Origin of the sequence: Alistipes sp., assembly GCF_048465635.1 — a bacterium.
Taxonomy (GTDB): Bacteria; Bacteroidota; Bacteroidia; order Bacteroidales; family Rikenellaceae; genus Alistipes.
Map to the genome: position 1 here is coordinate 169882 of NZ_DBFWLF010000009.1, position 57671 is coordinate 227552.

General features: G+C 61.8%; 43 protein-coding genes (1 of these 43 running past the window's edge). 18 read left to right on the forward strand and 25 right to left on the reverse strand.

Features of this window, described 5'->3' with window-relative positions:
- The 3 genes in view from ACMO9O_RS04205 to rsmH are tightly spaced (at most 9 nt apart) and all read right to left on the reverse strand, a layout consistent with a single transcriptional unit that may run on beyond the window.
- A protein-coding gene (locus ACMO9O_RS04205; protein WP_418982364.1) for a penicillin-binding protein crosses the window boundary here: on the reverse strand, nucleotides 1-143 show its start. 2119 nt of this gene lie to the left of the window's left edge; only the first 143 of its 2262 coding nucleotides appear in the window; the start codon lies at nucleotides 141-143; the stop codon falls past the left edge of the window.
- A gap of 9 nt (nucleotides 144-152) precedes the next feature.
- The gene (locus tag ACMO9O_RS04210) at nucleotides 153-662 is read right to left on the reverse strand and encodes an FtsL-like putative cell division protein (RefSeq protein ID WP_418982365.1); all 510 of its coding nucleotides are present in this window, start codon (nucleotides 660-662) and stop codon (nucleotides 153-155) included.
- Complete coding sequence (rsmH, locus tag ACMO9O_RS04215) at nucleotides 659-1585, reverse strand: 16S rRNA (cytosine(1402)-N(4))-methyltransferase RsmH (protein ID WP_418982366.1); 927 nt, start codon at nucleotides 1583-1585, stop codon at nucleotides 659-661. Before rsmH ends, ACMO9O_RS04210 begins: the two co-directional genes overlap by 4 nt.
- A 94-nt stretch (nucleotides 1586-1679) precedes the next feature.
- Between rsmH and ACMO9O_RS04220 the strand changes: the two genes are divergently transcribed.
- Together ACMO9O_RS04220 and ACMO9O_RS04225 are read left to right on the forward strand one after the other, a co-directional pair.
- Nucleotides 1680-2513 carry an acyltransferase gene (locus tag ACMO9O_RS04220; protein ID WP_418982367.1) on the forward strand — a complete coding sequence of 278 codons (834 nt, stop codon included), beginning with the start codon at nucleotides 1680-1682 and terminating at the stop codon, nucleotides 2511-2513.
- Nucleotides 2514-2550: 37 nt separating this feature from the next.
- On the forward strand, nucleotides 2551-3546 hold the full coding sequence (locus tag ACMO9O_RS04225) for a GNAT family N-acetyltransferase (protein WP_418982368.1): 996 nt from the start codon (nucleotides 2551-2553) through the stop codon (nucleotides 3544-3546).
- A gap of 172 nt (nucleotides 3547-3718) precedes the next feature.
- Here ACMO9O_RS04225 and ACMO9O_RS04230 read toward each other — a convergent pair whose 3' ends face one another.
- The 3 genes from ACMO9O_RS04230 to ACMO9O_RS04240 all read right to left on the reverse strand — a co-directional run bounded on the left by ACMO9O_RS04230 (nucleotide 3719) and on the right by ACMO9O_RS04240 (nucleotide 8091).
- Nucleotides 3719-3973, reverse strand: coding sequence for a hypothetical protein (locus ACMO9O_RS04230; protein ID WP_418982369.1), 255 nt, complete (start codon nucleotides 3971-3973; stop codon nucleotides 3719-3721).
- Nucleotides 3974-4253: 280 nt separating this feature from the next.
- On the reverse strand, nucleotides 4254-5636 hold the full coding sequence (locus ACMO9O_RS04235; protein WP_418982370.1) for a sigma-54-dependent transcriptional regulator: 1383 nt from the start codon (nucleotides 5634-5636) through the stop codon (nucleotides 4254-4256).
- A gap of 4 nt (nucleotides 5637-5640) precedes the next feature.
- A complete protein-coding gene (locus tag ACMO9O_RS04240; protein WP_418982372.1) occupies nucleotides 5641-8091 on the reverse strand; it encodes a hybrid sensor histidine kinase/response regulator in 2451 nt (816 codons plus the stop codon).
- Nucleotides 8092-8545: 454 nt separating this feature from the next.
- Here ACMO9O_RS04240 and ACMO9O_RS04245 point away from each other — a divergent pair, with 454 nt between their 5' ends.
- From ACMO9O_RS04245 to ACMO9O_RS04265, 5 genes are all read left to right on the forward strand, one after another.
- Nucleotides 8546-9466: an ABC transporter ATP-binding protein gene (locus tag ACMO9O_RS04245; RefSeq protein WP_418982374.1), complete on the forward strand. Its 921-nt coding sequence runs from the start codon at nucleotides 8546-8548 to the stop codon at nucleotides 9464-9466.
- A gap of 539 nt (nucleotides 9467-10005) precedes the next feature.
- Nucleotides 10006-11328: an ABC transporter permease gene (locus ACMO9O_RS04250; protein WP_418982375.1), complete on the forward strand. Its 1323-nt coding sequence runs from the start codon at nucleotides 10006-10008 to the stop codon at nucleotides 11326-11328.
- Between the two features lie 4 nt (nucleotides 11329-11332).
- On the forward strand, nucleotides 11333-11797 hold the full coding sequence (locus tag ACMO9O_RS04255; RefSeq protein WP_418982376.1) for a hypothetical protein: 465 nt from the start codon (nucleotides 11333-11335) through the stop codon (nucleotides 11795-11797).
- Nucleotides 11798-11923: 126 nt separating this feature from the next.
- Nucleotides 11924-13186 carry a phosphoglycerate kinase gene (locus ACMO9O_RS04260; RefSeq protein WP_418982378.1) on the forward strand — a complete coding sequence of 421 codons (1263 nt, stop codon included), beginning with the start codon at nucleotides 11924-11926 and terminating at the stop codon, nucleotides 13184-13186.
- Between the two features lie 103 nt (nucleotides 13187-13289).
- On the forward strand, nucleotides 13290-15281 hold the full coding sequence (locus ACMO9O_RS04265) for a M13 family metallopeptidase (protein WP_418982452.1): 1992 nt from the start codon (nucleotides 13290-13292) through the stop codon (nucleotides 15279-15281).
- A gap of 91 nt (nucleotides 15282-15372) precedes the next feature.
- Here the strand turns inward: ACMO9O_RS04265 and ACMO9O_RS04270 are convergent, their stop codons facing one another.
- Nucleotides 15373-17691: a patatin-like phospholipase family protein gene (locus ACMO9O_RS04270; RefSeq protein ID WP_418982379.1), complete on the reverse strand. Its 2319-nt coding sequence runs from the start codon at nucleotides 17689-17691 to the stop codon at nucleotides 15373-15375.
- Between the two features lie 198 nt (nucleotides 17692-17889).
- On the opposite strand from ACMO9O_RS04270, the gene pheS reads away from it, so the two are divergent.
- From pheS to ACMO9O_RS04285, 3 genes are read left to right on the forward strand one after another with little or no spacing between them, the layout of a single operon-like run.
- Entirely contained in the window at nucleotides 17890-18912 is a 1023-nt protein-coding gene (gene pheS, locus ACMO9O_RS04275) for a phenylalanine--tRNA ligase subunit alpha (protein ID WP_418982380.1), read from the forward strand.
- 8 nt (nucleotides 18913-18920) lie between these two features.
- A complete protein-coding gene (locus ACMO9O_RS04280) occupies nucleotides 18921-20741 on the forward strand; it encodes a tetratricopeptide repeat protein (protein WP_418982381.1) in 1821 nt (606 codons plus the stop codon).
- A gap of 50 nt (nucleotides 20742-20791) precedes the next feature.
- Nucleotides 20792-21913, forward strand: a complete 1122-nt coding sequence (locus ACMO9O_RS04285; RefSeq protein ID WP_418982383.1) for a murein hydrolase activator EnvC family protein — start codon at nucleotides 20792-20794, stop codon at nucleotides 21911-21913.
- Between the two features lie 861 nt (nucleotides 21914-22774).
- Here ACMO9O_RS04285 and ACMO9O_RS04290 read toward each other — a convergent pair.
- Both ACMO9O_RS04290 and ACMO9O_RS04295 read right to left on the reverse strand, forming a co-directional pair.
- The gene (locus ACMO9O_RS04290) at nucleotides 22775-23377 is read right to left on the reverse strand and encodes a hypothetical protein (protein WP_418982384.1); all 603 of its coding nucleotides are present in this window, start codon (nucleotides 23375-23377) and stop codon (nucleotides 22775-22777) included.
- Complete coding sequence (locus ACMO9O_RS04295; protein WP_418982385.1) at nucleotides 23362-23598, reverse strand: hypothetical protein; 237 nt, start codon at nucleotides 23596-23598, stop codon at nucleotides 23362-23364. Before ACMO9O_RS04295 ends, ACMO9O_RS04290 begins: the two co-directional genes overlap by 16 nt.
- 342 nt (nucleotides 23599-23940) lie before the next feature.
- Here ACMO9O_RS04295 and ybeY point away from each other — a divergent pair, with 342 nt between their 5' ends.
- Genes ybeY through mnmG form a run of 3 tightly spaced genes read left to right on the forward strand, consistent with a single transcriptional unit; the run spans nucleotide 23941 to nucleotide 27274 of the window.
- A complete protein-coding gene (gene ybeY / locus ACMO9O_RS04300; RefSeq protein WP_418982386.1) occupies nucleotides 23941-24366 on the forward strand; it encodes an rRNA maturation RNase YbeY in 426 nt (141 codons plus the stop codon).
- The gene (locus tag ACMO9O_RS04305; protein ID WP_418982387.1) at nucleotides 24366-25259 is read left to right on the forward strand and encodes a hypothetical protein; all 894 of its coding nucleotides are present in this window, start codon (nucleotides 24366-24368) and stop codon (nucleotides 25257-25259) included. Before ybeY ends, ACMO9O_RS04305 begins: the two co-directional genes overlap by 1 nt.
- Complete coding sequence (mnmG, locus tag ACMO9O_RS04310; RefSeq protein ID WP_418982388.1) at nucleotides 25256-27274, forward strand: tRNA uridine-5-carboxymethylaminomethyl(34) synthesis enzyme MnmG; 2019 nt, start codon at nucleotides 25256-25258, stop codon at nucleotides 27272-27274. Before ACMO9O_RS04305 ends, mnmG begins: the two co-directional genes overlap by 4 nt.
- A 78-nt stretch (nucleotides 27275-27352) precedes the next feature.
- Here mnmG and ACMO9O_RS04315 read toward each other — a convergent pair whose 3' ends face one another.
- From ACMO9O_RS04315 to ACMO9O_RS04340, 6 genes are all read right to left on the reverse strand, one after another.
- A complete protein-coding gene (locus tag ACMO9O_RS04315) occupies nucleotides 27353-28372 on the reverse strand; it encodes a branched-chain amino acid aminotransferase (protein ID WP_418982389.1) in 1020 nt (339 codons plus the stop codon).
- Nucleotides 28373-28404: 32 nt separating this feature from the next.
- Nucleotides 28405-30447 (reverse strand): methionine--tRNA ligase, encoded by a 2043-nt coding sequence (gene metG, locus ACMO9O_RS04320; protein ID WP_418982391.1) that lies wholly within the window; start codon nucleotides 30445-30447, stop codon nucleotides 28405-28407.
- 151 nt (nucleotides 30448-30598) lie between these two features.
- Nucleotides 30599-32710, reverse strand: a complete 2112-nt coding sequence (locus ACMO9O_RS04325; protein ID WP_418982392.1) for a S46 family peptidase — start codon at nucleotides 32708-32710, stop codon at nucleotides 30599-30601.
- A 25-nt stretch (nucleotides 32711-32735) separates the two neighbouring features.
- Entirely contained in the window at nucleotides 32736-34148 is a 1413-nt protein-coding gene (locus tag ACMO9O_RS04330; RefSeq protein WP_418982393.1) for a TrkH family potassium uptake protein, read from the reverse strand.
- Nucleotides 34149-34158: 10 nt separating this feature from the next.
- Nucleotides 34159-35097, reverse strand: a complete 939-nt coding sequence (nadA, locus tag ACMO9O_RS04335; RefSeq protein WP_418982394.1) for a quinolinate synthase NadA — start codon at nucleotides 35095-35097, stop codon at nucleotides 34159-34161.
- 380 nt (nucleotides 35098-35477) lie between these two features.
- On the reverse strand, nucleotides 35478-36530 hold the full coding sequence (locus tag ACMO9O_RS04340; protein ID WP_418982396.1) for an Mrp/NBP35 family ATP-binding protein: 1053 nt from the start codon (nucleotides 36528-36530) through the stop codon (nucleotides 35478-35480).
- Between the two features lie 231 nt (nucleotides 36531-36761).
- On the opposite strand from ACMO9O_RS04340, the gene sppA reads away from it, so the two are divergent.
- The 3 genes from sppA (at nucleotide 36762) to polA (ending at nucleotide 42272) form a co-directional block, all read left to right on the forward strand.
- Entirely contained in the window at nucleotides 36762-38540 is a 1779-nt protein-coding gene (gene sppA / locus ACMO9O_RS04345; RefSeq protein ID WP_418982398.1) for a signal peptide peptidase SppA, read from the forward strand.
- A 74-nt stretch (nucleotides 38541-38614) separates the two neighbouring features.
- Entirely contained in the window at nucleotides 38615-39067 is a 453-nt protein-coding gene (locus ACMO9O_RS04350) for a 6-pyruvoyl trahydropterin synthase family protein (RefSeq protein WP_418982399.1), read from the forward strand.
- Nucleotides 39068-39383: 316 nt separating this feature from the next.
- On the forward strand, nucleotides 39384-42272 hold the full coding sequence (gene polA / locus ACMO9O_RS04355; RefSeq protein ID WP_418982400.1) for a DNA polymerase I: 2889 nt from the start codon (nucleotides 39384-39386) through the stop codon (nucleotides 42270-42272).
- A gap of 228 nt (nucleotides 42273-42500) precedes the next feature.
- Here polA and ACMO9O_RS04360 read toward each other — a convergent pair whose 3' ends face one another.
- From ACMO9O_RS04360 to ACMO9O_RS04370, 3 genes are all read right to left on the reverse strand, one after another.
- Nucleotides 42501-43127, reverse strand: coding sequence for an outer membrane beta-barrel protein (locus ACMO9O_RS04360; protein ID WP_418982402.1), 627 nt, complete (start codon nucleotides 43125-43127; stop codon nucleotides 42501-42503).
- 24 nt (nucleotides 43128-43151) lie between these two features.
- Nucleotides 43152-43793 (reverse strand): DUF4136 domain-containing protein, encoded by a 642-nt coding sequence (locus ACMO9O_RS04365; RefSeq protein WP_418982403.1) that lies wholly within the window; start codon nucleotides 43791-43793, stop codon nucleotides 43152-43154.
- 167 nt (nucleotides 43794-43960) lie between these two features.
- Nucleotides 43961-44866, reverse strand: coding sequence for a hypothetical protein (locus tag ACMO9O_RS04370; protein WP_418982405.1), 906 nt, complete (start codon nucleotides 44864-44866; stop codon nucleotides 43961-43963).
- Nucleotides 44867-45016: 150 nt separating this feature from the next.
- Between ACMO9O_RS04370 and ACMO9O_RS04375 the strand changes: the two genes are divergently transcribed.
- Nucleotides 45017-47341, forward strand: a complete 2325-nt coding sequence (locus ACMO9O_RS04375; protein WP_418982407.1) for a PAS domain-containing protein — start codon at nucleotides 45017-45019, stop codon at nucleotides 47339-47341.
- Between the two features lie 167 nt (nucleotides 47342-47508).
- Here the strand turns inward: ACMO9O_RS04375 and folE are convergent, their stop codons facing one another.
- The 3 genes from folE to ACMO9O_RS04390 are packed head-to-tail and all read right to left on the reverse strand — an operon-like array spanning nucleotide 47509 to nucleotide 49561.
- Entirely contained in the window at nucleotides 47509-48123 is a 615-nt protein-coding gene (gene folE / locus ACMO9O_RS04380) for a GTP cyclohydrolase I FolE (protein ID WP_418982409.1), read from the reverse strand.
- A 17-nt stretch (nucleotides 48124-48140) separates the two neighbouring features.
- On the reverse strand, nucleotides 48141-48722 hold the full coding sequence (gene rdgB, locus ACMO9O_RS04385) for an RdgB/HAM1 family non-canonical purine NTP pyrophosphatase (protein ID WP_418982410.1): 582 nt from the start codon (nucleotides 48720-48722) through the stop codon (nucleotides 48141-48143).
- Nucleotides 48722-49561, reverse strand: coding sequence for an HAD family hydrolase (locus ACMO9O_RS04390; RefSeq protein WP_418982453.1), 840 nt, complete (start codon nucleotides 49559-49561; stop codon nucleotides 48722-48724). Before ACMO9O_RS04390 ends, rdgB begins: the two co-directional genes overlap by 1 nt.
- Before the next feature lie 77 nt (nucleotides 49562-49638).
- Between ACMO9O_RS04390 and ACMO9O_RS04395 the strand changes: the two genes are divergently transcribed.
- Nucleotides 49639-50172 (forward strand): nitroreductase family protein, encoded by a 534-nt coding sequence (locus tag ACMO9O_RS04395; protein ID WP_418982411.1) that lies wholly within the window; start codon nucleotides 49639-49641, stop codon nucleotides 50170-50172.
- A gap of 49 nt (nucleotides 50173-50221) precedes the next feature.
- Here ACMO9O_RS04395 and ACMO9O_RS04400 read toward each other — a convergent pair whose 3' ends face one another.
- From ACMO9O_RS04400 to lipA, 4 genes are all read right to left on the reverse strand, one after another.
- Nucleotides 50222-53365, reverse strand: a complete 3144-nt coding sequence (locus ACMO9O_RS04400; RefSeq protein WP_418982413.1) for an ATP-binding protein — start codon at nucleotides 53363-53365, stop codon at nucleotides 50222-50224.
- Nucleotides 53366-53449: 84 nt separating this feature from the next.
- The gene (recJ, locus tag ACMO9O_RS04405) at nucleotides 53450-55216 is read right to left on the reverse strand and encodes a single-stranded-DNA-specific exonuclease RecJ (RefSeq protein ID WP_418982414.1); all 1767 of its coding nucleotides are present in this window, start codon (nucleotides 55214-55216) and stop codon (nucleotides 53450-53452) included.
- A gap of 5 nt (nucleotides 55217-55221) precedes the next feature.
- Nucleotides 55222-55893: a lipoyl(octanoyl) transferase LipB gene (gene lipB, locus ACMO9O_RS04410; RefSeq protein ID WP_418982454.1), complete on the reverse strand. Its 672-nt coding sequence runs from the start codon at nucleotides 55891-55893 to the stop codon at nucleotides 55222-55224.
- Nucleotides 55894-56255: 362 nt separating this feature from the next.
- Nucleotides 56256-57143 (reverse strand): lipoyl synthase, encoded by an 888-nt coding sequence (gene lipA, locus ACMO9O_RS04415; protein ID WP_418982416.1) that lies wholly within the window; start codon nucleotides 57141-57143, stop codon nucleotides 56256-56258.
- Nucleotides 57144-57671 lie beyond the last annotated feature (528 nt).

Below are 57671 nucleotides of genomic sequence, written 5' to 3' on the forward strand. Positions count from 1 at the left end.
GCGTTGTAGGAGACCTCGGCGCTGAAGAGCTGCACCCACACCAGCCGCGCGAGCACGACACCCCCGACGAGTATGAACAGCACGTAAAGCAGCCGTACCCGCAGCAGAATGTCGCTTTTAATCTTCGAGCGCTCCTCTTTCATCTCCCTGCCTCAGTTTTCGATCACCTCGCCCGGAGAGAGCGGGTCGTAGAGTTCGATGCCGCGGCGGTGCAGCTCCTCCACGATGGCCGAGTGGGTCGTGCGGCGGTAGCGCTGCTCCTCGAGGCGGATCGACCGCTCGCGCAGCACCTGCACCTCGCGTTCGAGGCGCGTGTATTTCCTGTCCAGATGCAGCGCCAGGAACATCACCGCGATGCTCAGGAAGAACATTCCGGCGATGGAGAGCATGTAGGGGTAGTATTTCGACACCCCTTCGCGCACGAGGATCGTCCCCGAGAAGAGCTGCCAGAGGGTGCTCGCCCTGCGGCGGCGTTCGCGGCGCGAGCGGAGCATGCGTTCGGCCCGCTCGGCGGCTTCGCGCTCCTCGTCCTCGCGCAGCTCCTCGTCGGCCTCGCCCCGCGCCATGCGGCGCACCTCGCGGCGCACCCGGCGCGCGAACTCGTCGTCCTGCTCCTCCTGGATGCGCCCCTCGGGGTCGAACTCGTGATCGTGCATCTTCATCGGTTCGCCTCCTTTTCCGTCCCGACCTTCACCCCCGCCCGCAGCCGGGCCGAGCGCGACCGGGGATTCCGCTCCAGCTCCTCCGCCGAAGGGGTCACCGCCTTGCGCGTAAGCACCTCGAACGGCGCTTCGGCGCGTCCGAAAAAGTCCTTTTCCACCTGCCCCGAGAAGTTGCCGCTGCGCAGAAAGTTCTTGACCAGCCGGTCTTCGAGCGAGTGGTAGGAGATTACCACCAGCCGTCCGCCGGGCCGCAATACCTTATAGCTCTGTTCGAGCGCCATCCTCAACGCCTCCATCTCGCCGTTGACCTCGATGCGCAGGGCCTGGAAGAGCTTGGTGAGGAACTTCGGCGCGTCGCGCTTCGGGGTGCAGGGCACGACGGCATCGACCAGCTGCGCGGTGGTTTCGATCCGCGCCGCGGCGCGCGCCCGCACCAGACAGTTGGCCACCTTCCAGGGAGTTTCCACCTCGCCCCAGTCGCCCAGCAGGCGCGTAAGCTCCTCCGCGGAGTAGTCGTTGACCACCCCGGCGGCCGTCAGCTTGCCGCGCTGGTTCATGCGCATGTCCAACGGTGCGTCGCCGCGGAACGAGAAGCCCCGCTCCACGGCGTCGAAGTGGTGCGACGAGACGCCCAGATCGGCCAGAATACCGTCCACCTCGCGCACGCCCCGCAGGCGGAGCGCCCCGCGCAGGAAGCGGAAGTTGCTCTCGACGAAGTGAAACCGCCCGTCGTCGGGGCGGTTGGCCTGCGCGTCGCGGTCCTGATCGAAGCCGTAAAGGCGTCCCTGCGGCCCGAGCTGCTGCAGAATGCGGCGCGAATGACCGCCTCCGCCGAAGGTCAGATCGACGTACGTACCCGCCGGATCGATGCCCAGCAGGCCGACCGACTCCTCCAGCAGCACGGGTGTATGATATTGCGACATGATCGTTGTTGACAAGGGTCTGTTTGGGGTCAAAGTTAGCGTTTTTTCAAAAAAGAATCCCTATCTTTGCCGATATAATTTTTCGTTCGGTCTCATGCCCAAAATAGATATCGGAGCCGTACTGGCTGCCAAATCTCCCCGGCTGGCGCGCTGGATTCCCCGGCCGCTGCTCGCGTGGCTGCGGCGCACGATCCATGAACAGGACATCAACCACATTCTGGAAAATTACTGGGAGCTGCCGCCCCAGGAGTTCGTCCGCGCCTGCTTCAGCGACTGGGGCGTGACCTACTCGATCGAGGGGCTGGAAAAGCTCGATCCGCGGGGCCGCTACCTCTTCGTGGCCAACCATCCGTTCGGCGGGATGGACGGCATGATGCTCGCCGACAAGCTGATCGAACGCTTCGGCGACGCCCGCGTGGTGGTCAACGACCTTTTGATGCACGTCGAGCCGCTGCGGCCGCTGTGGATTCCGGTCAACAAGTTCGGCACGCAGAACACGGCCTACGCCCGGCAGATGGACGAGGCGTTCTTCGGCGAGCTGCCCATCCTGACCTTTCCCGCGGGGCTTTGCTCGCGCCGCATCGGCGGTGTGGTGACCGACACCGAGTGGAAGATCAGCTTTCTGAAAAAGGCCTACGCCTCGCAGCGGCAGATCGTCCCGGTCTTCGTTGAGGGGCGGCTCTCCGACTTCTTCTACCGCGTCGACCGGCTGCGCAAGGCGCTGGGGGTCAAGTTCAACATCGAGATGCTGTGGCTGCCCGACGAGATGTTCTCGCAGGGCGGTAAGCACTTCCGTATGGTCGCGGGCAATCCGATCTCCGTCTCCGAGCTGCAGCACTTGGGTTCGCTGCGCGAGCAGGCGGAGTACGTACGCAAAAAGACGTATTTTTTGGAAAAAACGCTCTCCACGGCGGCGGAATCCCGATAATTAGGGTATTTTTGCAGCAGTTATGCAACCAGAGAACATGCAACCCATCCTTGCCCGCGTCGACCGGGCGCTGCTGCGCGGGGAGCTGACCCCCGCGCGCAAGGTCCGCGACACAAACAAGGCGTCGAACGAGATTTATATCTTCTCGGCGGCGGAGTGCCCCCACCTGATGCGCGAAGTGGGGCGGCTGCGCGAGGAGGCGTTCCGCAACGCCGGCGGCGGCACAGGGCGCGAAGTGGACATCGACGAGGAGGACCTGGCCGGGGACGGCTACTTCCAGCTGATCGTCTGGGACCCCACGGCCGAAGAGATCGTCGGAGGCTACCGCTTCATCGTCTGCACCTCGCCCTACCCGCGCCACCTCTCCACCGAGCACTACTTCCGGTTCAGCGACCGATTCCGGCAGAAATACCTGCCCCGCACCATCGAACTGGGCCGTTCGTTCGTCCAGCACGCCTACCAGGCGCGTCAGAACCCCAAGAGCCTCTATGCGCTGGACAACCTGTGGGACGGGCTGGGGGCGCTGGTGGTGCTGAACCCCTCGGCCAAGTACCTCTTCGGCAAGGTCACGATGTACACCTCCTACAAGGCCGTGGCGCGCAACGCGCTAATCTGGTTCCTGCGCCGCTACTTCCCCGACCGCGAGCAGCTCGTGGAGGGCATCCATCCGCTGACGCTCGATCTGGACGACCCCTATTACGAACAGCTCTTCACCGGGGAGACCTATATGGAGAACTACCGCATCCTGATTCAGAAGGTGCGCGAATTTAACGAGAACATCCCGCCGCTGATCAACGCCTACATGAACCTCTCGCCCACGATGCGGGTCTTCGACACGGTGTCGAACCCCGATTTCGGCGGCGTGGAGGAGACAGGCATCCTGGTGACCATCGCCGACATCTATCCCGAGAAGCGCGAACGCTACACGCGCTGGCTGGGGTGGCAGGCCAACCTCAAGCACCGCCGCGAAGAGTTCAGCTGCCGCGTACGCGAACATATCGAGCGGATCAAACTGCGCAAGGAGCGCACCTGAAGGGTACGTGCCGGGTCATGCAGCCCAAAGACTTTCCGGCGATCCATACCACGAAGCCCCGCTATTCGCAAGCGGGGCTTTGTCGTTCCGTCCGCGGCCGAACGGGTACAAAAATACTCCGCCCGAAGGCGGAGTACCAGGCAAACAACTGTTTAACTAAAATCCGGGCGGATTATTCGGTCTTCCCGGCATTGTCGGCCGAAGCCGCATCGGCGCTCTCCGAAGCCGCAGCATCGCTCTTCTCACCCTCCTGCGCCTCGCTCGTGCTGTCGTTCTTCTGCTCCGTTGCGGGAGCCTCCTGGGGCTCTTCAGCCGTTGCGGGTGCTTCCACCTCGGCCTTGTTTTCCTGTTTCTCGGGCTGCTGTGCGCAAGCTGCGCCACCGATCATCAGCAGCATGGCTGCCATCATAACTACTTGCTTTTTCATGGTCTTAGTCTTTAAAAGGTTTGACTTCATTCTTAATCGACGTCTGTAACGCGTCTTCGAAAGAGAATAAGTCAAGCGATGTGCCACAACTCCCAACCAACTATTTATTTACTGAAAACCAACTACTTATAAAGCATGCCAAAATTCGGGAAAGTGTGGAAAAGTGGGGAGCAGCAAGTGGGGAAGTGTGGAAAAATTCCCCAGCGGGGCGGCCGGGAGGCAGGCAAGGGAACGGGAGGCGGGGCCGGGCTGGCCAACGAAAGGCTTCGCCGACCGACGCCTATTCGATTCCGTAGAGGTGCAGTTTGTTGTAGAGGGTCTTGCGGTCGACGCCCAGCAGGCGGGCGGCCCGCGACTTGTTACCCCCGGCGGCGGCCAGGGCGCGGCGGATGCGCTCCTCCTCGTCGGCGGGGTCGCGCAAGGGGGCGGTCGTGCGGGCATCGCCCGGAGCGGCGGCCACCTCGGGCGGCAGATCGCCGACGGTGATGTATTCGCCGGCAGCGAGCAGCGTGGCGGTCATCACAACATTTTTCAGCTGGCGCAGGTTGCCCGGCCACTCGCAGCGCATCAGGGCCTCGGTCGCCCCGGCATCGAAGCCGACGATCCGCTTGTCCAGTTCGCGGTTGGCCTGATCGAGGAAGAAGTCGGCGAAGAGGAGAATATCCTCGGGCATCTGCCGCAGCTCCGGCATGCGGAGCGTAAATTCGTTGATCCGGTGGAAGAGGTCCGCGCGGAATGCGCCGCGTGCGATGGCCGCCTCCAGGTCCTCGTTGGTCGCCGCCACCAGACGGATGTCGACCGCGACCTCACGGTTGCTGCCCACGGGGCGGATGCGACGCTCCTGCAGGGCGCGCAGCAGCTGCACCTGCGTCTCGTAGGTCAGGTTGCCCACCTCGTCCAGAAAGAGCGTGCCGCCGTTCGCCGCTTCGAACGCCCCGGTCTTGTCGGCCAGCGCGCCGGTGAAAGCCCCCTTGACGTGACCGAAGAACTCCGAAGCGGCCAGATCGCGCGGAATCGCACCGCAGTCCACCGCCACGAAGGGCTGCGCGGCGCGCTTGCTGCTGCGGTGGATCAGCTGCGCGACATGCTCCTTACCTGTGCCGCTGGCCCCGTTGACCAGCACCGACATATTGGTAGGAGCCACCAGCCGGACGTATTCGTAGAGCCGCCGCGAAGCGTCGCTGCGCCCCTCGATGTAGTTCAGCCTCCCGGCCGTCCCTTTCGGGGCCGCGCTGCGGGGGCGCATCTCCTGCTGAACCCGATCGGTGGGAAGCATTTGCGCCTCCGGGGCAGCGCTCCCGGCCGGAGCATCGAGCACCTCGCGGATCTTCTTGAGCAGTTCGTCGGGGTTGACCGGTTTGGCCACGTAGTCGCGCGCGCCCAGCTTCATGCTGCGCACGGCGTTCTGAATCTCCGCATAACTCGTCATGACAATCACCGGCAGGGAGATGCCCTCCCCGGCGAGCCATTGCAGCAGGGCGATGCCGTCCTCGTCCGGCAGGCGCATGTCGCTCAATACCAGCGAGAACTTTCCGCCCGTGAGCGCTTCGCGCGCCGCCGCGACCGACCCGGCCGTCTCCACCCCGAAGCCCTTCTTGGAGAGCCACGTACGGAGCATGAGCGCGAAAGTCACATCGTCGTCTACGATCAGAATCCGTTCCATACCGCTACAAAGATACCTTTTTTTGCGCTTCGGCAACGATCCCGCGCATCTTTTCCTGCGCGGCCCGGAGCGCCGAGGTCAGCGCTTCGGTCAGCGCTCCCTCGTGGCTTTCGGCCGCGCGCAGCACCGCCGCGACCGCTTCAGCGTGCAGCATCGTGAAGACGGGCAGCATCTTGTGCGCCAGCGCCCGCACCGACGCCGTGTCGCCCGCCGCCAGCGCCTCGTCCAACGCCTCGCAGTTGGCGGAGGTCTGCCCGGCAAAGGAGCGCAGAATCTCCCGCGCCGCCTCAGCATCCTCGCCCGCATAGGCGGTCAGCGCACCGAAATCGGCCGCATCCTCCGGCACGGAGGGTGCTTCTGCGGCTGCGGCCGGGATGTACTCTCCGCAGACGCTACGCAGCACGGCCACCAGCTCGCCATACGCGAACGGCTTGTGCAGCAGGGCCGCGAAACCCCGCGCGGTCAGCGCCGACGCGTCGATCCCGCTGCGGGCCGTGACCGCGACCACGGGCAGCTCCGGGGCGGCGCCGTGCACGGCTTCGAGCACCCCGTAACCGTCCCCCGAGGGCATCTGCAAGTCGGTCAGCACCACATCGAACCTCCCCTCGGCCACCAGTTTGGCCGCGAACTCGGGGTATTGGCAGCACTCGGCCGCAACCCCCGCCCGGCGGCACATGGCCGCCGCCATCTCCAGCTGCAAGGGGTCGTCGTCGACCAGCAGGGCGCGCAGCCCCGCGGCAACGGCCTGCGGCTCCGCTTCCGCCACGGCCTCCGCCGCCTCCGCGACCGGGAGCCAGACGATGAACTTGCTGCCGCGGCCCGGCGCGCTTTCGAGCGAGATCGTGCCGCCCAGCAGGCGCACCAGACGGTCGACGATCGAAAGCCCCAACCCGAAACCGCCCACCCCCTGCGCCGAGGGGAGCCGCACGAACTCTCCGAAGATGCGTTCCCGCTCCTCGGGACCGATGCCGCGGCCCGTGTCGGCGACCGAGAAGACCAGTTCGCCGTCGGTAAGGTCGGCGCGGACCGTCACGGAGCCTTCGTCCGTAAATTTCAGGGCATTGGAGATCAGATTCTCGGCGATCTGCCGGATGCGCAGCACGTCGCCCGCCGCCCCGGCCCGCGCCGCGGGCGTCACCTCCAACCGGAACGCCAGCCCCTTGGCGGCGGCCGCGGCGGCGAACCCCGCCGCGATGGCGTCGAACAGCTCGCCGGGGTTGAACGCCACCGCGTGCACCTCGATCTTGTTCGCATCGAGCCGGTGGAAATCCAGCAGGCTGTTGACCAGCGCCAGCAGGTGTTCCGACGAGGCACGCATGTTCTGCAAATAAAGCTCCTGCCGCTTGTCCGCGGTCAGGCGCGAGAGCAGGTCGATGTAGCCCATCACCGAACCCAGCGGAGCCTTGATGTCGTGCGTGATGGCCAGCATCAGCTGTTCGCGGGCCGCCAGCAGCGCCTCCTTCTCGCGGTTGGCGCGCTCCAGCTCGCGGCGGTAGCGGTTGCTGCGCCCCACGTCGCGCCAGAGAATCGCCACGAAGAGCAGCATCAGCACCACCGCCCCGATGGCGATCCCCCCGAGCATCCGCGACGAACGGCGGCGCAGCTGCTCCGCGCCGTCGATCCGCTCCATCACATAGGCCGTGTTTTCGGCTTCGAAGTCGCGGATCAGCCGAAAGATGGTCGTATTGATCAATTCGTTGCTGTAACGCAGGCGCTGTCCCTCGCGCCACGCCTCGTCGTAAATCCCCTGCCGGCCGCTCATCACGCTGTCCTGCAGGGCCAGTAGCACCGCGGCGATCGTGTCCTGCACCGCCGACGGAGGCAGCGCGTCGACCACCTCGCGGCGCGAGATGACCACGCTCGAATCGGCCTTGGGCGGACTGAAAAGGTCGGCCACGCGGCGGAAGAAACGGCGTTTGCGACGCGCTACGACGACCGTATCCTGCCGCACGACGCTTCCGGAGAGGGTGTCGACCGCCGTCGTGTCGGCGTGGGGCGCGATCAGATGGCGGATATTCCGGTCCAGCACGCTGGCCGTACTGCCCGAGCGGATCGTGCGGCGCAGGCTCATCGTGCGCCGCTGCTTGTCTCTGAGCAGCCACTCGATGCTGTCCAGCCGCATCGTCTGAAGCGTATCCCCCTCGTCGGAGAGCGCCCGCAGCGAGTCGATGCACGCATGCACGGTCTGCATCTCGCGCCGGTAGCGCGCCTCGTAGGATTGGTAACCGGCGATGGCAAGCTGGCCGTAACTCTCGGCCTGATAGAGGTGGTAGAGGGTCCGGCTGACGGCGCTGCGCCGGGACTGCAGCTGCGCCAGACTGGGGTCCGGCACGGAGAGCCGCACCACCGTCCGGTAGACACGCCCGACCGCCAAGATGCAGACCGCCAGCAGGATCACGTATCCTGCCGCGATCTTCGCCCGCACGAACTTCGACTCTTTTTTCGCTTCTTTCACGTTTCTGATTTTTCCCGGTTCGCGGCGTCCGGCCGCCCGTCAGCGACGCGGCCCGCAGCCGCCGGACATAGAGGGGCGCTTATCGCGGTCCTCCGCAGGCAGGCGGCCCTTTCACAACGCATGGTCAAATCCTCAAATTGCTTCAAAGATACGAAAATCGTCGGAAAAGGCCGCGTTTTTCCTGCGTTTTCGCCGTTCCGGAACACTCATCGCCCCCTCGACGCACGGCGAAACTCTCCCGTGGAACCTCCGCTCCGTCCGGGCAGCGCCACGCCGGAGGCACGCTTCCGGCCGCTTTTCGCGGGGTGCGCACCCAACCGCACATCGCATCCTGCGATCCCTTCAGAAACGCCTGCAAATTTTTTATCGAAAAACGATAAATATTTTTTGATATTCAAAATTAATGCGTACATTTGTCGGGCAATCAAATCCGCAAACCAAATCGAGTGCGAACATGGATTTACTAACTGTCGAACACGTTACCAAGCGCTACGCCGGCCATACGGCCCTCGACGACGTATCGCTCGCCATCCCCAAAGGCTCGGTCTACGGGCTGCTCGGACCCAACGGCGCGGGCAAAACCACGCTCATCCGCATCATCAACCGCATCACCGCGCCCGACACGGGCCGCGTTCTGCTGGGGGAGCGCGCGATCGCGCCCGAGGATATTTACCGCATCGGCTACCTGCCCGAGGAGCGCGGCCTTTACAAGAAGATGAAGGTCGGCGAGCAGGCGGTCTTCTTCGCCCGGCTCAAGGGGCTCTCGCGCCGCGAAGCCATCGCCCGGCTCAAGCAGTGGTTCGTAAAGTTCGGCATTCAGGACTGGTGGGACAAGAAGGTCGAGGAGCTTTCGAAGGGCATGGCCCAGAAGGTGCAGTTCATCGTCACGGTGCTGCACCGGCCCGAACTGCTGATCTTCGACGAGCCGTTCTCGGGCTTCGACCCGATCAATGCCAACCTGCTGAAGGACGAGATTCTCTCCCTGCGCGACCAGGGGGCGACGATCATCTTCTCGACGCACAACATGTCCTCGGTGGAGGAGATCTGCGACCACATCACCCTGATCAACAAGTCGCACAACATCCTCTCGGGCAACGTCGACGAAATCCGCCGGCGCCACGGTTCGAACATCTTCGAAGTGGACTACCGCGGCGAGGAGGAGGCGCTGCGCCGTGCGGTCGCGGGGCGTTGCGAGGTGTTCGAGGTCGCGGAACCCGAGTCGGTCTACCGCTCGCTGCGGCTCCACGTCGAACGCGACGAAGAGGTGCGCGCCGTGATCGCCGCTGTGAACGAGGCCGTCGAACTGCGCTCGTTCCGCGAGGTGATCCCCTCGATGAACGACATCTTCATCCGGGCCGTGAACGGCTCGCTTTGAGGGAGGAGCGGAAACCGCGGCTCCGCCTCATCCGTCCCGCAAGGAGAAGAACCGAACCGGGATCGTCTCGGGTGAAATCGACCGTCGCCCGTGCGGCAGCAGCCTGCACAGGGACGCGAATATAAAGTGGAACGCAGCGCTCATTATTCGGTTTGAGGGCAGCAGCCTGCGGAGTGCACGCGACAAGCGGGCCTCCGCGCCCGGAGGCTGCGGCCCGCGCGGCTTAGAGAAGCCGCAAAATCGTAGAGGATGACATTCATACCTAATGCTCTTCGCCCCTCCCTCGGGAGGGGGCGGGGGTGGGGGCAGACTTGTAAACGACGCCGTAGGCGGCGAGTAACGCAGGCCGACAGCACTCAACAGAAACCTTGGCGGCCCGGAGCTGAAAAGAAATAAGAAACAGGCCTCCTGCCTGAGGCTCTTCGCCCCTCCCGAGGGAGGGGACGGGGGTGGGGTCAGACTTGTAAACGACGCCGTAGGCGGCGAGCAACGCCGATCGGCAGCTCATAAACAGAACCAAGACTAACAACATTCAAACTATGTCAAACGTATCCATCATCATCCAGCGCGAGTTCAACGAGCGCGTGCGCAAGAAGTCTTTCATCATCACCACGCTGCTGATGCCCCTGCTGATGATCGGGCTGATGGTCGCCCCGGCGCTCATCATGGAGTATTCGCGCGGCGAGCAGAAGGCGATCGCCGTCATCGACGAGAGCGGTCTGGTGGCTCCGCACCTCGAAAGCGACGAAGAGCTGGCCTTCGAGCGAACCGAACTTCCGACCGAGGAGGCCCGCAAGGCGCTGACCGACAAGTTCGCCGTCCTCTACATCGGAAGCGACATCCTGACCAATCCGAACAACGTCCGCCTCTACGCCAACTCCTCGTCGTCGCTCTCCGTCGAGAGCAACATCACGGGACAGATCGAACGCATCCTCGAAGCCGAGAAGCTCAAGAGCTACAACATCGAGAACCTCCAGCAGATCATGGACGAGGTGAAGACCTCGGTCAACATGCAGACCTTCCGCAACGACAAGTCGCAGGAGGAAGATACGCAGGCGCAGTCGTCGGTGGTCGCCACGGTGCTGGGTTATATCCTGGGTTTCATTCTCTACATGTTCCTCCTGATCTACGGCTCGATGGTCATGCAGTCGGTGATCGAGGAGAAGAACAACCGCGTGCTGGAGGTGATGGTCTCCTCGGTGCGGCCGTTCGACCTGATGCTCGGCAAGATTCTGGGCGTAGCCTCGGTGGCCGTGGTGCAGGTGCTTCTCTGGGGCGTGCTGATTTGCGGCGTGGGAGCGCTCGTAATGCCGCACCTGATGCCCGCCGACGTGATGGCGAGCGCGCAGGCCATGCAGCAGGGGATGCCCGACGCGGTCTCCGCAGCGGACATGAATCCCGAGATGCTGCAAGCCATAGCCGCCATGACCGACCTGGGTTACGTGCTCAAAATTTTCGGTTCGCTTCTGCTGTTCGTGCTGGGCGGCTACCTGCTCTATTCGGCGATGTTCGCCGCCGTGGGTTCGGCCGTGGACAACATTCAGGACGCCTCGCAGCTGCAGATGCCCATCACGCTGCCGATCATCCTCGCGCTGCTGATGATGCTGGCCGTTATCAAGGACCCCAACTCGTCGATGGCATTCTGGTTCTCGATGATCCCCTTCACCTCGCCCGTGGTGATGATGGCGCGCATCCCCTACGACATTCCCCTCTGGGAGATCGGCCTTTCGCTCGCGCTGCTCTACGCCTCGTTCGTCGGGATGGTGTGGTTCGCGGCCAAGATCTACCGCGTGGGCATCTTCATGTACGGCAAGAAACCGACGCTCAAGGAGATGTTCAAGTGGATCAGATATAAATATTGATCGGATGCTGATTCTTGCGGCCTTAAAGATCATCCTGCTCGCCGTATCGATCACCGCGGCACTGGTATGGGTCGTCCTGGCAATTCGCAAAGCGCGCACAAACACGCGCAAATGGAACAAGGCCGAGCCGGGCATCATCCGCGAGATCGAAACCGTTACCGGACAGCAGGTCGAGTGCAAACTGAAGCTTAATGCCAGCCGCACGGCGGATTTCACGGCAAATAGGGTCTTCTGGATCTGGCTGGCATGCACGCGCGACCACCTCGTCCTCGTCCACCCCGATCAGGTCGGCGATACCGGGTCAGCACACCTGTTCGTCACATCAAGGAAAGACGCTTCCGTGAGACTTCTCGAAAAGCGCTTCGCAGAGCTCGAAATCCAGGCTCCGGATGCCGGTGAGGCGGTAAAGCTGGTAGTACTGGTTCGTCCGTGCGATTACGAAATGCTGACGAATTATCTCAACGGCTGACCGCGGAAAGTCCTGTTTCGTTTGCAAGTCTGTTTTTTCCGTTAGCGGAATAACAGATTTGCTAAATATTTTCATAAATTTGCGCAGGGAAAAACAGACTCAACAAAATAACTAAAAATCAAAGCTATGATTTCGATCGACAACTACGATTTCAAAGGCAAGCGCGCAATCATCCGCGTGGACTTCAACGTACCGCTGAACGAAAAGGGCGAAGTGACGGACGACACCCGCATCCGCGCCGCCGTACCGACCATCAAGAAGGTGCTCAGCGAGGGCGGTTCGGTGATTCTCATGTCGCACATGGGACGTCCCAAGAAGAACCCCGATCCCAAATATTCGCTCGAGCAGATCGTACCGACCGTCGAGAAGGACCTCGGCGTGAAGGTGCTATTCGCCGGCGACTGCATGGGCGACAAGGCCGCCGAAATGGCCAGGAACCTCAAACCCGGCGAGGTGATGCTGCTCGAAAACCTCCGCTTCTACGCCGAGGAGGAGGGCAAGCCCCGCGGTTTGAAGGAGGATGCCACCAAGGAGGAGAAGGAGGCTGCCAAGAAGGCCCTGAAGGAGGGTTCGCAGAAGGAGTTCGTCCAAAAACTCGCCTCGCTGGCCGACTGCTATATCAACGACGCGTTCGGCACGGCACACCGCAAGCACGCCTCGACCTACCTGATCGCCAAGCACTTCCCCAACGACAAGATGTTCGGCTACCTGATGGAGAAGGAGGTAAAGGCCATCTCCACGCTGATGCAGGCCCCGCAGCACCCCTTCTGCGCCATCATCGGCGGCTCGAAGGTGTCGTCGAAGATCGGCGTCATCAAGGCCCTGATCGAGAAGGTCGATTCGATCGTCATCGGCGGCGGCATGACCTACACGTTCGCCGCGGCGCAGGGCGGCAAGGTCGGCAATTCGATCTGCGAGCCGGACATGTTCCCCGTGGCGCTGGAGATTCTCGAGCTGGCCAAGCAGAAGGGCGTCGAACTGGTCATGTCCCCCGACGCACTGATCGCCGACGCTTTCTCGGCCGATGCCCATACCGACGTGGCTCCGGCCAACGACATTCCCGACGGCTGGGAGGGTGTCGACATTGCCGACCAGGGCAAGAAAGCCTTCCGCGACCACATCCTCGGCTGCAAGACCATCCTCTGGAACGGTCCGGTGGGCGTGTTCGAGATCGACAAGTTCGCAACCGGCTCGCGCGCCGTGGCCGAAGCCATCGCCGACGCCACCCAGCAGGGCGCCTACTCGCTCATCGGCGGCGGCGACTCGGTGGCCTGCATCAACAAGTTCGGGCTGGCAGACAAGGTCTCCTACATCTCGACGGGCGGCGGCGCGCTGCTCGAGTACATCGAGTTCGGCGACCTTCCGGGAGTAGCGGCCATCCGCGAGTAGAGAAAAGCCGCCCGAACGGCGGCTTTTCTCAAATTAAAAATTAAGAATTAAAAATTAATAATTCTCCATGAAGAAACTGCTTCTTCTCACAACGATCGCATTTATGGCAGGTTGTCAGAACACCTCCAAAACGCCGGCCATCGACCTGGCGAACCTCGATCCGAGCGTTGCTCCCAACGCCGACTTCTACCAGTACGCCACCGGCGGCTGGCAGCAGCGCAACCCCCTCAAGCCCGAATATTCGCGTTACGGTTCGTTCGACGTGCTGCGCGACAACAACGAAAAGCGCATCAACGAACTGTTCGCCGGCATGACCAAGCAGCAGGCCGAGGCCGGTTCGGTCGAACAGAAGATCTCGGATCTCTACAAGATGGGGCTGGACTCCGTGCGGCTCAACGCCGAGGGTGCGCAGCCCATCGCCGAGACCGTACAGAGTATTCTCGCCATCACCGACCGCGCGCAGCTGACGCCCGCCATCGCCTCGCTCCACACGGCCATCGGCAATCCGTTCTTCGCCGTGGGCGTGGAGGCGGACCTGATGAACAGCGACGTCAATGCGCTCTACATCTCGCAGCCGGGCCTGATGATGGGCAACCGCGACTACTACCTCGATCCGGAGAACGAATCCATCCGCACGGCCTACAAGGAGTATCTGGGTAAGATTTTCCGCCTGACGGGCATTTCGGAGGCCGAAATCGGCCAGGCCGTCGACGCGGTGATGAACATCGAGACCCGGCTGGCCGAGAAGAACTGGTCGAACGTCGAGCTGCGCAACATCGCCGCGCAGTACAACCCGACCGCCCGCGCCGACTTCGAGAAGGCGTACGACGCCATCGACTGGCCGACCTACTACAAGACGATGGGCATCGGCGACTTCGACCGGATCATCATCACGACCCCGTCGGCGATCGCCAACGCCAACGAGCTGCTCAAGAGCGCCCCGCTCGAGGAGCTGCGCTACTACCTGGCCGCCCAGTACATCAGCGAGGCGACCTCGTTCCTGAGCGACGACTTCCTCAACGCGCAGTTCGACTTCTTCGGCCGCACGCTCTCGGGCCAGCAGGAGATGAAACCCCGCTGGAAGCGCGCCATGTCGATCCCCAACAACGTGCTGTCGGAGGCCGTGGGCGAGATGTACGTGGCCAAATACTTCCCCGAGAAGGACAAGGCCCGCATGCTCGGCATCGTGAAGAACCTTCAGACGGCCCTCGGCGAGCACATCGCCGCGCTGGACTGGATGTCCGACGCCACGAAAGCCAAGGCGCAGGAGAAACTGGCCGCCTTTACGGTGAAGATCGGCTATCCCGACAAGTGGAAGGACTACTCCTCGCTGGAGATCGATCCCTCGAAGAGCTACTGGCAGAACGTGGTCAACGCCAATGCGTGGTACACGGCCGACAACATCGCCGAACTGAACAAGCCCGTGGACAGGGCCAAGTGGCACATGTCGCCCCAGACAGTGAACGCCTACTACAACCCCACGACCAACGAAATCTGCTTCCCGGCCGCCATTCTCCAGCCGCCGTTCTATAACCCCGAAGCCGACGACGCGGTGAACTACGGCGCCATCGGCGTGGTGATCGGCCACGAGATGACCCACGGTTTCGACGACCAGGGCCGCAACTTCGACAAGGACGGCAACATGAACAACTGGTGGACCGAGGCCGACGCCGAGGCGTTCAAGGCCAAGACGGACGTGCTGGTCAAGCAGTTCGACGCCATCGAGGTGCTGCCCGCCAAGGACGGCCAGCCGGCCATCCACGCCAACGGCGCACTCTGTCTGGGCGAGAATATCGCCGACCAGGGCGGTCTGCGCGTATCGTACACCGCGCTGCACAACGCGCTGGGCGAGAACCGGCCCGAACCGATCGACGGCTTCGACGCCGACCAGCGCTTCTACCTGGGTTATGCCACGCTCTGGGCACAGAACATCCGTGACGAGGAGGCGGCACGCCTGACCAAACTCGACGTCCACTCGCTGGGCAAGTGGCGCGTGAACGCCACGCTGCGCAACCTCCAGTCGTTCTACGACGCGTTCGACATTACGGACGGGGCCATGTTCCTGCCCGAGCAGGAGCGCGTAATCATCTGGTAACTGCGCTCCGGCGAAACGAGAGGGCTGCCCCGCAACGGGCAGCCCTTTTTGTCGGGTCATCCCCAACCGGAAGCCGGAACCGCCCGGCCGGTCAATAAAACTGTCCCTTCGGTGCGAACATAGGGTAGCCGAAGCTGAAAACGAGGTACATGTTCTTCCAGTCGTGCAGATCGTACTTGGTCAGCCCCAGGCTCACCGGACCGATGGGCGTGTGATAGACCAGCGACGCATCGGCGATGTAGTGCATGCGGCGGTCCTCCGCTTCGAAGTCCGCCAGCAGCGGGTCGTGGTCGCGCTTCTCACGGTACATGGCGTAGAACCCGAGACGGAAGAAGAAGTTGGACATCAGATCGAGCGTCGGCATCACGCCGCCCCCGACGAAGCGCGAGGCGCGGTACTCGGGCATGTAGATCATCTTGGCGTGGGGGATGGGCGCATAGACGGGCAGCGACAGCAGCGTCGCCCCGTCGCGCGAAAAGTGCGGATGGTTCGTCAGGACGGCATCGACGTTGAAGCCGAACGAGAACCAGCGGCTCTGCGGAATGTCGAAATACTTGTCCCACGTGAAACGTCCGCCGAACCAGTGCTGCGGGGTCTTCGAGAGGAAGCGGTCGGCTTCGAAGGGCTCGAACTTCTCCTGCCCGGTGATAAAGATGGCCGAGAGCTTCAGGTCGGAGCCTTTGCGCGGATAGACGAACTTATCGAGCGTATTGCGCTCCAGGGAGGCCATCAGCCCGAAGAACGCGAAGCGGGTGTGGTCCTGGTCGTCGGCCTGCACGACGGTCGAGTCGTAGTGGTAGTTGGAGTGGCCGGCATTGGCCCGCAGCAGGAAGAGGCTGCGGTGGGTGAGGGGCATGCCCAGCCCCAGCGAGAAGAACACCTCGCTGTCCTTGACCTGCAGGGCGTTATTCACCTTAGTCACATTGCCGAAATAGCCGTGGTTGAGGTTGCGGACGTTGAAGTTGAACGAGTAGTCCAGAAACAGGGGCTTCCACGCGTAGAAGTCCGTGCGGCCGCCGATGGCGCCCCAGGTGTAGAGGGGTCCCAGGAAGAGGTCGGCCCCCAGCTGCTGGGCCACGCGGCCGATCGACTGGTAGTTCACCCCGACGTAGGCGGTGTTGAAAGCTGTCGACGAGACGATGCCGCCCACCGAGATCTTGAAGTTGGGCTTGGTACGGAAGCGCGCCTCGAACGAGTAGCGTTCCCGCTCGGGCCGGTAGGTGACGTGGGGGAAATCCATCGAGAAATCGCCGCCCGCAAGCACGCTGAAGAGGTTGTCGCGCAGCTCGGAGAAGCCCATCGGCCGCTGCCGGCCCGGTGTGCGGCGGTCGACCTGTACGAAGTCGCGGATATACTCGCGCTGCGCGGGCGACAGCCCCTCGAGCTTGTAGTCGTCGAAGACGAGCGGGGGCGACTTCTCGCGGAACGCCTCGCGGCGCGCGGCATACTCCTCCGGCGTGCGGCGCTCCGTGATCTTTTCGAGCAGTTCCGGCATGGCGGCGATCGCATCCTGATAGCCCGCGTCCATGATGGCCGCAGCATTTTCGAAGTCGAGCATGTTGACATCCACCGCCCGCGCGATGCGCACGCTGCGATCCTCGGGCAGCGAGTAGTCGGTCTGTTGCATGGCCAGCATGAAGGCCTGTTCGAAGATGCTGCTCTGCTCCGAGGGGGGCTTGTTGCCCGCCGTGCAGATCGAGCCGACGATCAGCGAGGGGCGGAACTGCTCATCGAGCGGCTTCCAGGGGAAGTTGTCGTAGATGCCGCCGTCGTAGAGCAGCATCGAATCGCGCTTGACGGGCTTGAACACCAGCGGAATGGACATCGACGAGCGGACCGCCTCGCTCAGCTCGCCGCTGCGGATGACCACCGGTTCGCGGGCGTTCATGTCGCTCGCCACGCAGAGGAAGGGAACCATCAGGCGGTCGAAGTCGCCGCCCGAAGCCGCCGTGGCCGGGGCGAAAAGCTCCGTGAGGGCCATGTCGATCTGCGTGGAGGAGATCAGGTTCGTGGGGACCTCGAACCGCTTGCCGCTGCCCTTGCCGAAGTTCAGGCGGACGTTGACGAAAGAGGGGTTGTGCCCCACCTGGCGGTAGTAGGACATGTAGACATTGGGGTCGATGCGGCCCGAGACCCAGTCCTTGACCACCCCCGACTCCACGATGCCGCGCATCTCGGCGGGGGAGTAGCCCGCGGCGTACATGGCCGCGATGATCGAACCCATCGACGTTCCGGCCACGTAGTCGATCGGCACGCCGTTCTCTTCGAGCGCCTCCAGTACGCCGATGTGGTAGAGCCCCTTGGCCCCGCCGCCGCTCATCACCACCCCCACGCCGCCCGGCTCGACGGCCGCCGATGCGGCCGCTGCCAGACTGCACGCACAGAGTATCGCAAAACTTTTACGCAACATAATTCCCTTCCGTTAGAACCGACCCGTCGATCCGGGCCGGATCGTTTTCCGCATCCCCGATTCCGTCCGCGGAAAACCGTTCCGCGCGGCGGGCGGCAAATTTGTCGCCTGCAACCGTCGAATTAAACACTTTTTTCGTAACTTTGCACGTTACAACATACCTGTCAAAAGTAGGGAAAAAGGATAAACATTCAAAATATGACCGACAAAATCAATGAACTTCTCCGACGTGTCGAAGAGTTCAAGCCCAAGGCCGCGGCCGAAATCGAGGAGTTCCGCATCCGCATCCTCGGCAAGAAGGGGGAGCTGAACGCCCTGATGGAGGAGTTCAAGACGGTGGCTCCCGAGCTCAAACGCGAACTGGGTCAGCAGCTCAACAGCCTCAAGCAGGCGGCCACCGAGCGTGTGAACGCCCTGCGCGACCAGATGCAGGACGCCACCGCCAACGGACCCGGCATCGAGGACATGACCCGTCCGGGTTCGGCCGAACAGCTGGGTTCGCGCCACCCGATCTCGCTGGTGAAGAACCAGATCGTCGAGGTCTTCGCCCGGCTGGGGTACACCGTGGCCGACGGTCCCGAAATCGAGGACGACTGGCACGTCTTCTCGGCGCTCAACTTCCCGCCCGAGCACCCGGCGCGCGACATGCAGGACACGTTCTTCATCGAGAAGGACCCCGACATCCTGCTGCGCACGCACACCTCCTCGATCCAGGTCCGCACAATGGAGCGTCAGAAGCCGCCCATCCGGGTCATCTGCCCCGGCCGCGTCTTCCGCAACGAGGCGATCTCCTACCGCGCGCACTGCATCTTCCACCAGATCGAGGGCCTCTACATCGACGAGGGGGTTTCGTTCGCCGACATGAAGCAGTCGCTGCTCTACTTCGCCAAGGAGATCTTCGGCGAGCAGGCCTCCATCCGCATGCGCCCCTCCTACTTCCCCTTCACCGAGCCTTCGGCCGAGGTCGACGTCTCGTGCAACCTCTGCGGCGGCAAGGGGTGTCCGGTCTGCAAGGGCACGGGGTGGCTCGAAATCATGGGGTGCGGCATGGTCGACCCCAACGTTTTGCGGGCCAACAACATCGACCCCGAGAAGTACTCGGGCTTCGCCTTCGGCATGGGTATTGAGCGCATCGCCATGCTCAAGTACGGGGTGAAGGACCTGAGGCTCTACTTCGAGAACGACGTCCGGTTCCTCCACCAGTTCGACACCGCGCTCTGACCGCACCGATGAAACGGCTGACAGCGATAACACTCCTCTGCCTGCTCTTTTCGACGGCTTTCGTCGCCGGAAAGGGCACGCAACCCGCGTGGGATGTTCCCGATTCGCTGCGCAGCGTCTGGCTCTACACCGAGGGCATCAAACGCAATGCCATCGACGACGATTCGCTCGAGGCGCGCCGCCTCTTCACCGAAGCGATCCGCCTCGATTCCTCGTTCGCCCCGGCCTACTACGCGCTGGCCTCCAACGGCATGTTCTCCACCCCCGACGAGGCCGTGGAGCTGGCCCGGCGCGCGTGGCGGCTCGATACGGCCAACCTGTGGTATCACCGCTTCTACGGACAGGCGCTGCTGCTGGCCGAGCGCTACGACCAGGCGCTGGGGGTCTACCGGCGGCTGAGCGTGGAAGATGCGCAGAATCCGGACAATTTCCGCATCCTGGCCGCCCTCTACGAGCAGCACAACAACCCCTACATGGCGCTGGCGATGCTCGATTCGGCGGAGCTGCGCTTCGGCCGCATCCCGCCGCTGAGCGTCATGAAACGGCGGCTTCTGGTCGCCACGCACCAGACCGACAAGGCCATCGAGGAGGCCGCCGCGCTGGTCGAGTCCGCCCCCTACGACCGGGAACGGCGCGTCGTGCTGGCCGAACTCTACGGCGTTGCGGGCCGCGACTCTTCGGCGCTGGCCGAATACGATGCGGCCCTGGCGATCGACTCGGCGGACGTCTCGACGCTCCTCTCGCTGGCCGATTTCCACAGCAAACGGCGCGACTACCGTGCGCTGCTCAACGTCACCAAACGGCTCTTCCTCGCCGAAGACCTGCCGCTGGAGGCGAAAGTGCGCCGCTTCGAACAATTTACCGGCGATACGCGCTTCTACCGCGAATTTTACCCCCAGCTCAACGACCTGGCTTCGACGCTGGCCATCCGCTACCCGCACGACAAACGCGTCGTGGAGCTTTATGCCGGCCACCTGATCGCCTCGGGCGAGCTGGAACAGGCCCTTGCACTCTATAAACTGCACACGGCGGACGTTCCTCCCGAGGCGGACTATTTCAGCTGGGTGATCGACATCGAAAGCTACCTTCAGCGTCCCGACTCGGTGGCCCTTTACGTCGACCGGGCGCTGAAGCTCTTCCCCGACAAGGTCTACTTCCACATCGCCAAGGGAAACGTGCTGACCCGCACCGAGCAGCATGCCGACGCCGTACGAGCCTACCGCGAATCGCTCCGCTACGCCGACACCGACTCGCTGCGCGGGGCGATCTGGGGGCTAATCGGCGACGCCTGCCACCAGCAGCTCGAAGCAACTGCTCCGCCGGGCAGCCGCAACTATGCCCGCGGCATGAAGGCGTGCTACAACGCCTACGAGCGCAGCCTGCGCTACAACCCGGACAATACGCTGGTGCTCAACAACTATGCCTATTTCCTGGCCCTCGACGGGGCGCAGCTCGAAAAGGCGCTCGACATGGCGGCGCGCGTGGTGGAGCTTACCGACAACAACCCCACCTACCTCGACACCTACGGCTGGGTGCTCTTCCGCCTGGGACGCTTCGAGGAGGCGCGAAAGGTCCTCCGGCAGGCGATCGCCCTCGACCGGCAGAACAGTCCCGAGCTGATGGTCCACTACGGCGACATCCTCGAGGCGCTGGGCGAACGCTTCCTGGCCGAGACCTACTGGCGCAAAGCCCTCGAACACGGCTACGATGCGGATGAGATCGCCCGCCGGATCACCAGCAAGCCGGACGGGGAGAAAGCATCCGGCGGGAACCGCTCCGACGAACAACCTGGCGGTGCGAAAGCACCCGACCGGCCGCACTCCCGCTGACCGGCCCCCGACCCGTTAAAATCACGCTTCCCGTTAAACCCGCCTTTCCGATGAAACCCCGACGCCTGCTGATTCCGATCCTGCTCTGCCTCGCGCTCTTCACCGCGGCACAGAACGACCGCCGCATCGAGACGCAGAAACAGGTCATCGCGGCCCTCGAAAAGAAGATCGCCGCCGAGGAGGAGCAGCTTTCGAAACTCCGTTCGGGGCGCGCCGCGACCGAGGAGCGCGTGAAGCGGCTGGCCCGGCAGATCGACAGCCGCAACCAGCTGCTGGAGGAGACCGAGAAGCAGGCCCGCCTGCTGCGCGACGAAATCGCCCGTACGGACAGCGTGGCGGGCGATCTCTCGACGACGCTGGCGCGCAACCGCGAGCATTATGCCAACATGGTCCGCGAAGCCTACCGCAATTACAGGCACAACAACTACCTGACCTACCTCTTCTCTTCGCGCGACTTCGAGGACGTGGCGCGCAAGATCGCCAACCTGCGCGAGGTGGCGGCCCTGCGCGAACGCAAGATGCGCGACATCGCCTCGCTCTCCGAGCAGGTGAAGGCCGAACGCGAACTGCTCGAAAACCGCAAGCGGTCGCTCGATTCGGTTTCGCGCAAGCTCGAAGCGCAGCGCGAGAAGCTCCGCCGCGACGCCCGCAGCGCCCGTGCCTCCGTGCGTCAGCTCTCCCAGAAGGAGAAGACGGCCCTCCAGCGCAAACTCGAACAGGAGCAGCAGTTGGACGTGGCGATCAGCGAACTGCGCAAACTCACGCGCGGCAACACCGAGGGCGTCTCGTTCTCGCAGAAGACCACCGGGCTGCGGCTGCCCGTGACCGCCGGGCGGGTCAAACGCTTCAAGGAGAACATGGCCGAGATCACCGGACCGCGCGGCGCGCACGTGCAGTCGGTCTACGACGGCAAGGTCGTGGAGATCAAACGCAACCGCATCACCGGAAAATACGACGTTTTCGTGGCTCACGGCGATTACATAACCTCCTATGCCAACCTGGGGTCGATCTGCGTCGAGAAGGGCCAGAAAGTGGCCAGAAACGCACAGCTGGGAACCATCGGCTCGGCGACCAACATCCTGACGATGGAGACCGAGTACAAACTGGTCTTCGGCATCTATCCGCCCGACGCGAAGATGAAGATGCGCGCCGAGGATTGTTTCCGCAAATAGGGGAGGGCCTGCGGGCCGGACGAGGACAACCCGGGCGGTTGTTTCCGAAAATAGGGGAGGCAGGCGATGTCGGACAACCACAGTTGGGCGATTGTTTCCGTCAATGAAGCATCGAGAAACCCGGAAAGCGAAGGTCGCTTTCCGGGTTTTTTCTATTCTTCTCTCGCCGTCCGGCTAAGCGGGTTTGCGGCTTTAGCCATGCTGGCAATATTCGCTTCGTCCTGTTTCAACCTTTAGGTCGGCGGGCCGCAGCCTCCCCCGGCGAAGGCCCGCTAATCGCGTGCCTCGCAGGCTACGGCCGAAAACGCGCCCCACCAACTCGCGCACTTTGGAAACGGCGGAAATTGCGGCCGGCTGACGACGAGCGCCCGGAAACGGGCGTGCGATATGCTTTGGCTTCGTGTCCGTTCAGCGAGCAGGAGGCGGACCGCCCGCCGGTTTCTGCGTACACGGTTCTTTCACCTTTCTTCTAAAGTAAGGGCAGGTTGTCCGGCTCGAAGAGCCGGCGGGCCGCAGCCTCCCCCAGCGGAGGCCCGCATTCGCGTATCCTCCGCAGGCTGCAGCCCGAAAGGATATGAACCGGACCGCGCCAGTCAGAAGCTAGCTAAAGCGGGCCCTCCACAGGCTGCGCCGGAGATAGAAGTAAACGCGTCGTAAAACAACCCTGCCCGATCGCACCCTTCCGCAGGCTGCGTCCAAGATTTAGATATAGCACGCCGCGTTTTGCGGCCCTTTCTTAATCAAATGTACCGCTCGCTCCCCGAATCTCCCCACCCGGAGGCCCGAAAAAGCACTCCCCCGCCGCCTGCCGCCCGCTACGCAACGCCCAGCCAACCATGCTTCTCCTGAAAGGCAGCCTGCTTATGCTTCCGACCCTTCCCGTTTTTCCGGCTTGTCGAGCACTTTCACCTCGTCGCCCGCCTTGTCGGGAACCTGGAACCAGACCCAGTTGAGTGCTCCCGTCTTAGCGGCAGCATCCTCACCCACCACGTAATAGAAGAGTTTTTGACCCGCATTAAGCCCCGAACCGTTGTTGTTGCACGTAAGCACTTGCTTATCCCGGTAGATGCCCGGCACACCGTCCTCATAATCGAGCAACAGATACTCGATCACCTGTTCCTCCGTATCCAACTTATCGCCGATTACGTTTACATTGGCCGTGGAGAGATAATAGTGCATACAAAGGGCATTGGGAGTGTTGGTCACCTTCACGGCCAGTTTGTCGTTGAGCAAGACGCACTCCAGGCCGATCTCCACCCACGGGGCGGTAGGTACGGGGGCCTGCGTTGAGGCCTTTGCCGAGCCGAACTCCGAATCAACGAAATCGTCTCCGGCAGGGGCCAAGGCCCGTACCCGGACTTCATACTCGGTTGCTGCCGTCAGCCCCTCGAAAAGCACTTCCGTAGCGACGTAAGCGCTTTTTTCCTGCACCCGTGCAGGCGTGCCGTTCACATTGGCAAGCACTCGTACGCATAGGCCGCAGCCTTTGGAACAGCGTTCCACGTAGCGCGGAACGAGGTAGTCCCCACCTCGGAAACCAGCACTTCGGGAGCAGGCAGTTGTACAGGTTCAATCACTTCGGGAGGAGTTGTCGGATCTACGTCGGACGGATCGTCGTCGCTGCAACCCGTAAAGAAGGCTCCGGCACATGCCGCGAGCAGCAGAAATGCGTAGCATCTTTTCATAAGCAACTATTTTAAGGGATTTATCCACGGACAAGATGCACATTTCATCGTCAAAACTACCATTCCGAGATTTTACAACCAAATGACAGTCAATAGGATAGTAATTCACAATGTCTTTTCAGAATACGAAAAGATCTTATTACACTACATCTGAATTTCAATTCGTAACCCAAACCTCCATCCGGAATTAAAATAATTTTTTTACGGTTTTTCCGCCACTGCGCCACGGATGGACGCGCTCTGGGAGAAAACCGACCGCAACCGGGTTCGGATCGCAATATTTTCGTACTTTTGCAGGGAAATTGCGCGCTTCTGCGGAACGCGCCCAAACCGCACCGAACCATGACCGTACGTTATCACAACGACGACAGCACCTACCGCCTCCCCCAAAAACGGCGCACGACGGAGTGGCTGCGCGGCGTAGCGGCCTCGGAGGGCTACACGCTCGGCGAGGTCGACTACATCTTCTGCTCCTCGCAGCGGCTGCTGGAGATGAACCGCCAGTTTCTCGGACACGACTATTACACCGACATCATCACCTTCGATTACAGCGACCGGCGCGGGACGCGCATCGTCTCGGGCGACATCTTCATCGACGTGGAGACAGTCGCCGACAACGCCCGCCGGTACGGTGCGACACGCCTCGGGGAGATGCGCCGCGTGGTGGTCCACGGCGTGCTGCACCTCTGCGGGCAGAACGACAAGACCCCGCGCACCAACGCGCAGATGCACCGCAAGGAGGACAAATACCTCAAATTCTGGGAGTGATGAAAAATTTCCTGTTTTGTCTCCTGCTTCTCGCCGTCTCCTGCACGGGCAGGCGGCCGGCGGGGCAGGCGGACACCCGGACGACACCGAAGTCGCTCGTATCCGTACCCGTTCCAGCCACCGACCCCCTGCCGCGGGATGAAAACGGGGCTTACATCGCCCCCTACACGCTCAACGACACGACGTTCCTCTACTCATGCACCTGGACCGAAAAAGGGGAACCGCACCATATCAAGGCATTCCTGGTCCGCGACCGCGACTCGGAGCCCTACCGACAATTTATCCGGCAGTCGACGCTTTCGAAGCTCAACCCGGGGAACGCCTATGAATTGGAGTGTCATTGGAAGATGCTCAAGGAACTTTATCCCGAACCGCTGCCCGTTCACGACCTCGACGGCTGTCCCCAAACGTGGATTCCCCTGGTAACTTTCAAGGGAAAACACTACGTGGACCTGCTCCGGTGCGATCCGATTTGGATTACTGATTCGCTTTATATCCAGCATTTTCTGGACGGTCCGATGCCGGGTCGCCTCGAAACGTTCGAACACCCCGCACCCGCGCATTACCGGCTGCGGACCGTCGGTCCCGCCTATCCCGAACCGGGCTTGCAGGTGGATATCCATATCATCGACCCGGTGCGGCAGATCGCCGTTATCGTATTCCGCACCGACGTCGAATACGCCCAGCTGTACGGGGCGCTGGAGCGCATCGACCAGTTCGACCTGGTGGATTGGGATGTAACGGACCTTCCCGCCGGAGATGAGATTACGTGGGACGAGATCGACTGTCTGTCGCTTATCCCGCAGGAAGCGCGCAATGCCGGGACCGTGATTCCGGACAGCACTGCCGGCCGCGGGGAGTTGGAAACCGAAGACACAAGCACGGAAAAATGACCCTCGATTACGATATTGTCGTCATCGGCGGCGGCCATGCCGGATGCGAAGCCGCAGCGGCGGCCGCACGCCTCGGCTCGCGCACGCTGCTGCTGACGATGGACATGGCCAAACTGGCCTCCATGTCCTGCAACCCGGCCGTCGGCGGAGTAGCCAAAGGACAGATTGTCAGAGAGATAGATGCTTTAGGCGGTCAGATGGGCCGCATCACCGACCTCACAGCGATCCAGTTTCGGATGCTCAACCGCTCGAAGGGGGCGGCGATGTGGAGTCCGCGCGCGCAATGCGACAAAACCCGTTTTTCGGAGGAGTGGCGGCACACGCTGGAGAACACCCTCAACCTCTATATCTGGCAGGATGCGGCGACCGAACTGCTGTTCGAACCGATTTCCGACGCAGCCGTCAGCGCTTCCGGAACGGCGGATTGTCCGCCGTCGGACAGCGGTGCGGATCGGCCTGAAACGGATGCTCATTCTGTCCCAGACCCGCCACAAATTCCCGCCGACCCGGACTTTGCAAGGGACCCCCGCAAGCTCCGTATTCGAGGGGTGCGGACCCGTATGGGCGTCGAGTTTTCGTGCCGGGCCGTGATCCTCACGGCCGGGACTTTCCTCGAGGGGATGATGCACTGCGGAGCCTCCAGCGCCGAAGGGGGCAGGGCAGGGGATGCCGCTTCGCACGGCATAACCGACAGCCTGCGCGCCGTCGGCTTCGATACGGGCCGCATGAAGACGGGAACCCCTGCCCGGCTCGACGCCCGGACGATCGACTTCGAACAATTGGAACCGCAGTACGGCGACGAAAAGCCCGGAAAGTTCTCCTTTTCTTCCGAAACGGAGCCGGTAAAAGAGCAGCTGCCCTGTTTTCTGGTCTACACCACGCCCGAGGTACACGCCACCCTGCGCGGCGGATTCGCCCTTTCGCCGCTCTTCAACGGGACGATCCGCGGCATCGGTCCGCGATACTGCCCCTCGATCGAAGACAAGCTGCGCACCTTTGCCGACAAGGAGCAGCACCAGCTCTTCCTGGAACCCGAGGGTCGTTCGACCAATGAATATTATCTCAACGGCTTCTCCTCTTCACTGCCGTGGGAGGTGCAGTGGGAAGCCCTGCATAAAATCCGCGGATTCGAGGATTTGCATATTTTCCGTCCCGGGTACGCCATCGAATACGACTATTTTCCGCCTACACAGCTCCATCATTCGCTCGAAACGAAGCGCGTGGCCGGTCTTTACTTCGCCGGACAGGTCAACGGAACCACCGGCTACGAGGAGGCGGCGGCGCAGGGATTGATGGCGGGCATCAACGCGCATCGGGCGCTCAACGGGGCAGAACCCGTAGTGCTGAAGCGCGACGAAGCCTATATCGGCGTACTGATCGACGACCTGGTAACCAAAGGGGTCGACGAGCCTTACCGCATGTTCACCTCGCGGGCCGAGTACCGCATCCTGCTGCGGCAGGATAATGCCGACATCCGGCTCACGCCGCTGGGACATGAAATCGGCTTGATTTCGAAGAAAAGATATGCCGAATTCCGCAAAAAAAATTCGCTTGTAGAATCGCTTATTTCCTATGCGCGTTCAACCAGTGTACGTGCAGACGAAATTAACGACTATCTGAAATCGGTCCATTCCGACCCGTTGACGCAGGGTCGGAAGCTCTACGACATCCTGATGCGGAACGACGTTACGTTCGAAAACCTGCAAAAGGTGCTGCCCCGGCTGGCCGAATTTATCCGCGTGAACGAAATGAATGACGAAGTGATCGAGGAGGCGGAAATACAAATCAAATACAAAGGATATATAGAACGCGAAAATTTCATCGCCGAAAAGCTGCACCGGCTCGAAAACATTCGGATTCCGTCCGATTTCGATTACAATTCGATGAATGCACTCACGATCGAAGCCCGGCAGAAACTTTCGCGCATCCGTCCCGAAACCATCGGTCAGGCGTCGCGCATACCGGGCGTTTCCCCGGCCGATGTCAACGTCTTACTGGTAAAATTCGGCAGATAGGGGAGTGTTCCACGTGGAACAAAAAGAAGAAAAAGACCGTCGGAAATCCGACGGTCTTTTTCTTTAGACTGAATGGAATTACATGACGATCGTGCACCAGCCATGTATATCTTCGGCTCGGCCATACTGAATATCCTGCAAACGGGTGTAGAGTTCCATCGAAACCTTGCCGACCTCCGAACCGTATTCATAAACGGCATTGGTCTGCATGTCGAAAATCTTGCCGATCGGTGTAATGACCGCCGCCGTTCCGCAACCGCCGCACTCTTCAAAGGTCGGCAGTTCCTCGACGGGAATCCGGCGATCCTCGACCTCCAGCCCCATATCGCGGGCCAGTTGGCGAAGGCTCTTGTTCGTAATCGACGGCAGGACGGACGGGGATTTCGGCGTAATATATTTACCCTCCTTGATGCCGAAGAAGTTGCAGGCGCCGCACTCTTCGATGTATTTGTGCTCGGCAGCATCCAGATACATAATATTGGAATAGCCCAGGCTGTGACCCTTTTCTCCCGAAAGCAGGCTGGCCGCATAGTTGCCGCCCACCTTCACGTCGCCCGTTCCACGTGGAGCAGCCCGGTCCTGTTCACGGTCGATAGCGACCGGCATCGGCTTGATCCCCGATTTGAAATAAGCTCCCACGGGCGAGCAATAGACGATCAGCAGCGCATCCTTGGCCGGCTTGACACCCAGACCGACTGTCGTGCCGAACATGACGGGACGCAGGTAGAGCGACGCCCCCGTGCCGTAGGGCGGGATATGGCGTTCGTTACGCTTCACCACTTCGATGCAGGCATCGACGATCATATCGATCGTCGGAACCGGCAGGCAAAGGCGTTCGGCGGAAGACTGGAGCCGCCGGGCATTGTCCTCGACCCGGAAGAGCCGCACCTTTCCGTCTACGCCCCGGAAGGCTTTCAACCCCTCGAAGAGTTCGATGCCGTAGTGCAGGCACGAAGCAGACATGTGCATGCGAATGTACTCGTCCTCGGTGATCTCCATTTCGCTCCACTTCCCATCGGTGAAGGTGTAGCGGGCATTGACGTCCGTTTTGCGGTAATCGAACCCCAAAGCGCTCCAATCTGTCTTTTCCATAACCATTATTTTAAAGGTTTTTTCTGTTTCCGTTCCAATCAGCCAACGACTGCGCCGGCCATGGTCTTTTCGTCGGGCCCCAGCAGCCGCAGCTTTCCGCCGGCATCTTCGGCCATCAGGATCATGCCACGTGAGAGAATCCCCTTCAGTTCGCGGGGTTCGAGGTTGACCAGCACAAGCACCTGCCGGCCGACCAGCTCTTCGGGGGTGAAGTGCTCGGCGATGCCCGAGACGATCTCCCGTTGGTCGATACCCGTATCGACGGTCAGCTTCAACAGTTTTTTCGTCTTGGCGACCTTCTCGGCAGCAAGGATGGTCGAAACGCGAATATCCATGCGCAGAAAGTCGTCGAACGAAATACTATCTTTTTGATTTTCAATCTGTTGTACTGAATTTTCTGCCTGATTGGCCGCTTTCGTGGCGGCGAGCTTGTCCAGCTGACGCTGGATCACGTCGTCCTCGATCTTCTCGAAGAGCAGTTCCGGCTCGCCGATCGTGTGTCCCGCCTCGATCAGGTCAGTCGCTCCCAGCCGCTCCCAGCCGAACTTGTCGACGGCGAGCATACGCAGCATTTTGGCCGCCGAGAAGGGCATGAACGGCTCGATGGCGATCGCCGTATTGGCCGTGATCTGCAGCGCCACGTAGAGGATCGTACGAACCCGATCGGGATCGCTCTTGACGACCTTCCACGGCTCGGTGTCGGCCAGGTACTTGTTGCCGATGCGGGCGATGTTCATGGCGTCCTTCAATGCCTCGCGGAAATGGTAGTTTTCGATGTTGCTCTCCAGCGATCCCTTGACGGCGGCGATCTCGGCGAGTGTTTCCCGGTCGTAGTCGTTCAGCGCATCCGGCGCAGGAACCCGGCCGTCGCAGTACTTCTTGGTGAGCACCAGCGCCCGGTTGACGAAGTTACCCAGCACGGCCACCAGCTCGCTGTTGTTGCGCGCCTGGAAATCCTTCCACGTGAAGTCGTTGTCCTTGGTTTCGGGTGCGTTGGCGCAAAGCACGTAACGCAGCACGTCCTCCTTGCCGGGGAACTCCTCCAGATATTCGTGCAGCCAGACGGCCCAGTTGCGCGAGGTCGAAATCTTCTCGCCCTCCAGGTTCAGGAACTCGTTCGCGGGCACGTTCTCGGGCAGGATGTAGCCGCCGTGCGCCCGGAGCATCGCCGGGAAGACGATGCAGTGGAAGACGATGTTGTCCTTGCCGATGAAGTGGACCATCTTCGTATCCTCACTCTTCCAGTACCTCTCCCAGTCGGGCGTAAGGTCCTTCGTGGCGGAGATATAGCCGATCGGCGCGTCGAACCAGACGTAGAGCACCTTTCCCTCGGCCCCTTCGACCGGCACGGGAATGCCCCAGTCCAGGTCGCGGCTCACGGCACGCGGCTGCAGGCCGCCGTCGAGCCAGCTCTTGCATTGGCCGTAAACGTTGGTTTTCCACTCTTTATGCCCGTCCAGAATCCACTCGCGCAGGAACGGTTCGTACTCGTCGAGCGGCAGATACCAGTGTTTGGTCTCCCGCTTGACGGGAACCGACCCCGATACGGCGCTGTGCGGATCGATCAGCTCGTCGGGCGAAAGGGTCGATCCGCACTGCTCGCACTGATCGCCGTAGGCGCGTTCGTTGCCGCAGCGGGGACACGTCCCGACAATATAACGGTCGGCCAGAAAGGTCTGCGCCTCCGTGTCGTAGTACTGCTCCGAGGTCCGCTCGATGAATTTGCCCTCGTCGTAGAGCTTGCGGAAGAATTCCGATGCCGTCGCGGCGTGGGTCGCCGACGAGGTGCGCGAGTAGATGTCGAACGACATGCCCAGCCCCTCGAACGACCGCTTGATCATCGCGTGGTAGCGGTCGACGATCTGCTGGGGCGTGACCCCCTCCTTGCGGGCCTTGATGGTGATGGGCACGCCGTGCTCGTCCGATCCGCAGACCGAAATCACGTCGTAACCCCGAAGGCGGAGGTAACGGGTATAGATGTCCGAAGGTATGTAGACTCCCGCCAGGTGGCCGATATGGACCGGCCCGTTGGCGTAGGGGAGGGCGGATGTAACCAGGTAGCGTTTGAACTCTTTTGCCATATGTCGTATGCGATCTTACTAATTCCTGTCAAATTTAGTAAATTTTGTGATAACCGGAAAGCAAACCCCCGGAATTTGTTTCCGACGGTAACATGCGTCCAAAAAAAGAAGCGCACCGTCGGGTGCGCCTCTTTCTGTCGGAACCGGATTTTCAGCGTATGTCCAGCTCGTCGAGCAGCCAGCCTGCGCCGCCGAACTTGTCGATCACCAGCAGCACATAGCGGATGTCGACCGCGATGGTGCGCTGCAGCTGCGGCTCGAACGCCACGTCGCCCGACATGGCCTCCCAGTTGCCGTCGAACGCCAGACCGATCAGCTCGCCGCGGGCGTTCATCACCGGCGATCCGGAGTTGCCGCCCGTGATGTCGCAGTCCACCAGGAAGGCGACCGGAAGCTCGCCCCCGGCGTTGGCATAACGGCCATAATCGCCGGCCGCATAGATCTCCTTGAGGCGTTCGGGCACGGTGAACTCGGTCGGATTGTTCTTATCCTCCTTCTCCATCACCCCTTTGAGGGTCGTGTAGTAGTTGTAGCGAATCCCGTCGGCCGGATCGTACGGAAGCACGCGGCCATAGGTGAGCCGGATCGTGAAGTTCGCATCGGGGGCCCACGCCTTTTCGGGCTGCATGCGCATCAGGCCGGCGATGTAGAGCCGCTGCCCCTCGCGTATCTTCGTATTGCCCGCACGCTGCGCATCGACCAGCTCGTGCAGTTTCTTATCGACCGACCGGCCGAATACCGCCGCCGGGTCCGTCGTGAGGTCCTCTCCGCCCTCGACCGCCGCCAGCGCCTTGGCCTCGTCGGTAAAGACGGAGTTGTCGTAGAGATAGTCGACATAGGCCCCGGTATCGCCGCCGAACTCTTTGTCGATCACCTCCTTAAAGACGTCCGGCAGCTCCTTGCAGTTCTGCTGCACCAGCTGCAGCATACGCCGGGCGACCTTCCGGTCGGTAGAGAGGTTGTAATCCTTGTAGAACTCCGCAAGCTGCTCGCGGAAAGCCTCCGGAGTGAGTTTTTTCTCGCGGAGCATCCCGGCATAGCGCGCCGGGGTGAGAATCTCCACCGCGCGGCTGACCGCCTCGCGCAGGTACTGCTCCGAAGCGAAGTAGGGTGCATTTTCGTTTACCCCGTCGCGGATCAGATCCAGCGCCTCGGCGAACCGCTCCTCGGGAAGCGTCTGCGCCGCGGCCCAGGCGCAGAACTCCGCCTCCTGCTCCTGCTTGCGCTCCTTGACGCGCAGTTTGCGAATGCCGCGCGACTTGCCGATCGAGTTCTTCCAGTAGTTCGAGGAGACGGCGTACTTCGACGCGTACTGAATACGCACCTTGTCGCTGGCGGCCATGTCCTCCTTCAGAATATCCTGCCGCTCGCCGCGGATCGAGATACGCTGCGGATTCTCCACTTCCAGCAGCCGGTCGATCTCGTAGGAGGTCATGTAGCGCTGGGTCGTCCCCGGAAATCCCATGATCATCCCGAAGTCGCCCTCCCCGTATCCGTCCAGCGAAATCTTCAGGTACTTCTCCGCCTTGTAGGGCCTGTTTTCCGGCGCATAGTCGGCCGGCTTGTTGTCCGGTCCGGCATAGACGCGAAAGATGGAGAAATCGCCTGTATGCCGCGGCCACATCCAGTTGTCGGTCTCTCCGCCGAACTTGCCGATCGAAGTGGGGGGCGCAGCGACCAGCCGCACATCCGTGAAGACCTCGATCAGAAAGGCGAAATACAGGTTGCCGCCGAAAAAGGACTTGATCTGCACCTCCAGGCCCGGATGCTCCCCGCGGAGTTTTTCGCTGAGCGCGGCGCCGTTTTCGCGGACCATCCGCTCGTACTCCTGTTGTCCGGCAGTCGAGGGAATGTTGCCGATCAGATCGGGGGTCACGTCCATAATCTGCCGCACGAAGCGCACCTTAAGCCCCGGAGCGGGCAGCTCTTCTTCCCGCGACATGGCCCAGAAGCCGTTTTTGAGGTAGTCGTGTTCGACCGACGAAAGGGCCTGGATCGACCCGTAACCGCAGTGGTGGTTGGTAAAGAGCAGCCCGTCGGGCGAGACGATCTCGCCCGTGCAGCCGGGACCGAAGACGACCACAGCGTCCTTGAGCGAGGTGTGGTTCATGCTGTAAATCTCCTCGGGCGAGAGCTTGCAGCCGCGTTCCTTGAGCTGCTTGGCATTCATCTTTTGCAGGTAGGGCAGCAGCCACATGCCCTCGTCGGCCATCGAGGTCAGCGTCAGGGACGCCGCAGCCAAAAATAAAAAGAGTTTTTTCATAAAAAGTAGGTTTTGATTCGTTTGTTTACACCGCCAGATCATCCTCCTTGCCGCGGTTCTGCTCGCGCGCAAGGCGCATGAGCATTACGTTGCCGACAGTCACCACTCCCACGCGGCCGACGAACATCAACGCAATGAGAATCAGTTTGCCTGGTGCAGTGAGCGTCGCCGAAACGCCCGACGAAAGGCCGACCGTTCCCAGCGCCGACGCCGCTTCGAACATCAGCGGCAGGAATGCGCTGCGCCCCGCTTCGGTCATCGTCAGCAGGTAGGTTCCGAAAAAAAGGATCACCGTATAGAATACGAAGATCGTGAGCGCATCCTCCACCCGATAATCGGGGATTCTGCGTCCGACAAGCGTCACTTCGCGGCGCAGTCCGAGGCGGGCCTTGATAAAGGCGAAGACCGCCGAGAGGGTCGTCGACTTGACGCCGCCGCCCGTTCCCGAAGGCGAAGCTCCGACATACATGACCACCGTCAGCACGAAGAGCGACAGGGGGATCAAATCGCCGACATCGACCGTATTGTACCCCACGGTCGTCATGGCCGACATCGTCTGAAAGAGCGACACGAGCAATCGTTCCCCCGGGGAATAGGCGTCGAACGAGGGTTCGAAGAAGTAGAGATGGAACGTACCCCACAGCGTAACGATGAGCGTAATGGTAAGAATTACCTTCGAGGTGAACGTTACCCGGTGCGTACGGTGCGTTATCTTGTGCCACAAATCGGAGATGACGATAAAACCCATCGCGCCCGCATAGCTGAGCGTCATGATGACCAGATTGACCGGAACGTTGTCCGCAAAACGCATCAGGTTGTCCGGATAGATGCTGAATCCGGCCGTGCAGAAAGCGGAAACGCTGTGGAATACGGCGCTCCAAAGCGGCCGGTCGACCCCTTCGATGCGGAAAAAGAGATAAAGCAGCAAGGCCCCGGCAACTTCGAAAACAAGCGTGTAGCGCAGAATCGAGGCGGCCATCCCCGCAACCCGGAAATTCTCGGGCAGGGAGAACTGTTTGCGAAACGCCTGCGCACGCACCCCGACGAAGTGGTGCGTCACGCGGTACATGACGAAGGTCGAAAGGGTCATGTACCCGATACCGCCCAGTTGGATGAGCAGCAGGATGAGCAGCTCGCCCCAGAAAGTGTACTCCGCCGCCACGTCCACCGTCGAGAGACCCGTGGTCGAGACGGCCGACATCGACGTGAAGAGGTTGTCCACGAACGACACCTTTCCCACCGTCATGAACGGGAGGCACAACAGCAGACCGCCGATCAGAAAGTAGGAGAGATACCCCATCGTGAGCTGCCGCTGGGGTGTCGAAGCGATATATCCGAACGTAAAAAAGCGTTCGACATCGAATTTGAGCAGCCAATGCCCAAAATGCCGGTGCACGTAACCGGCCCACCGCAGCAAACGTTCGCAGGCTTTTCTCATCGGCGGCGGATCAGCGGATAGCGATCATGTTCCGGATCGAGCGTTCGGCCCGTTTGCGCACCTCTTCGTCGAGCACGATTTCGGGGGATTCGTTTTCCAGACACGCGCAGATATTCTCCAGCGTGACCATCTTCATGTACTTGCAATTGTTGCAGCCGCACGTCTCGTCGTCGGGCGGCGCGGGGATGAAGCGCTTCGCAGGGTAGCGCCGCTGCATCTCGGCGAGGATGCCCGCTTCGGTCACCACGATGAACTCCTCGGCATCGCTCCGTCCGCAGTAGTCCAGAATGCCGGCCGTAGAACCCACGTAGTCGGCCACGGCGATGATGTAGGCCCGGCATTCGGGGTGCACGACCACTTTGGCCGCGGGGTGCTGCGCCTTGAGCTGCAGCAGTTTTTCGAGCGAAAACTCCTCGTGCACGTGGCAGGCGCCGTCCCAGAGGATCATATTCCTGCGTCCGGTCAGCTTCTGGATATAGCCGCCCAGGTTGCGGTCTGGGGCGAAGATGATCGGCCGGTCGGCGGGGATCGACTCCACCACCCTGAGCGCATTGGACGAGGTGCAGCAGATGTCGGTCAGCGCCTTCACCTCCACCGTGGTATTGACGTAGGAGACCACCGTATGGTCGGGATAGCGGGCCTTGAACGCCGCGAAGTCGCGCGCATCGCACGACTCGGCCAGCGAGCACCCCGCCTCGGGGCAGGGGATCAGCACCTTCTTCTGCGGGCAGAGCACCTTGGCCGTCTCGGCCATGAAGTGCACCCCGGCGAAGAGGATGATGTCGGCATCGACCTGCTGCGCCTGCACGGACAGAGCCAGCGAGTCGCCCAGGAAGTCGGCAACCTGCTGCACCTCGGGCGTGGTGTAGTAGTGAGCCAGGATGACGGCGTTCTTTTCGCGCTTGAGTTCGTCGATCCGGCTGCGGAGCGTTGCGGAGTTATCGACCATGGTCTTTTATTTTTTATTCCTTTATAAATAATTAATAAAGATAAGAATAGAAATAATAGCTGTCAATAGTGTTCACAACTATTCTTCGAAATCGGTTATTGACAATTTTATTCTTATTCTTTCATTTCTATTCGTTATAAATAACTGATAAAAAGAACGGTAAAAAAGAAGTGAACATTTGTCGACAACCGTTCTCCACATTTCGACAGCCGTTTTTTATCCACATTCTCTTCCGCTTTCTCCCCTGCGGGGTTGATGAAAGAGTGTAGGAACTTTTTTTGGTTCCGGAAGAAATTCTTCTATACCCGCCTCTTCCCGGAAATTGCAAGCGTTCCGCGATGAAAGTTGTGAGAAGTTTTCATCGCTTCGCGTCCGGGTTATCAACACCCCTTGACCGCCTTTTCAACAATCCGCTGCGCGATGGCGCGATACCACTCCTCCACGCGCGGGTCGATGCCGGCGGCGGGGTGTCCCTCGTCGGAACCCTCCATGATCGACTGCACGATGGGGATTTCGCCCAGCAGTTCGACGCCGTTCGCTTCGGCATAGCGGCGCGCGCCGCCCCGGCCGAACAGGTAGTAGCGGTTCTGAGGCAGCTCCTCGGGCGTGAACCACGCCATGTTCTCGATGATGCCCGCCACGGGGATGCGGACATTCTCGTTGCGGAACAGCTCCACGCCGCGCACCACGTCGGCCACGGCCACCTGCTGGGGCGTGGAGACGATCACCGCGGCGTCGATCTTCAGCTCGCCGATGATCGACAGATGCACGTCGCCTGTGCCGGGAGGCAGGTCGCACAGCAGGAAGTCGAGCGTGCCCCAGCGGGTCTGGTGGATCATCTGTTTCAGGGCATTGACCGCCATCGCACCGCGCCACAGCAGCGCATCGGTGGGTTTGATGAAGAAACCGATCGACATGAGCTTGATGTCCATCGCCTCGGCCGGGAGGATGCGGTCCTCGCCCTCTTCCCGGACGGCTTCGGGCAGATAGCCCTCCACGCCGAACATCTTGGGCTGCGACGGACCGTAAATGTCGGCATCGAGAATGCCGACCCGGTAACCCAGGTTGCGCAGGGCGACGGCCAGATTGGCCGTCACGGTCGACTTGCCCACGCCCCCCTTGCCCGAAGCGATGGCGATGACGTGTGCGATGCCGCCCGTCGTGCTCTTCAGTTTGGGTTCGGGGCGCGGCGCCGTGCCGCCCTCCTTGACGATCACCGTCGCTGCGGCATCGGGATAAGCCTCGTGCAGCAGGGTTTCGACCCGGTTTTTGATTTTGACGGCGAACGGGTCGCGCGCTTTGGTAAAGCGCAGCGTAACAGCGATGCGGCCGTCGTCGGATGCGATCTGCTCCACCAGCCCGCTCTCCACGATGTCGCGCTGCGTTTCGGGGTGGATGACCTGCCTGAGCAGGTTTTTTATTTGCTCTTCCATAGTGGTTCGGTACTTTTTTCGCTTCCCGTTCCCCGGAGGCTGCCGGAGCCGTCCGGCCCAAGCCGCGGTATGCCCGAAGGGCGGGAAGCTGACACAAAGATAACGTTAATTTGAGAGAATATATATAAGGTGGAAAATTATTTTATCGAAAAACGATAAATTTTATTTGTTTTTCATAAAATATCGCTATATTTGTCGATGAAAAATCAGGACTAAAACAAGAAACGGATTATGAACTTTCTGAAAACCTTTTTGGCCGGGCTGCTCGCCGTTGTCGTGGGCTCGCTGCTGGTCTTCTTCCTCTGGATCGTCATTCTGCTGGGCGTGGTCGGCTCGATGGAAAAAACCGTTACGGTCTACCCCTCCTCGATCCTCAAGATCGACTTCTCGGAGATGCTGACCGACTCCCCGTCGAGCGATCCGCTGGGTGCGATCGACCTGATGACCATGAGCGCGACGCGCAAACTGCCGCTGCTCAAGGCGCTGCGGGCCATCGAGGCGGCGGCCGACGACGACCGTATCGAGGGAATCTACCTGCGCATGAACGGGGACGGCGGCATCGGCGGCATGGCATTGCTCGAAGAGCTGCGCGAGGCGATCGCCCAGTTCAAGGCGGGCGGCAAGTTCGTGGTGGCCTACAACGAGACCTACTCGCAGGGGCAGTACTACCTGGCGTCGGTGGCCCACAAGATCTACATGCAGCCCCAGGGCGGCATGGAGTGGGCCGGACTGTCGATGAACGTGATGTTTTACAAGGGACTGTTCGACAAGCTCGATCTGAAAGCCGAGGTCTTCCGCCCCACGGCCTGCAAGTACAAGAGCGCCGTGGAACCCTTCATTCTCGATAAGATGTCGCCCGCCAACCGCGAGCAGTCGCAGGAGCTGGTCAGCTCGCTGTGGAATACCATCGCGCAAACCGTCTCCGAGGCGCGCGGCATCGAGCCGGCCGTGCTCGACCGCATTGCCGACGATCTGCAAGTGTCGCTGGCCGACGAGGCGCTGGCCCATAAATTCGTGGACGGGCTGCTCTACGAGGATCAGATGAAGGACGTTTTTGCCGAGCTGGGCGTCGAGGCAGACCGGGACGGCGAATACGAATTCATTACGCTGGGCGACTACGCCTCGCAGGTGCATGTCGATCTGAAGAACCTCTCCGCCGATCAGGTGGCAGTGGTCTATGCCGACGGCGCGATCGTCGACGGCGAGGGCGCAGGCAAGGACATCTACGGCAATACGCTGGCCGCGACGCTGGCCGACATGCGTGCGGACGAGAAGGTCAAGGCCGTCGTGCTGCGCGTCAACTCGCCGGGCGGCAGCGCGCTCGCTTCGGACGTCATCTGGCGCGAGATGGAGCTGCTGCGGGCCGAGAAACCCGTCGTGGTTTCGATGGGCTCCTATGCGGCCAGCGGCGGGTATTACATCTCCTGTCCGGCCGACGTGATCGTGGCCGACCGGATGACCCTGACGGGTTCGATCGGCGTCTTCGGCATGTTCATCGACACGCGCGACGCGCTCAAAAACAAGCTGGGCATTACGGTCGACGGGGTGAAGAGTAACGCTTCGGCCGACTTTGCGGCCACCTCGCCGCTGACCCCGCTCCAGCGGGCGATGATCATGCGCGGGGTCGACCGCGTTTACGAAACCTTCACCACCAACGTCTCCGAGGGGCGCAACCTGCCGCTCGAAAAGGTGCTCGACATCGCCGGCGGCCGCGTGTGGACGGGGCAGGATGCGCTCGGCATCGGGCTGATCGACACCTACGGCGGTCTGAAGACGGCCATCGCGCTGGCGGTGGACAAGGCGGGGCTGGGCGACGACTACCGCGTCCGGGAGGTCGTGGAGGCTCCGACGGGATTCGCCTCGTTCATCGCTTCGCTCAATATGAGCGTCCGCGAGGCGTTCACCCGCTCCACGCTCGGCGGGATGATGGAGCAGTATGACCAGGTCCGCGAGGCGGCCTCGCAGCAGGGCATCGTCATGTACTGTCCCTATCGCTGCCAATTCCAGTAAGTTATTCTCAACCGTTACGGAAAGGTGAAAGGATTCTTTTCACCTTTCTTTTTTTATCCTATCTTTGCCTGCGTATGGCAATAATCAGACTGACTAAAGAGTTCTCTTTCGAAGCGGCGCATGCATTGGACGGCTACGACGGACCCTGCCGCGAAATCCACGGCCACTCCTACCGACTGTTCGTGACCGTCCGGGGGCTGCCCGTCGCCGACGGGGACGACCCCAAGTGCGGCATGGTGATGGATTTCGGGACGCTGAAGCGAATTGTCGGCGAGGAGGTCGTCGCACGTTTCGACCATGCCCTCGTTCTGCAGGATTCGCCCCGCAACGCCGACCTGCGGCAAACGCTCGCCGAGCGTTTCGGCAACGTGGTCGCCGTCGGCTACCGGCCCACGTGCGAAAACATGCTCGCCGACTTCGCCGCCCGCATCCGCGCCCGGCTGCCCGAGGGGGTGGCGCTCCACGCGCTGCGCCTGCACGAGACGGCCACCTCGTTCGCCGAGTGGTTCGCCGAAGATAACGAATAGAAGCCTAATCCGTCCGCATGCGGTAAAACTCCCGTCGGGGAAAACGGGTGCGGCGCGGAACGATAAGCCCCTCCCGAGGGAGGGGTTTGGGGTGGGGTCAGACTTATAAACGCGGCGGGACGCCGCGAGCTGAAACCGGCCGAAATTAAGAAACCAGGAAGGCCGCAGTTTTCGGATGCAGCTTCGGTCGCAAGCGATAAGCCCCTCCCGAGGAAGGGGTTTAGGGTGAGGTCAGACTTTTAAACGCGGCGGGACGCCGCGAGCTGAACCGGCCGAAACGAAGAGACGGATATAATTAAGGACGCAACCTACATCTATGAAAAAACTCTTTTTGGTCGACGCCTATGCGTTGATATTCAAGTATTATTACGCTTTTCTGGGTCGTCCGATGCGCAACCGCGCCGGTATGAACACCTCCGTGGTCTTCGGCTTCGTGAAGTTCCTGCGCGACATTCAGAAGCGCGAGCGGCCCGACCTGCTGGGCGTGGCGTTCGACCCGGCGGGCGGCAGTTTCCGCCGCGGATTGTTTCCCGAATACAAGGCCAACCGGAGCGAGACCCCGGAGGACATTCTGCTTTCGGTCCCCTACGTCAAGCGGGTGCTGGAGGCGATGTGCATCCCCATCCTCGAGGTCGAGGGCTACGAGGCCGATGACGTGATCGGGACCCTCTCGCAGAAAGGCGTCAAGGCGGGCTACGAGGTCTACATGGTCACGCCCGATAAGGACTACGGGCAGCTTGTGCGCGACAACTGCAAGATATACAAGCAGAAAGGGGCTGACGGAAGCATCGAGATCATCGACCGGGAGGCCATCCGCCAGAAGTACGGTATCGACGACCCCACGCTCGTGCGCGACATCCTTGCCCTGTGGGGCGACTCGTCGGACAACATCCCCGGTGTGCCGGGAATCGGCGAGAAGATCGCCTGCAAGCTGGTCCGCGAATGGGGTCCGGTGGAGAATCTGCTCCAGAACGTCGGGCGCATCCCCGGCAAACAGGCCGAGAAGATCGCCGCCTGGGGCGACAAACTCCTGCTGGCCAAGCGGCTGACTACCATCTGCCTCGATGTGCCGATCCCCTTTCGTGAGGAGGACCTGACGGTCTGCGAGCCGCATATCGATGCGTTGCGAGCCGTTTTTGCCGAGCTGGACTTCAAGGCATTCATGGCCGATCTGACGAACCGTGCCCCCGCCGAGCCGATCCCCGACGCTCCGCGGCAGGGGGCGCAGACCCAGCTGGCCGACATGGCCCGCGCCAAATCGGCCGCGGCCCGGAAGGCGGCGCTGGCCGGGCAGGGCGACCTGTTCGGAGGACCCGTCGAGCCGCAGCCCGCTGCGGAGACGCCCGCCGCGGAGGTTTCCGCCGCCGAGCTTCAGGCCGAAGCCGAAGAGTTGCAGCCGGCCACGGCGCAGACTACGCCGCACCGTTATACGCTCGTCGAGACGGCCGAGCAGTTGCGCGAGGTGGTGGCCGAGGTGGCGCGCCACGCGGAGTTCTGCTTCGACACGGAGACGACCGGGTTCGACATCTTCAATGACCGCATCGTCGGTCTGTCGCTGGCCGTGGTCCCCCACGAGGCGTGGTATGTGGCATTCAAGGAGGAGAATACCGCCGAATTCACCGAAATCGTGCGCCCCTTGTTCGAGGATGCGGCCTTCGCCAAGATCGGCCAGAACATCAAGTTCGACCTGATGGTCCTGCGCCGGCTGGGCATCGCTCTCCGCGGACGCAAGTACGACACGATGATCCTCCATTACCTGCTCGATCCCGAGTCGCGCCACAACATGAACGCCCTGGCCGAGCGTTACCTCAACTACAAGCCCATCGAGATCGAATCGCTGATCGGCAAGGGGCAGCGCCGCCTGACGATGGACCTGGTCAACCTCGAGCGTGTCAAGGAGTATGCCGCCGAGGATGCCGACGTCACGCTCCGGCTCAAGCATGCGCTCTGGCCCGAGATCGAGCGGATCGGTCTGCAACACCTCTATACCGAAATCGAGGAGCCGATGATCGAGGTGCTGGCCGACATCGAGATGGCCGGGGTGCGGATCGACACGGCCGCGCTGGCCGAATACGCGGTCGAGCTGAACCGCAAACTCTCCGAACTGGAGGCCGACGTGCGCCGGGAGGCGGGCGAGCCGTCGCTCAACATCAACTCCACGCGGCAGCTCGGGGAGGTGCTGTTCGGACGCATGCGCATCGCCGAAAAGCCCAAAATGACGCGGACCAAGCAGTTCTGCACGGACGAAGAGTACCTCCAGTCGTTCGCCCGCAAGCACCGCATCGTCGACATGATCCTCGAATACCGCGGCGTGAAAAAGCTCCTTTCGACCTATGTCGAGGCGCTGCCGCAGCTGGTCAACCGCACTACGGGACGCATCCATACCTCGTTCAACCAGGCCGTCACGGCCACCGGACGGCTCTCATCGACCAACCCCAACCTGCAGAACATCCCCGTGCGCGACGAGCTGGGCCGCCGCATCCGCAAGGCGTTCATTCCCTCGGACGACGAGCATGTGCTGCTGTCGGCCGATTACAGCCAGGTCGAACTGCGCCTGATGGCCCACCTGTCGGGCGACGAATCGCTCATCGCCGCTTTCGAGCACGGCGAGGACATCCACGCCGCCACGGCCGCGCGCCTGTTCGGCAAACCGCTTGCGGAGGTGACCTCCGAGGAGCGGCGGCGGGCCAAGACGGCCAACTTCGGCATCATCTACGGCATCTCGTCGTTCGGCCTGAGCCAGCGGCTCGAGATACCCCGCAAGGAGGCCAAGGAGATCATCGACGGCTATTTCGCCTCCTATCCCCGTGTCAAGGAGTACATGGACCGCGTGGTGGAGAGGGCGCGCGAGGAGGGCTTCGTGTCGACGATCTTCGGACGCCGCCGCTACCTCAACGACATCGCCTCGCGCAATGCCGTTGCCCGCGGACTGGCCGAGCGCAACGCCGTGAACGCCCCGATCCAGGGTTCGGCGGCCGACATCATGAAGATCGCCATGATCAACGTCCACCGCCGGTTTGCGGCCAAGGGTATTCGTTCGCGGGTGATTCTGCAGGTGCACGACGAACTGGTCGTGGACATGCTCCGCTCCGAGGAGGAGCGCGTCGTCAGGATCGTCACCGAGGCGATGGAGTCCGCCGCCGCGCTCAAGGTGCGGCTGGTGGTCGACGCCGGGATCGGCGAAAACTGGCTGGAGGCGCATTGAGCGGGCTTTTGCCCGCTCAATGCGCCAAGCGCATCCATACCGACAATCCCTCTAAATCCCCCTTTGATAAGGGGGGCTTATCCGCGGCGAATCTGCCGGCCGCCGAAGCCCGCTCGATGCGCATTTACTGACCCCTTCCTTTTGAAGGGGATTATATGCCTTCGCCTGCAAAAAACCGGACCGTCCTACGAGGACAGTCCGGCACATGGATGAAGCGTCGCCCGCTCCTTAGAACGAAACGCCGACGCGGATGCCGAAGTTGTTGAGGTTGTTGACCGAGTAGGTCAGCACGTCGCCGTTGTTGGTGGCGTAGCTGTAATAGAGCGCAACGTGGAATCCGAGGCGGTACGAGGGCACGGGGAAGATGCTCACGCCGATTTCGGGAGAAAGGAAGAATCCCCACGTGTCGGTATACTGCTTGACGATGTAGTAATAGGACGAAAACTCGGCGTAGCAGGCTCCCAGCTTCAACCCGGCATAGGGCTGGAAAATGCTGTTCTTTAACCAGTTGTAACGACCTGTAACACCGAACGGAAGCTGGAATACGGAGTGCTTCTGGTTGGTGGTCAGCGCCGCGCCGTCGCCCAGGTCGAGCGTCTGCCGGTGAATCTTCTGCAGGTTGGTCTGGTAGGAGATGAACGGGCCGACGGTGATCTCGGGGGTCACGAAATAGCCGCCCTCGAAGTTCATGCCCCAGCCCGAAGCCTTGTCGGCGAGGCTGCTGCCCAGCGGGACGTTCATCTGCCAGTCGATGTTGATGTAGCTGTCGGGGAAGAGCTGCGCGTGGGCGGGACGTACTCCGGCCAGCAGTACGGCGCTAAGCGCCACGATTTTGAGGTATTTCATGGTTTTCATAATCGGATTTGTTTCGGGGTTAAACTACTTGTTCAGATAGGGCGACTGGTCGAAAGCCTGCTCGACGGCGGTGAGCGTCCGTTGCTGGTTGAGGCTCTCCGAAGAGGTCAGCAGACCGCCGATGAAGCTGTCCCAGATGATCGGCAGCTTGCGGCCGGGCGTCTGGTCGGCTTCGAGGTCGACCATCTCCATGAGCAGCGATCCGGCCGTGTAGCCGTAATAGACCTGGTAGGGATAGTGCCACCCGATCCAGTCGCCCCAGTAGCCGGGCGCCCAGTAATAGGGGTAGTACCACCACCAGTAGGGGTTGTCGTAACCCACGAAGTAGGTCACCTGCCTTACGTAGCTGAGCTGCATGCCCAGGTTGGCGGTCTCCTTGTCCTGGGTGCGGGTATAACCCGCGGCGTTGAGCCGGCCGGCCACCGCCGAGACGATCTCCAGGGCGTTGGCGTCCTTCCAGTACTCGGTCTTGTTGGCGTTGCCGATGATGAGGATGCTGTCCGGCAGGTAGTACGTGTCGAACTGTGCGAAGTTGATCGCGGTGTCGTGGGCCGTGTAGACCAGGTAGTCGCGGTGCAGGTCCGAGGTCGAAGGCTCTTTCTCGCAGGAGCTGACCGCAACGGCGAGCAGCGCGATGGCAAGACAGTGTAATTTTTTGACGGTCATGGTTCTGAATTTTTTGGTTTGCTGTCCTCGGAACAATCCAAATTTCGTTCCGCCGTGGCCGCGTCCGGCACGGATGCCCGTTCGGGTTACAAGAAAACCGTTTTTACGGCACGAAAAAACCGGCGGCTTCGTGCGAAGCGCCGGTTTGTAACAGCGAGGGCCGATTCTCAGTATCCGAAGGCCTTGCCGTCGCTCACGCAGATCAGCGTGCGTCCGGCGGCGAAGGCGCGGGCGATCTCGTCGTCGCCCTTGGCGACCTTGCAGCGCGCCACTTCGGGGTTGGCCGCATCCGTGACGCGCAGCCGGCCGACCTTCTGCCGGGTGATGACCCCGCCCACGGGAACCTCTTCGTAGACCAGGAACAGGTCGCCCCGCTTCACGCCCATCGCCGTGCCGCTGTGGATGTACAATTCGCGCAGACGCCCTTTCCGGTCGGCGGGGCAGAGTTCGAGAATCTGCGTCTCGAACTTGAAATTGCGGTCGATGTAGTACTCCAGCGAGCCGCGGATGCGTGCCAGCGCGGCGAGATCGGCGTCGGTGGCCGCCGGGGCGGAGGCCGTCAGGTCGAACGCCTCGTCGGGCAGCCGGGTCCCCAGCTTGAGGTCCAGCCCCGAGAGGATGACGCGGAACGCGGCTTTGAACCCCGGGCGGGGCGGCTTGCCGCTCGCGGCGGGCGGCAGGTCCACGTGGTCGAAACGGTAGGCGGCGAGCGTGCCGCTCACCAGGTAGCGGGCGCCGAGGGCCACGGCTTCGGGAGCGCGTGCCGCGAGCAGCGCGGCCATGTCCGCCTCGGCCGTGGCGGGGTCGGTGATCCCCGTGCCGGGAGCCGTCGCCGCGAGGACGCGCGAGGCTTCGGCGTCGAGCAGGCGGTGGCGTCCGCGCGCGGCGAAGCCGTCGAGCACATGGCCCCGGAGCGTTTCGGTGTAGGGGGCGGGGATTTCGCGGATGCGGTTGAAAAAGTCGACGATCAGCAGCTCCTTTTCGGGAGCCGGAGCCGCCGGCTGGGCCGACGCGGCGGTTGCGGTGAGTGCCGCGGCCGCGAAAAGCAGGCGGAAAAACGGAGCGATTTTCATGGATCGGGTTTTTTGCGGAGTAAAGATAGCATAAATTCCGAACGGTTCGGTCCGTTTTGTTCCGGAATCCGGCCCCGACGGACGGATTTGTTTGTGGGAGTGTGCGGATTTATGGGATAATCCACTATCTTTGTACACAACACCCCGTTCATGAATAAGAACCGTTACGATGCGTGCTCCCGCGAGGAGCTGATCCGCCGGATCGAGGAGCTGGAACAGCAGCTCGCCGGCGGAAAAGAGGGCGGAACCCGTTTCCGGGAGCAGTACGCCTGCCGGATACTCGATTCGCTGCCCGACATGCTGACCGTCCTCGACCGGGACGGCACGATGGTCGAACTGGTCTCTTCCGAGCAGACCAACCACGTCGGCGCGCCGAGCGGGGAGCTTCTCGGCAAAAACATCCGTACGGTCCTCTCGCCCGAGGCGTGCCGCAGCGTGCGCAATAACCTCGACAATGTTTTCGCCACCGGGTGCTGCTCCTCCTCGCACCACGACATCACGCTCGACGGCCGGACGCGCAACTACGAAAACCGCATCATGCCGCTCGACGACCGTCATGCGCTCTGCATGTGCCGCGACATCACCGACGCCGAACGGGCCAAGCATGAGCTGGAGATGGTCAAATACGCCCTCAACAACGTCGAGGAGGAGATCTACGCCTGCGATCTGGACGGCACGATGGAGTATGCCAACGAGCAGTTTCGCGTCCACTACGACGTGCGCGACGACCTTTCGCAGCACAAGGTCTACGAGTACTGGGCCTTCGAGGGGACGCGGCCGCACTGGGAGGAGCGGCTGGAGAAGATCCGCCGCGACCACGGCGCCCACAAATACACGGTCCGCTTCAAGGACCGCTCGGGCGAGGTGGTGGCGTGGGACGTGGTCGCCTACATCATCTACGATGACTTCCGCGAGCGCGAGATCGTCTGGTTCTTCGGCCGCAATGTCACCACGCGCATGCAGCACGAGAACAAGGTCAAGGAGATGAACTCGATCCTCGACTGCATCCTCAACAACATTCCGGTCTATCTGTTCGTCAAGGACCCCGGTAACGAGTTCCGTTATCTCTACTGGAACAAGGCGTTTGAGGAGTACTCCCGCATTCCGGCGTCGCGGGCGCTGGGAGCCACCGACTTCGACATCTTCCCCAGTCCGAAGGACGCCGAGCGGTTCCGCCGCGACGACCTGGACCTGCTGCGCCGCGGCGAGCGCATGGCGTTCATCGAGGAGTACGTCACCGCCACGGGCGAGACGCGCATCGTGAACACCTCCAAATCGCTGGTCACGGTCGAGAACCGGCTGCCGCTGATCATCGGCATTTCGTGGGACATCACCGATCAGAAGAACGCCGAGATGGAGGCCATCCAGGCCCGCATCCGGGCCGAGGAGTCGGACAAGCTCAAGTCGACGTTCCTGGCCAACATGAGCCACGAAATCCGCACGCCGCTCAACGCCATCGTCGGCTTCGCCAAGCTGATCGGGACGGCCGAGAGCGACGAGGACAAGCAATATTTCACCCAGATCATCGACACCAATGCCGAACTGCTCCTCCAGCTAATCAACGACATTCTCGACATTTCGAAGATCGAGGCCGGAACCCTGGAGTTCCACTTCCGTAAGATGAACCTCAACGAGCTGTGCCGCTCGGAGTACGAGGTGCACAAGAGCCGCGTGAAACCGGGCGTGAGACTGGTCTTCGACGAGCGCTGCAAAGACGTCGAGATCGTCTGCGACCCGATCCGTCTGGCGCAGGTCATCACCAACCTGATCAACAACGCGTCGAAATTCACCGAGCAGGGCGAAATCCGCTTCGGCTTCGAGTTAAAGGGCGACCGCGTGGAGTTCTACGTAGCGGATACGGGCGTGGGTATTCCGGCCGACAAGGTCGACCACGTTTTCGACCGCTTCGTCAAGCTCAACGAATTCGCCGCCGGTACGGGGCTTGGGCTGGCCATCTCGAAGATGATCGTCGAACGGCTCGACGGACGGATCGGCGTGGAGTCGGAAGAGGGCGTCGGCACGCGCTTCTGGTTCTCGATTCCGCGGGTCCATGTCGAACGGGAGCCGCTTGCGGGAGCCTGCGCGCAGGACGGTTCGGCCGTGTGCTGGTCGCTGCTGGTGGCCGAGGACACCGAGACCAGCTACCGGATGATCGAAGCGGTGCTGAGCCGCCGTTTTCGGCTGCTGCGCGCTCGCACGGGCGAAGAGGCCGTGACGATCTTCGAACGCGAGCGCCCCGACGCCGTGCTGATGGACGTGCGCATGCCCGTGCTCGACGGGTTCGAAGCGGCGCGCCGCATCCGCCGTCTGTCGGCCGACGTGCCGATCATCGCCACCTCTGCCTACTCGTTCGGCAACGAGGTCGACCAGGCGCAGGCCGCCGGATGCAACGAGTTCCTGACCAAGCCTCTCACGCAGCAGGCGCTCAACCGGGCGCTGAACAAATACCTGATCCGGCTCAAACAGGAAGAGTGACAAACAGCCCCTCCGACCGAGGGGCTGTTTCGTTATAGCGGGAAGAAATCGAATCGCCGGCAATCGTCCGCCGGTCCGGTAGGAGGCCGGAGAAGACCCGGGAAGGCCGGCGGGGCCGGGGAAGGCCGGGAACCAGGGAAAGCTAGGCGGGGCCGGGAAAGCCGGGTCTACCGATAACGGTGCGAGATCAATGTCATGAACTCCTCGCGGGTGCGGTGGTCGGAGAGGAAGATGCCCGTAAAGGCCGAGGTGGTCGTGGCCGACTGCTGCTTCTCGATGCCGCGCATCTGCATGCACATGTGGCTCGCTTCGATCACCACCGCCACGCCCATCGGCGCGAGCGCCTCCTGGATGCAGTCGCGGATCTGGACCGTCAGCCGCTCCTGCACCTGCAGCCGGCGCGAATAGCACTCCACGATGCGGGCGATCTTCGAAAGCCCGGTGATATACCCGTTGGGGATGTAGGCCACGTGGGCCTTGCCGTAGAAGGGGAGCATGTGGTGCTCGCAGAGCGAGTAGAGTTCGATGTCCTTGACCAGCACCATCTGCTTGTACTCCTCGCGGAAGGTGGCCGAGCGGATGATCTCCAGCGGATTCTCATCGTAGCCCTTGGTCAGGAACGACATCGCCTTGGCCACCCGTTCGGGGGTCTTGAGCAGCCCTTCGCGCGCGGGGTCCTCGCCCAGCAGCTCCAGAATGGCGGCGTAGTGCGTCTTGAGCGCTTCGACGGTCTGTGCGTCGAACCGCTCCTCCTTATCGTAATTGCGGTTTGTCGGTTCCATAGAGCGGCAAAAATACCTTATTTTTCGATGGAATGCAAATAGGCCGCAAGTTTGCGGATGGCGCGGCCGCGGTGCGACACGGCGTTTTTCTCGTCGGCGCTCATCTCGGCGAAAGTCTTGTCGCAGCCGTCGGGAACGAACAGCGGATCGTAGCCGAAGCCCTCCTGCCCGCGCTCCTCTTCGAGGATGCGCCCCTCGACGATCCCCTCGAACTGCAGCTCCTTTCCGTCGAGCAGCAGCGAGACGACCGTGCGGAAACGGGCGCGGCGGTTGTTTTGGCCCGCCAGATTTTCGAGCAGCAGCCGTTTGTTGGCGTCGAAATCGTGGCCGTCGGTGGCGTAGCGCGCCGAGTGGACGCCCGGAGCGCCGCCCAGCGCCTCCACCTCTAGCCCCGTGTCGTCGGCGAAGCAGTCGAGCCCGGTGCGGCGGAGGAGGTAGTGCGCTTTCTGCGAGGCGTTGCCCTCGAGGGTCGGCTGCTCCTCGGGAATCTCTTCCTCTACGCCGCAGTCGCGCGGGGTCAGCAGCGTGAACGCGGGGCCTAAGACGGCCTGCACCTCCGCAAGTTTGTGAGCGTTGTTGGTAGCGAACAGAATCTTCATTATTTTACGACCTCCAGTTTTTCGAGTTTGTCGTCCAGGTCGATCTTCTCGATGATGGTTTTGACCAGAATATCCATCTCCGACCCGGGGGTATAGTCGGCCGGACAGACGTGGCTTACGCGGTTGTCGTGGATCAGAGACGCCATCTCGCGGCGCGCCCCCTTCTGATCGGGGTTGTAGACGGCGATCGAGTGCCCGCCCGAGTTCTTCACCAGCCGCATGCAGGGGATGTCGGTGGTCCCGTCGCCGACGTAGATCATGTGGCGGAACGGCACGGGCCGCTCGTTCTCCGGAATGAAGCGGTTGACCTGCTTCGAATCGAAGACCGACTCGACCCCTTTGTTGATCTTGAAGATGAACTGCGTCTTGTTGGTGTAGTTGACTGCCACCGCAGGCCAGTAGGCGATGCCGTCGACGTCGTAGAGGAACGAGCAGGCGTAGATTTTGCGGAATTCGTGGGCGATCTCCGTCCCCTCGATGATCTCCTTCAGCCCCGAGGAGTTGATGTAGTGCAGGATGCGGATGCCGCGCTCGGCGCCGTAGGCGTTGATGCGCTGGAACCACTCCTTCACCCCCGCGAAGAGCGTCACGCGGCGGCCCGACTCCTGGAACGCCTCCCGCCGCAGCGACAGCCCTTTGGATTTGGCCTCCTGGATCATGCGGGCCATGTAGGTCAGCACCATGTCGGCGTCCTGCTCCTCGGCCAGCGAGTTGGCGTCGTTCCAGAACTCCTTGTTGCTCTTGCCCACGGCGGGGATGAAGTCGTATTCCTGCATGTTGCCCGGTGCGAGCGTGCCGTCGAAGTCGTAGATCAGGGCGATGGTGAAGCGGAAGTCCATGTCGAAATCGGTTTGTGCTTTCAAAGGTAACCTTTTTTTCACTATTTTTGCAAAGAACGAACCGAAAAAGGAAGCCTATGGAATTCAAAGATTTATTGGCTGCGCGCCGCAGCGTGCGCAGATTCTCGGACCGTCCCGTTCCGCGGGAAACGGTGGACCGCCTGCTCGTGCAGACCCTTTCGGCCCCCTCGTCGCGCAATTCGCGTTCGACGCGGCTGTTAGTTGTCGACGATCCCGCCTTAGTAGCCCGTATGGCGGAAATGCGTGACTACGGTTCGGCCATCATGGCCGGAGCGCCGCTGGCCGTCGTGGTGCTGGGCGACCGGACCGCGACGGACCTCTGGCAGGTGAATGCCGCCATCTCGGCCACCGTGCTCCACCTGGCTGCCGTGGACGAGGGGCTTGCCTCGTGCTGGGTGCATATCGCCGGACGTCCCCGCCGCCGGGAGGAGCCTGCGGGCGAACAGGCCGCCGACTACCTGCGCGGGTTCCTGCCTATCCCCGAGACGTGCGAGCCGCTCTGCGCCATCGTGATGGGTTACTCCGATTTCCGGCCCGCGCCGCTGCCCGAGGCGGACGATGCGCAGCGGATCATCCGTCTGAACGAATAGAACGAGCCGCCCGTGGTAAAACGGACGGCTCGTTCGGTTCTCCGGCCTGTCAGATCAGCGTCATCCGCTTGCGGAGAATGTCGAAGATCTGCTGCTTGAGCTTGTTGGCGCTGATGGGTTTCGAGGCGTAGCCGCTGAACCCGTTCTGCATCACCTTCTGTTCGTCCGACGCATAGGCGAAGGCCGTCACGGCGAGGATGGGCACGTCCTGCGACAGCTTGCGGATCTCGGCCGTGGCCTCGTAGCCGTTCATCTCGGGCATGTTGATGTCCATCAACACCAGATGGGGTGTATGCTGCCGGTAGAGGTCGACCGCTTCGCGTCCGTTCCAGGCGTGCAGCAGGCGGTATTCGTGCCGCAGGATCGACTCGAAGAGGCGGTAGTTGCTCTCGTTGTCCTCGGCGATCAGCACGGTGAGCTTGTCTTTCTCGACCGTGATCGGGATGATCGCGGGCTGCTCGGGCTGCTTGATCTCGCCGCGTTGGTATGGCAGGGTGAACCAGAAGGTCGACCCGCGGCCCTCCTCCGATTCGACGCCGATATGGCCGCCGAGGTGTTCGACGATCGTGCGGCAGATCGGCAGGCCGAGACCCGTGCCCTGCTTGAAGGAGTTGAGTTTGACGAAGCGTTCGAAAACCTCGTCTTTATGTTCGGACGCGATGCCGCAGCCGGTGTCGGCGACGTAGAAGTAAAGCTCCTTGCCGCGCAGCTCCCAGCCGAAGCGGATCGATCCCTGCTGCGTGAATTTAGAGGCGTTGGTCAACAGGTTCGTAAGTACCTGCGAGAGGCGGTTGCGGTCGGTTCGGACGACGCAATTTCCCCCCCCCGGGTTTTCATACCGCAGCTCGACGCCCGGCTGCACCTTCAGCCCGATCACCTGCTCCTTTTCGTACATCAGCTCGTTGAGGTCGAAGTCGTTGTTCACGAAGTCGAGCGTTCCGGCCTCGATCTTCGACAGGTCGAGGATATCGCCGATGAGCTGCAGGAGCAGCGTGTTGTTGTTCTCGATGATGGAGATATATTCCTGTTTCTCCTGCTGCTCTTCGGTCGAGGCGAGGATCTCCGAGAAGCCTACGATGGCGTTGAGCGGGGTGCGGATTTCGTGGCTCATGTTGGCCAGGAACGCCGATTTGAGGCGGTTCGACTCCTCGGCGCGGTCGCGTGCCGAACGCAACTCCTGCTCGAGACGCTTGCGCTCGGTGATGACCAGCGACGATCCGACCAGCGACAGCGGACGGCCCTCCTCGTCGCGCTTCTCCACGGCGGCCTGCGCCTCGATCCACTCCTTCGTCCAGTGGCCCTTCTCCTTCGAGTAGATGCGGAACTCCTCGCGGACCTTGGCCGTGCGGCCGGCGATCAGCTCCTCGTAGGCGCGGCGCACCCGGTCGCGGTCCTCCGGCAGGATGGTGGCGAAGTAGCGGTCGTCGGCGATCGAAAGCTGTTCGTCGTTCAGCTCGAAGCTGCCGTCGGTCCGCAGCATGGGGACCCGGTTGGCGTCGCAGAGGATGATCCCCTCGCGCAGGTCCCACTTCCACGGCACGATGTTCGCCACGTCGAGCGCCATCGAGAACTTGTGGTTGATCGAACTGAGCTTCTGCTGCGCCTTGTAGAGCGCCGTGCCGTCCAGGCAGAAGATGTCGACGTGTCCGGGCAGGTAGGAGCGGCTGAGGATCACCTCGTAGAAGACGTCCAACTTCTCGTAGTAGAACGGATAGGTGATGGTCCGGTTCTCGGTCTGCACGATATTCACCAGCCGTAGAAATTCGGTCAGCGGCACGTCGAACAGCTCGCCGCACCGTTTGCCGATGACCCGTTCGCGCGGCAGGAACCGCCGTTCGAAATTGGCGTTCACGTCGCAGAACTCCATGTCGACCGGGTATCCGTCCTCCCCCGCGATCACCTTCTCCTGGATGTAGAGGATAGGCATGTTGTTGAACAGGGTCGAGTACTTCTTCTGGCTCTCGAGTTCCCGGTGGCGCGCTTCGTCCACCTGCTTGAGGATGCGGATGCGCCACTGCTGGAGCAGGATATAGCCGAGCATCGCCGCGGCGATGAGGATTGCCGGCCACTTGTAGCGTTCGAGCGGAGAGGTCGGCTTGTCGTAGAAGATCGAGTCGGGCGGGCAGGTGCGGGTCGAAAGGCCCTTGTGCATCAGCGTCGCGTAGTTGAACACCGAGCGCGGGTTGTGCGGGATGTAGAACGGAATGTCGCGCGGCTGGCGGCCCGCCAGCACGGCGTCGAGCGTCTGGAGCAGGTGTCTGTTGTACTGCTTGTCGTCGTAGATGTAGCCGCCGGCCATACCCCGGTCGCGGATGCTCGAAATGTCGAGCGTAAACATGGGAATCTTCGTGCTGGCGATGATGCGGTAGGAGTCGGCCAGCAGGATGAGGTTGTCTCCCGATTTCTTGGTGTGATACCACGACGAAAAGAGCACGCCCGTGCGCCGCGTGTCGACGTTGTCGAGCGAATCGAGCAGCGCTTCGGAGGTCATTTCCGCCGCCGAATAGAACTTGTAGCCCAGCTCCGGAAATTCGCGCGGCAGCAGCTCCCGCAGGTCGTAGTCGATCTGCTGGTTGACGTAGCGGCCGTCGCCGATGAAGATCAGCTCCTTCATGCCGGGGACCATCTCCCGGATGAGGCTGACGTTTTCGCGCAGGTAGATCGGGGATTGGAGGAAGGTGAGGTTGTCCTCGTGGGCATAGTCGCGCAGGTAGCGGCGCTGCTGGGCGGGAATGGGTTCCTGACTGATCTTCTCCCCGGGATTGATGTAGTCGTACTCGGCGCAGAAGATGATCGGCACGCCGGGCCACGTCTCTTTGATGAAGTCGCGCAGGTGGGCGATCGGCGAACCCAACAGCACCATCACGCGCGGCGGATGCTTTCCGTAGTCGCGGCGCAGGTCCGCCTTGAAGGCGTCGATTCCCGACTGCTCGTGGATAAGCAGCATGTTCATATACTCGGTATATGCTTCGCAGTTATCCAGTTCGTTGACGCGGTCGAGGATGGTGGAGATGATGTTCCGGCTCCAGTACGACGATTCGGTGTAGGTGTTGATAATCAGAATATAGTCCCGTTCGGAGCCGGGAGGGCTGCTGGTCGCCGGCGAAAAGGGATGGGCCAGCAGACAACCGAAGAGAAGCGTCCACATCAGTACGTGGAGCGAAAGACGGAGGGGTTTCCTGAAAAAATGCATGATCTGAAAGACGGGTCGGCAGGGATAATTTAAGGCGGGAGAAAAAAGGGAGAGGTCCGTTTGCCCGGGCCTCTCCCCGCAGGATCACCGGTTCAGCACCGGTTTGATGTCTTTCACGCGCAGCTGGGTGGTCACCGTGCCGCGGTAGTGGTTTTCGACGATCTGGTAGCAGACGTCGACGGGTCGGCCCGAGCGGACCCACTCGTAGTGGGTGGGCTGCTGGAAGGCGATCGACTGGATCTTGGTGTTGGGCTTCTGGCGCTGCATCAGGTCCATGCGCAGGTGCTCGCACTCCAGGCCCACCAGTTTGGCGTCGCCGTGGTTGCTTACCCCGTAGGTCGCAAAGACGGGCGCGGCGTTGCCCGGACCGAAGGGCTGGAAGCGGTTGAGGTCCTTGCGGAACGCGGGCGTGATGTCCGAGAAGAGCAGTTCGCTGTCGATGTCGACCTGCGGCACGAGCATCTGCGGGTCGATGTTCTGCTCGACGAAAGCGTTGAAGCGCCGCGTGAATTCGTCGACGTTCTCGGGCCGCATCGTCAGTCCCGCGGCGTACATGTGGCCGCCGAAGTTTTCGAGCAGGTCCGAGCACGATTCGACGGCCTGGTAGAGGTCGAAGCCGGGAACCGAGCGGGCGGAGCCGGTGACGAATCCGTTGCTCATCGTCAGCACGACCGTGGGCCGGTAGTAGGTCTCGATCAGGCGCGAGGCGACGATGCCCACGATACCCTTCATCCAGCGCGGGTTGTAGACCACGGTGCTCTTGAGCGCCTTCAGATGGGGGTTGCTCTCGATGTAGTCGTGGGCCTCCTGCGTCACGGAGCGGTCGATCGACTTGCGGTCCTGGTTGTAGGCGTCGATGACGTTGCCGAACTCGGCGGCGATGGCTTCGTTACCTTCGATAAGCAGCTCCACGGCGGCATGGCCGCCCGACGGCGAGGCGTTCTCGTCGCTCTCGTCCATGCGCATGCGGCCCGCGGCGTTGATGCGGGGACCGATCTTGAAAACGATGTCGTCGATGGTGATGCTGTGCTTGTCCAGCCCGCAGATCTTGATGATCGACAGCAGCCCCTTCGACGGTTCGCGGTTGAGGTTTTTCAATCCGAAGTAGGCCAGGATGCGGTTCTCGCCCACCAGCGGCACGATGTCCGAGGCGATCGACACGACCAGCAGGTCCAGCAGCGGGGTGATCTGCTCGAAGGGAATGCGGTTCTTCTGGGCATAGGCCTGCACGAGTTTGAACCCCACGCCGCAACCCGACAGTTCGTCGAACGGATAGGAGCAGTCGACCCGCTTGGGGTCCAGAACGGCTACGGCGCGGGGAATCTCCTCGGCCGGGAGGTGATGGTCGCAGATGATGAAATCCACGCCTTTCGACTTTGCATAGACAACCTTTTCCGTGGCTTTGATGCCGCAGTCCAGGGCGATGATCAGCCCCACGCCCTTGCGGGCGGCCAGGTCGATTCCCTTGACCGAAATGCCGTAACCTTCGGTGTAGCGGTCGGGAATGTAGAACATCAGGTTTTTGTGCCCGATCTGGCGCAGAAACTTGTAAACCAGCGCGACGGCCGTGCAGCCGTCCACGTCGTAGTCGCCGTAGACCATGATCTTCTCCTGGTCGCGGACGGCCCGCTCGATCCGCTCGACCGCCTTCTCCATGTCCTTCATCAGGAACGGATCGTGCAGGTCGGCGAGGCTGGGTTTAAAGAATTTCTCCGCCTTTTCTACCGTGTCTATGCCTCTCTGTACGAGTAGGTTGGCCAGCACGGGCGAGATCCTCAGGGTGGTAGCCAGCATCGCCACCGTCCCGGGGTCGCCCTGGGCTTTCACTACCCAGCGTTTTGCTATGGGCATACGATTTAATTATTATATATTTTAACATTTAATATCTCACTTAAGTTTTTCAACACCAGCGCTTTCACGCGCTCCATCGACGGGGTTCCGCCCCCCTCGGCCGCGATCGAGGTCACCCCCCGGTCGGTGAAGCCGCAGGGGTTGATGCGGCTGAACCAGCTCAGGTCGGTGGTGACGTTCAGCGCGAAGCCGTGCATCGTAACGTACCGCGACGACCGCACCCCGATGGCGCATATCTTGCGCGGCCTTGCCGCGGCGGGGTCGATCCAGACGCCCGAAGCGCCTGCGATCCTTCCGGCGCGGATGCCGAACCGGTCCACGGTGCGGATCACGCTCTCTTCCAGCGCGTCGACATAGGCTCTCAGTCCCAGACCGAGCCGCTCCAGATCGAGGATCGGGTAGCAGACCAGCTGGCCGGGGCCGTGGAAGGTGATGTCGCCTCCGCGGTCGATGTGAAAGAACTGTGCGCCCATCGCTTCGAGGGTGCTTCGGTCCACCAGCAGGTTTTCCGCGTGGCCGCTCTTGCCTAACGTATAGACCGGGCGGTGCTCCGTCAACAGAACGGTTCCGGCGTCGCCGGAATTGTCCCCGTACGGAATTTTCGGACCGGATCCGGCGGTGACGGTTCTGTCGGCCGGCCCTGCCGGGGCCGCCACGTCCTTGTCTGTTCCGGCCATCGCCGCCTCGATCGCCCTGCGGGCATCTGCCGTCCCGATTATCGCGGCCGTTCGGGCCGTTTTATGGGTTTCTGCCGTTGCCGCCATTGCTGTCGTTTCGGCCGCTGTGCGGAGTTCATCCGCTCCGGTCGCTGTTCCGGCCGCTCGGCCGATTCCGGATGCTTGAGCCGCTCCTGCCGGTTGTGGTGTGTCGGTCGCCCTGCGCGCTTCGACCGGCCCTGTCTCTTTCCGGGCCGCTTCAGTCGTTTCTGCCGTTTCAGCCGCTCCGGCCGTTTTGCGGGCCACCAGCTGTGCGAACAGCGTCCGCTGCAACTCCCAGCAGTCGGCGTAGTCGGTCAGCCCCAGATCGCGGCAGCGAATGTTCATCGCTGCCGGCATTTGACGCTTTGCAGCGCCTCTTCGGCCAGGTACGACGAGCGGACCAGCGGCGCGCTCGCGCAGTAGCTGAAACCCATCTCCAACGCCTGCTGCCGGTACTGTTCGAATTTCTCGGGAGTGATATACGCCGCAACGGGATAGTGCTCCAGAGTAGGCCGAAGGTACTGACCAAGCGTTACGATCTCGACGCCTGCGTCGCGCAGGTCGTGCAGGGTTTGCAACACTTCCTCATCGCTCTCGCCGAGGCCGACCATCAGGCCGCTCTTAGTCACGACGCCCTGCGCACGAAGGTGGCGCAGGCTCTCCAGGCTGGTACGGTACTTCGCCCGGGAGCGTACCACAGGGGTCAGCCGCTCGACGGTTTCGATGTTGTGCCCGATGATGTCGGGCCGGGATGCGACAACCACGTCCAACAGGTCGGGCCGGGCATCCAGATCGGGAATAAGGAGCTCAATTACGGCGTCGGGATTCGCGGAGCGGATGGCCTCGACGGTCGCGGCCCAATGGTGGGCTCCGCCGTCCGGAAGGTCGTCCCGCGTCACGGAGGTGACGACGACATACCGCAGTTTCATCAGGGCGACGCTCTCGGCCACTTTGCGCGGTTCGTCGGCGTCGGGGGCAAGGGGATGTCCCGTGCGGGTAGCGCAGAAGCGGCAGCCGCGCGTGCAGATGTCGCCCAGAATCAGGAAGGTCGCGGTTCTCCGGCTCCAGCACTCGGCCTGGTTGGGACAGCGGCCGCTGCTGCAAATCGTGTGTAAACCGTGTTTTTCGACGATCTGCCGCACCTCGGCGTAGTCGGCGGTGCGGTGAAGTCGAATCTTCAGCCATCCGGGTTTTCTGAGGGAATCTACCTTGTCATAAAACTGAGGCATTTAAGTTCACTATTTTCCAATTGATGCAAAAATAGAAAAAAAAATCGACATATCCCGGAAAAACACGATTTATTGTTTGCGCCGAAGCGGCGGGTCCGCCGGAAAATTACCCGGACCGGGACCGATCGTGCGCCCCGCCCGGGCGGATTCGTCGGTCGGGGCTGTCGGGGTGTTCGCCAACGGGGAGGAAAAGGGCGGCCGTGCTGGGCTGTTTTCAGCCACCGGAGCCACCGGAGCCACCGGAGCCACCGGGAGCGTCCGGAAGCGATCGGGAGCGTTCTGGCAGCAGTGCCGGAGAGAAACGGCAGGCGCGGGATTCGCTTCCGGCGGAGAGGTGCGGCGGTCGGGTAGGTCGGGCGACATTCCCGATCTGCCGGTTCCTTTGCAAAGAAGCCCCGCCCGGTTTTACCTTGTTCGGTCTTTTGCCAAGACAGTTGTATACTGATTCCCGGTTCGGATGTCGTTGCTTGCCCCTGCGGCGGCATTTACAACTCCCTTTGTAAAGCCCTCCCCCTGTCCGGTTTTACT

Bases quoted from the DNA above. Each gene is read 5' to 3' on its own strand.
- polA (WP_418982400.1), top strand. From the start codon at position 39,384: ATGAAAAAACTCTTTTTGGTCGACGCCTATGCGTTGATATTCAAGTAT.
- ACMO9O_RS04220 (WP_418982367.1), top strand. From the start codon at position 1,680: ATGCCCAAAATAGATATCGGAGCCGTACTGGCTGCCAAATCTCCCCGG.
- pheS (WP_418982380.1), top strand. From the start codon at position 17,890: ATGACCGACAAAATCAATGAACTTCTCCGACGTGTCGAAGAGTTCAAG.
- ACMO9O_RS04245 (WP_418982374.1), top strand. From the start codon at position 8,546: ATGGATTTACTAACTGTCGAACACGTTACCAAGCGCTACGCCGGCCAT.
- rdgB (WP_418982410.1), bottom strand. From the start codon at position 48,722: ATGAAGATTCTGTTCGCTACCAACAACGCTCACAAACTTGCGGAGGTG.
- ACMO9O_RS04250 (WP_418982375.1), top strand. From the start codon at position 10,006: ATGTCAAACGTATCCATCATCATCCAGCGCGAGTTCAACGAGCGCGTG.
- lipA (WP_418982416.1), bottom strand. From the start codon at position 57,143: ATGCCTCAGTTTTATGACAAGGTAGATTCCCTCAGAAAACCCGGATGG.
- ACMO9O_RS04225 (WP_418982368.1), top strand. From the start codon at position 2,551: ATGCAACCCATCCTTGCCCGCGTCGACCGGGCGCTGCTGCGCGGGGAG.
- ACMO9O_RS04325 (WP_418982392.1), bottom strand. From the start codon at position 32,710: ATGAAAAAACTCTTTTTATTTTTGGCTGCGGCGTCCCTGACGCTGACC.
- nadA (WP_418982394.1), bottom strand. From the start codon at position 35,097: ATGGTCGATAACTCCGCAACGCTCCGCAGCCGGATCGACGAACTCAAG.
- ACMO9O_RS04350 (WP_418982399.1), top strand. From the start codon at position 38,615: ATGGCAATAATCAGACTGACTAAAGAGTTCTCTTTCGAAGCGGCGCAT.
- ACMO9O_RS04360 (WP_418982402.1), bottom strand. From the start codon at position 43,127: ATGAAAACCATGAAATACCTCAAAATCGTGGCGCTTAGCGCCGTACTG.
- ACMO9O_RS04295 (WP_418982385.1), bottom strand. From the start codon at position 23,598: ATGAAAAGATGCTACGCATTTCTGCTGCTCGCGGCATGTGCCGGAGCC.
- ACMO9O_RS04370 (WP_418982405.1), bottom strand. From the start codon at position 44,866: ATGAAAATCGCTCCGTTTTTCCGCCTGCTTTTCGCGGCCGCGGCACTC.
- metG (WP_418982391.1), bottom strand. From the start codon at position 30,447: ATGGCAAAAGAGTTCAAACGCTACCTGGTTACATCCGCCCTCCCCTAC.
- ACMO9O_RS04285 (WP_418982383.1), top strand. From the start codon at position 20,792: ATGAAACCCCGACGCCTGCTGATTCCGATCCTGCTCTGCCTCGCGCTC.
- ACMO9O_RS04270 (WP_418982379.1), bottom strand. From the start codon at position 17,691: ATGTTGCGTAAAAGTTTTGCGATACTCTGTGCGTGCAGTCTGGCAGCG.
- ACMO9O_RS04230 (WP_418982369.1), bottom strand. From the start codon at position 3,973: ATGAAAAAGCAAGTAGTTATGATGGCAGCCATGCTGCTGATGATCGGT.
- mnmG (WP_418982388.1), top strand. From the start codon at position 25,256: ATGACCCTCGATTACGATATTGTCGTCATCGGCGGCGGCCATGCCGGA.
- ACMO9O_RS04330 (WP_418982393.1), bottom strand. From the start codon at position 34,148: ATGAGAAAAGCCTGCGAACGTTTGCTGCGGTGGGCCGGTTACGTGCAC.
- ACMO9O_RS04210 (WP_418982365.1), bottom strand. From the start codon at position 662: ATGAAGATGCACGATCACGAGTTCGACCCCGAGGGGCGCATCCAGGAG.
- ACMO9O_RS04315 (WP_418982389.1), bottom strand. From the start codon at position 28,372: ATGGTTATGGAAAAGACAGATTGGAGCGCTTTGGGGTTCGATTACCGC.
- ACMO9O_RS04400 (WP_418982413.1), bottom strand. From the start codon at position 53,365: ATGCATTTTTTCAGGAAACCCCTCCGTCTTTCGCTCCACGTACTGATG.
- sppA (WP_418982398.1), top strand. From the start codon at position 36,762: ATGAACTTTCTGAAAACCTTTTTGGCCGGGCTGCTCGCCGTTGTCGTG.
- ACMO9O_RS04255 (WP_418982376.1), top strand. From the start codon at position 11,333: ATGCTGATTCTTGCGGCCTTAAAGATCATCCTGCTCGCCGTATCGATC.
- ACMO9O_RS04365 (WP_418982403.1), bottom strand. From the start codon at position 43,793: ATGACCGTCAAAAAATTACACTGTCTTGCCATCGCGCTGCTCGCCGTT.
- rsmH (WP_418982366.1), bottom strand. From the start codon at position 1,585: ATGTCGCAATATCATACACCCGTGCTGCTGGAGGAGTCGGTCGGCCTG.
- ybeY (WP_418982386.1), top strand. From the start codon at position 23,941: ATGACCGTACGTTATCACAACGACGACAGCACCTACCGCCTCCCCCAA.
- ACMO9O_RS04375 (WP_418982407.1), top strand. From the start codon at position 45,017: ATGAATAAGAACCGTTACGATGCGTGCTCCCGCGAGGAGCTGATCCGC.
- ACMO9O_RS04305 (WP_418982387.1), top strand. From the start codon at position 24,366: ATGAAAAATTTCCTGTTTTGTCTCCTGCTTCTCGCCGTCTCCTGCACG.
- ACMO9O_RS04235 (WP_418982370.1), bottom strand. From the start codon at position 5,636: ATGGAACGGATTCTGATCGTAGACGACGATGTGACTTTCGCGCTCATG.
- ACMO9O_RS04260 (WP_418982378.1), top strand. From the start codon at position 11,924: ATGATTTCGATCGACAACTACGATTTCAAAGGCAAGCGCGCAATCATC.
- lipB (WP_418982454.1), bottom strand. From the start codon at position 55,893: ATGGCCGGAACAGACAAGGACGTGGCGGCCCCGGCAGGGCCGGCCGAC.
- recJ (WP_418982414.1), bottom strand. From the start codon at position 55,216: ATGCCCATAGCAAAACGCTGGGTAGTGAAAGCCCAGGGCGACCCCGGG.
- ACMO9O_RS04265 (WP_418982452.1), top strand. From the start codon at position 13,290: ATGGCAGGTTGTCAGAACACCTCCAAAACGCCGGCCATCGACCTGGCG.
- folE (WP_418982409.1), bottom strand. From the start codon at position 48,123: ATGGAACCGACAAACCGCAATTACGATAAGGAGGAGCGGTTCGACGCA.
- ACMO9O_RS04395 (WP_418982411.1), top strand. From the start codon at position 49,639: ATGGAATTCAAAGATTTATTGGCTGCGCGCCGCAGCGTGCGCAGATTC.
- ACMO9O_RS04280 (WP_418982381.1), top strand. From the start codon at position 18,921: ATGAAACGGCTGACAGCGATAACACTCCTCTGCCTGCTCTTTTCGACG.
- ACMO9O_RS04340 (WP_418982396.1), bottom strand. From the start codon at position 36,530: ATGGAAGAGCAAATAAAAAACCTGCTCAGGCAGGTCATCCACCCCGAA.
- ACMO9O_RS04390 (WP_418982453.1), bottom strand. From the start codon at position 49,561: ATGGACTTCCGCTTCACCATCGCCCTGATCTACGACTTCGACGGCACG.